General features: G+C 62.9%; 54 protein-coding genes and 1 tRNA gene (1 of these 55 only partly in view). 35 read left to right on the top strand and 20 right to left on the bottom strand.

Annotated elements, in window-relative coordinates:
- The 7 genes from Q0X85_RS06445 to Q0X85_RS06415 all read left to right on the top strand — a co-directional run.
- On the top strand, positions 1-189 hold the 3' portion of the coding sequence (locus Q0X85_RS06445; protein WP_297770549.1) for a (2Fe-2S)-binding protein. The gene continues 105 nt to the left of window position 1, outside the view; 189 of the gene's 294 nt are visible here — the last part of the coding sequence; its start codon lies beyond the left edge, outside the window; its stop codon occupies positions 187-189.
- Entirely contained in the window at positions 186-1,607 is a 1,422-nt protein-coding gene (locus tag Q0X85_RS06440) for an FAD-dependent oxidoreductase (RefSeq protein WP_297770546.1), read from the top strand. The genes Q0X85_RS06445 and Q0X85_RS06440 overlap by 4 nt, the downstream gene beginning before the upstream one ends.
- On the top strand, positions 1,604-2,701 hold the full coding sequence (locus Q0X85_RS06435) for an FAD-dependent oxidoreductase (RefSeq protein ID WP_297770544.1): 1,098 nt from the start codon (positions 1,604-1,606) through the stop codon (positions 2,699-2,701). The genes Q0X85_RS06440 and Q0X85_RS06435 overlap by 4 nt, the downstream gene beginning before the upstream one ends.
- Positions 2,698-3,483 carry an SDR family oxidoreductase gene (locus tag Q0X85_RS06430; RefSeq protein ID WP_297770541.1) on the top strand — a complete coding sequence of 262 codons (786 nt, stop codon included), beginning with the start codon at positions 2,698-2,700 and terminating at the stop codon, positions 3,481-3,483. Before Q0X85_RS06435 ends, Q0X85_RS06430 begins: the two co-directional genes overlap by 4 nt.
- Before the next feature lie 377 nt (positions 3,484-3,860).
- Entirely contained in the window at positions 3,861-4,565 is a 705-nt protein-coding gene (locus Q0X85_RS06425) for an OmpW family outer membrane protein (protein ID WP_297770539.1), read from the top strand.
- Positions 4,566-4,651: 86 nt separating this feature from the next.
- On the top strand, positions 4,652-4,945 hold the full coding sequence (gene nrtS / locus Q0X85_RS06420) for a nitrate/nitrite transporter NrtS (RefSeq protein ID WP_297770538.1): 294 nt from the start codon (positions 4,652-4,654) through the stop codon (positions 4,943-4,945).
- The gene (locus tag Q0X85_RS06415) at positions 4,905-5,366 is read left to right on the top strand and encodes a MerR family transcriptional regulator (RefSeq protein ID WP_297770537.1); all 462 of its coding nucleotides are present in this window, start codon (positions 4,905-4,907) and stop codon (positions 5,364-5,366) included. Before nrtS ends, Q0X85_RS06415 begins: the two co-directional genes overlap by 41 nt.
- 21 nt (positions 5,367-5,387) lie before the next feature.
- Here Q0X85_RS06415 and Q0X85_RS06410 read toward each other — a convergent pair whose 3' ends face one another.
- Positions 5,388-6,035 (bottom strand): class I SAM-dependent methyltransferase, encoded by a 648-nt coding sequence (locus tag Q0X85_RS06410; RefSeq protein WP_297770600.1) that lies wholly within the window; start codon positions 6,033-6,035, stop codon positions 5,388-5,390.
- 65 nt (positions 6,036-6,100) lie between these two features.
- A complete protein-coding gene (locus Q0X85_RS06405) occupies positions 6,101-6,949 on the bottom strand; it encodes a 3-methyl-2-oxobutanoate hydroxymethyltransferase (RefSeq protein ID WP_297770535.1) in 849 nt (282 codons plus the stop codon).
- 58 nt (positions 6,950-7,007) lie between these two features.
- Between Q0X85_RS06405 and Q0X85_RS06400 the strand changes: the two genes are divergently transcribed.
- From Q0X85_RS06400 to Q0X85_RS06365, 8 genes are all read left to right on the top strand, one after another.
- Positions 7,008-7,394: a hypothetical protein gene (locus tag Q0X85_RS06400; protein WP_366129462.1), complete on the top strand. Its 387-nt coding sequence runs from the start codon at positions 7,008-7,010 to the stop codon at positions 7,392-7,394.
- A 446-nt stretch (positions 7,395-7,840) separates the two neighbouring features.
- Positions 7,841-8,032 (top strand): periplasmic nitrate reductase, NapE protein, encoded by a 192-nt coding sequence (gene napE / locus Q0X85_RS06395; protein ID WP_297770532.1) that lies wholly within the window; start codon positions 7,841-7,843, stop codon positions 8,030-8,032.
- A 6-nt stretch (positions 8,033-8,038) separates the two neighbouring features.
- A complete protein-coding gene (locus tag Q0X85_RS06390; RefSeq protein ID WP_297770530.1) occupies positions 8,039-8,530 on the top strand; it encodes a 4Fe-4S dicluster domain-containing protein in 492 nt (163 codons plus the stop codon).
- The gene (locus Q0X85_RS06385) at positions 8,523-8,792 is read left to right on the top strand and encodes a chaperone NapD (protein ID WP_297770528.1); all 270 of its coding nucleotides are present in this window, start codon (positions 8,523-8,525) and stop codon (positions 8,790-8,792) included. Before Q0X85_RS06390 ends, Q0X85_RS06385 begins: the two co-directional genes overlap by 8 nt.
- Positions 8,777-11,284 (top strand): periplasmic nitrate reductase subunit alpha, encoded by a 2,508-nt coding sequence (gene napA / locus Q0X85_RS06380; protein ID WP_297770525.1) that lies wholly within the window; start codon positions 8,777-8,779, stop codon positions 11,282-11,284. The genes Q0X85_RS06385 and napA overlap by 16 nt, the downstream gene beginning before the upstream one ends.
- Positions 11,284-11,742 carry a nitrate reductase cytochrome c-type subunit gene (locus Q0X85_RS06375; RefSeq protein WP_297770523.1) on the top strand — a complete coding sequence of 153 codons (459 nt, stop codon included), beginning with the start codon at positions 11,284-11,286 and terminating at the stop codon, positions 11,740-11,742. The genes napA and Q0X85_RS06375 overlap by 1 nt, the downstream gene beginning before the upstream one ends.
- Before the next feature lies 1 nt (position 11,743).
- The gene (locus Q0X85_RS06370) at positions 11,744-12,433 is read left to right on the top strand and encodes a NapC/NirT family cytochrome c (RefSeq protein WP_297770520.1); all 690 of its coding nucleotides are present in this window, start codon (positions 11,744-11,746) and stop codon (positions 12,431-12,433) included.
- A 586-nt stretch (positions 12,434-13,019) separates the two neighbouring features.
- Positions 13,020-13,343, top strand: coding sequence for a hypothetical protein (locus Q0X85_RS06365; protein WP_297770517.1), 324 nt, complete (start codon positions 13,020-13,022; stop codon positions 13,341-13,343).
- A gap of 78 nt (positions 13,344-13,421) precedes the next feature.
- Here Q0X85_RS06365 and Q0X85_RS06360 read toward each other — a convergent pair.
- A tRNA-Lys gene (locus Q0X85_RS06360) sits at positions 13,422-13,497 on the bottom strand.
- A 108-nt stretch (positions 13,498-13,605) separates the two neighbouring features.
- Between Q0X85_RS06360 and dapF the strand changes: the two genes are divergently transcribed.
- The 5 genes from dapF (at position 13,606) to Q0X85_RS06335 (ending at position 20,697) form a co-directional block, all read left to right on the top strand.
- Positions 13,606-14,439 (top strand): diaminopimelate epimerase, encoded by an 834-nt coding sequence (gene dapF / locus Q0X85_RS06355; RefSeq protein WP_297770515.1) that lies wholly within the window; start codon positions 13,606-13,608, stop codon positions 14,437-14,439.
- Entirely contained in the window at positions 14,436-15,695 is a 1,260-nt protein-coding gene (gene mtaB, locus Q0X85_RS06350; RefSeq protein ID WP_297770513.1) for a tRNA (N(6)-L-threonylcarbamoyladenosine(37)-C(2))-methylthiotransferase MtaB, read from the top strand. The genes dapF and mtaB overlap by 4 nt, the downstream gene beginning before the upstream one ends.
- A 200-nt stretch (positions 15,696-15,895) precedes the next feature.
- Entirely contained in the window at positions 15,896-17,074 is a 1,179-nt protein-coding gene (locus tag Q0X85_RS06345; protein ID WP_297770598.1) for an aminotransferase class I/II-fold pyridoxal phosphate-dependent enzyme, read from the top strand.
- A gap of 18 nt (positions 17,075-17,092) precedes the next feature.
- The gene (locus tag Q0X85_RS06340; protein ID WP_297770511.1) at positions 17,093-20,002 is read left to right on the top strand and encodes a DNA translocase FtsK 4TM domain-containing protein; all 2,910 of its coding nucleotides are present in this window, start codon (positions 17,093-17,095) and stop codon (positions 20,000-20,002) included.
- A gap of 89 nt (positions 20,003-20,091) precedes the next feature.
- Complete coding sequence (locus Q0X85_RS06335; RefSeq protein WP_297770510.1) at positions 20,092-20,697, top strand: outer membrane lipoprotein carrier protein LolA; 606 nt, start codon at positions 20,092-20,094, stop codon at positions 20,695-20,697.
- 12 nt (positions 20,698-20,709) lie between these two features.
- Here the strand turns inward: Q0X85_RS06335 and Q0X85_RS06330 are convergent, their stop codons facing one another.
- Positions 20,710-21,312 (bottom strand): transglycosylase SLT domain-containing protein, encoded by a 603-nt coding sequence (locus Q0X85_RS06330; protein ID WP_297770508.1) that lies wholly within the window; start codon positions 21,310-21,312, stop codon positions 20,710-20,712.
- A gap of 180 nt (positions 21,313-21,492) precedes the next feature.
- Between Q0X85_RS06330 and hspQ the strand changes: the two genes are divergently transcribed.
- Positions 21,493-21,819 (top strand): heat shock protein HspQ, encoded by a 327-nt coding sequence (gene hspQ / locus Q0X85_RS06325; RefSeq protein WP_009817586.1) that lies wholly within the window; start codon positions 21,493-21,495, stop codon positions 21,817-21,819.
- Between the two features lie 65 nt (positions 21,820-21,884).
- On the opposite strand, the gene Q0X85_RS06320 is transcribed toward hspQ, so the two are convergent.
- The 3 genes from Q0X85_RS06320 to Q0X85_RS06310 form a co-directional block, all read right to left on the bottom strand.
- Entirely contained in the window at positions 21,885-23,462 is a 1,578-nt protein-coding gene (locus Q0X85_RS06320) for a gamma-glutamyltransferase family protein (RefSeq protein ID WP_297770505.1), read from the bottom strand.
- 227 nt (positions 23,463-23,689) lie between these two features.
- Positions 23,690-24,136 carry an ATP-binding protein gene (locus Q0X85_RS06315; protein WP_297770502.1) on the bottom strand — a complete coding sequence of 149 codons (447 nt, stop codon included), beginning with the start codon at positions 24,134-24,136 and terminating at the stop codon, positions 23,690-23,692.
- A 47-nt stretch (positions 24,137-24,183) separates the two neighbouring features.
- Positions 24,184-24,522, bottom strand: a complete 339-nt coding sequence (locus tag Q0X85_RS06310) for an STAS domain-containing protein (RefSeq protein WP_297770499.1) — start codon at positions 24,520-24,522, stop codon at positions 24,184-24,186.
- A gap of 95 nt (positions 24,523-24,617) precedes the next feature.
- Between Q0X85_RS06310 and Q0X85_RS06305 the strand changes: the two genes are divergently transcribed.
- Positions 24,618-25,790, top strand: coding sequence for an acetyl-CoA C-acyltransferase (locus Q0X85_RS06305; protein ID WP_297770496.1), 1,173 nt, complete (start codon positions 24,618-24,620; stop codon positions 25,788-25,790).
- A gap of 5 nt (positions 25,791-25,795) precedes the next feature.
- On the opposite strand, the gene Q0X85_RS06300 is transcribed toward Q0X85_RS06305, so the two are convergent.
- Complete coding sequence (locus Q0X85_RS06300; protein ID WP_297770594.1) at positions 25,796-26,260, bottom strand: GNAT family N-acetyltransferase; 465 nt, start codon at positions 26,258-26,260, stop codon at positions 25,796-25,798.
- Positions 26,261-26,390: 130 nt separating this feature from the next.
- Between Q0X85_RS06300 and Q0X85_RS06295 the strand changes: the two genes are divergently transcribed.
- On the top strand, positions 26,391-26,846 hold the full coding sequence (locus tag Q0X85_RS06295; protein WP_297770592.1) for a GAF domain-containing protein: 456 nt from the start codon (positions 26,391-26,393) through the stop codon (positions 26,844-26,846).
- A gap of 4 nt (positions 26,847-26,850) precedes the next feature.
- Here Q0X85_RS06295 and Q0X85_RS06290 read toward each other — a convergent pair whose 3' ends face one another.
- The 5 genes from Q0X85_RS06290 to Q0X85_RS06270 form a co-directional block, all read right to left on the bottom strand.
- Positions 26,851-27,636, bottom strand: coding sequence for a carnitinyl-CoA dehydratase (locus Q0X85_RS06290; protein ID WP_297770493.1), 786 nt, complete (start codon positions 27,634-27,636; stop codon positions 26,851-26,853).
- A complete protein-coding gene (locus tag Q0X85_RS06285) occupies positions 27,633-29,681 on the bottom strand; it encodes an acetate--CoA ligase family protein (RefSeq protein ID WP_297770490.1) in 2,049 nt (682 codons plus the stop codon). The genes Q0X85_RS06290 and Q0X85_RS06285 overlap by 4 nt, the downstream gene beginning before the upstream one ends.
- Before the next feature lie 295 nt (positions 29,682-29,976).
- Positions 29,977-31,137, bottom strand: a complete 1,161-nt coding sequence (locus tag Q0X85_RS06280; protein WP_297770488.1) for an acyl-CoA dehydrogenase family protein — start codon at positions 31,135-31,137, stop codon at positions 29,977-29,979.
- Position 31,138: 1 nt separating this feature from the next.
- Positions 31,139-32,548 (bottom strand): carnitine 3-dehydrogenase, encoded by a 1,410-nt coding sequence (locus Q0X85_RS06275; protein ID WP_297770486.1) that lies wholly within the window; start codon positions 32,546-32,548, stop codon positions 31,139-31,141.
- Between the two features lie 130 nt (positions 32,549-32,678).
- A complete protein-coding gene (locus Q0X85_RS06270) occupies positions 32,679-33,593 on the bottom strand; it encodes a 3-keto-5-aminohexanoate cleavage protein (protein WP_297770484.1) in 915 nt (304 codons plus the stop codon).
- A gap of 77 nt (positions 33,594-33,670) precedes the next feature.
- Here Q0X85_RS06270 and Q0X85_RS06265 point away from each other — a divergent pair, with 77 nt between their 5' ends.
- A complete protein-coding gene (locus Q0X85_RS06265) occupies positions 33,671-34,624 on the top strand; it encodes a GlxA family transcriptional regulator (protein ID WP_297770481.1) in 954 nt (317 codons plus the stop codon).
- Between the two features lie 46 nt (positions 34,625-34,670).
- On the opposite strand, the gene Q0X85_RS06260 is transcribed toward Q0X85_RS06265, so the two are convergent.
- The 5 genes from Q0X85_RS06260 to Q0X85_RS06240 all read right to left on the bottom strand — a co-directional run bounded on the left by Q0X85_RS06260 (position 34,671) and on the right by Q0X85_RS06240 (position 40,250).
- Positions 34,671-36,098, bottom strand: a complete 1,428-nt coding sequence (locus Q0X85_RS06260; RefSeq protein WP_297770479.1) for a nodulation protein NodH — start codon at positions 36,096-36,098, stop codon at positions 34,671-34,673.
- A gap of 6 nt (positions 36,099-36,104) precedes the next feature.
- Positions 36,105-37,805, bottom strand: a complete 1,701-nt coding sequence (locus Q0X85_RS06255; RefSeq protein WP_297770477.1) for a beta-1,6-N-acetylglucosaminyltransferase — start codon at positions 37,803-37,805, stop codon at positions 36,105-36,107.
- 19 nt (positions 37,806-37,824) lie between these two features.
- On the bottom strand, positions 37,825-38,811 hold the full coding sequence (locus Q0X85_RS06250) for a glycosyltransferase family 2 protein (RefSeq protein WP_297770475.1): 987 nt from the start codon (positions 38,809-38,811) through the stop codon (positions 37,825-37,827).
- A gap of 181 nt (positions 38,812-38,992) precedes the next feature.
- On the bottom strand, positions 38,993-39,544 hold the full coding sequence (locus tag Q0X85_RS06245) for an ActR/PrrA/RegA family redox response regulator transcription factor (RefSeq protein WP_297770473.1): 552 nt from the start codon (positions 39,542-39,544) through the stop codon (positions 38,993-38,995).
- Positions 39,545-39,620: 76 nt separating this feature from the next.
- Positions 39,621-40,250: an SCO family protein gene (locus tag Q0X85_RS06240; RefSeq protein ID WP_297770472.1), complete on the bottom strand. Its 630-nt coding sequence runs from the start codon at positions 40,248-40,250 to the stop codon at positions 39,621-39,623.
- A 90-nt stretch (positions 40,251-40,340) separates the two neighbouring features.
- On the opposite strand from Q0X85_RS06240, the gene regB reads away from it, so the two are divergent.
- The 10 genes from regB (at position 40,341) to hslV (ending at position 54,085) form a co-directional block, all read left to right on the top strand.
- A complete protein-coding gene (gene regB, locus Q0X85_RS06235) occupies positions 40,341-41,729 on the top strand; it encodes a sensor histidine kinase RegB (protein ID WP_297770471.1) in 1,389 nt (462 codons plus the stop codon).
- Between the two features lie 76 nt (positions 41,730-41,805).
- Complete coding sequence (locus Q0X85_RS06230) at positions 41,806-43,332, top strand: PAS-domain containing protein (RefSeq protein WP_297770469.1); 1,527 nt, start codon at positions 41,806-41,808, stop codon at positions 43,330-43,332.
- A gap of 40 nt (positions 43,333-43,372) precedes the next feature.
- Positions 43,373-43,867 carry a tRNA (adenosine(37)-N6)-threonylcarbamoyltransferase complex ATPase subunit type 1 TsaE gene (gene tsaE, locus Q0X85_RS06225; protein WP_297770467.1) on the top strand — a complete coding sequence of 165 codons (495 nt, stop codon included), beginning with the start codon at positions 43,373-43,375 and terminating at the stop codon, positions 43,865-43,867.
- Complete coding sequence (locus Q0X85_RS06220; protein WP_297770464.1) at positions 43,860-44,873, top strand: phosphotransferase; 1,014 nt, start codon at positions 43,860-43,862, stop codon at positions 44,871-44,873. Before tsaE ends, Q0X85_RS06220 begins: the two co-directional genes overlap by 8 nt.
- Complete coding sequence (locus Q0X85_RS06215; protein WP_297770462.1) at positions 44,870-45,553, top strand: nucleotidyltransferase family protein; 684 nt, start codon at positions 44,870-44,872, stop codon at positions 45,551-45,553. Before Q0X85_RS06220 ends, Q0X85_RS06215 begins: the two co-directional genes overlap by 4 nt.
- Complete coding sequence (gene addB, locus Q0X85_RS06210; RefSeq protein WP_297770460.1) at positions 45,546-48,485, top strand: double-strand break repair protein AddB; 2,940 nt, start codon at positions 45,546-45,548, stop codon at positions 48,483-48,485. Before Q0X85_RS06215 ends, addB begins: the two co-directional genes overlap by 8 nt.
- Positions 48,482-51,853: a double-strand break repair helicase AddA gene (gene addA, locus Q0X85_RS06205; RefSeq protein WP_297770458.1), complete on the top strand. Its 3,372-nt coding sequence runs from the start codon at positions 48,482-48,484 to the stop codon at positions 51,851-51,853. Before addB ends, addA begins: the two co-directional genes overlap by 4 nt.
- 60 nt (positions 51,854-51,913) lie before the next feature.
- Positions 51,914-52,234, top strand: coding sequence for a thioredoxin (gene trxA / locus Q0X85_RS06200; protein ID WP_080457567.1), 321 nt, complete (start codon positions 51,914-51,916; stop codon positions 52,232-52,234).
- An 81-nt stretch (positions 52,235-52,315) separates the two neighbouring features.
- Positions 52,316-53,464 carry an amidohydrolase gene (locus Q0X85_RS06195; protein WP_297770453.1) on the top strand — a complete coding sequence of 383 codons (1,149 nt, stop codon included), beginning with the start codon at positions 52,316-52,318 and terminating at the stop codon, positions 53,462-53,464.
- Between the two features lie 63 nt (positions 53,465-53,527).
- On the top strand, positions 53,528-54,085 hold the full coding sequence (gene hslV / locus Q0X85_RS06190; protein ID WP_297770451.1) for an ATP-dependent protease subunit HslV: 558 nt from the start codon (positions 53,528-53,530) through the stop codon (positions 54,083-54,085).
- Here the strand turns inward: hslV and Q0X85_RS06185 are convergent.
- On the bottom strand, positions 54,082-54,318 hold the full coding sequence (locus Q0X85_RS06185) for a BrnA antitoxin family protein (RefSeq protein ID WP_297770449.1): 237 nt from the start codon (positions 54,316-54,318) through the stop codon (positions 54,082-54,084). The genes hslV and Q0X85_RS06185 overlap by 4 nt on opposite strands.
- A complete protein-coding gene (locus Q0X85_RS06180; RefSeq protein WP_297770447.1) occupies positions 54,302-54,595 on the bottom strand; it encodes a BrnT family toxin in 294 nt (97 codons plus the stop codon). The genes Q0X85_RS06185 and Q0X85_RS06180 overlap by 17 nt, the downstream gene beginning before the upstream one ends.
- Positions 54,596-54,791: 196 nt before the next feature.
- On the opposite strand from Q0X85_RS06180, the gene hslU reads away from it, so the two are divergent.
- Positions 54,792-56,099, top strand: coding sequence for an ATP-dependent protease ATPase subunit HslU (gene hslU / locus Q0X85_RS06175; protein WP_297770445.1), 1,308 nt, complete (start codon positions 54,792-54,794; stop codon positions 56,097-56,099).
- The last annotated feature ends 169 nt before the right edge of the window (positions 56,100-56,268 follow it).

The following is a 56,268-nucleotide window of genomic DNA, read 5'->3' as shown; positions in this document are numbered from 1 at the left end:
GTGGCGCTGTTGCGCGCGGGCCATCTGCATCTGCGTGACGCGCCCGAGGATGGCGCGCCGCGTGGGGCGTTTTGCTGCATGGGGCTATGTCAGGAATGTGTGGTGCGGATCGGCGGGCAGGTGGTGGAAAGCTGTCGCTCTGTGGTTGCATCGGGGCTGGCGGTGACGTCGTTGAAAGAGCAGCAATGACTGAAATGTGCGATATCGCCGTGATCGGGGCCGGTCCTGCCGGGGCGAATGCGGCGCTGGTCGCGTCACGTCACGGATTGACGGTGACCCTGCTTGACGAGCAGCCCAAACCGGGCGGGCAGGTCTGGCGCGCCAAGAGCGCCGCCATTCTGGATGCGCCCTCCACGCCAGAGAGCGTGGCAGGCGGGCAGCTTCGCCAGCACCTGCAGAACAGTGCGGTGACCCATCTGGGCGATTCCCGCGTCTGGCAGATCGAGCAGAGCGCCGACGGCTGGGTGCTGCACCTGCTGCGCCATGGGCAGGTGCCTTCTCTGCGGGCGCGGGCGCTGGTGATTGCCACCGGCGCGCGCGAGTTTGTGCAGCCGGTGCCGGGCTGGACCACGCCGGGGGTTCTCGGGCTGGCCGGGGCGACGGCGCTGTTCAAGCAGGAACTGGCGCTGCCGGGAAAGCGCACGGTGGTTTCGGGCACTGGCCCGCTGGTGTTCTTTGTTGCCGCCGAGATCCGCCGTTTGGGCGGCGAGGTGGCTGCCGTGATCACACCCAACAGCCGGGGTGACTGGCTGCGGGCCCTGCCTGCGATGGCGCGGCGTCCCGATCTGCTGATGCGGGGGGCGCGTTGGGTGGCTGATCTGATGCTCGCCGGGGTGCCAGTCCACTGGCGTCATGCGGTGAGCGAAGTTGAGGGCAACAATAATGTAAAGACGGTCAGGTTCCGCAAGCTTGGCGCGGATTGGTCGCCTAAGGCAGAGGCTCGCAGCGTCGAAGCGGACAGCCTTTGCCTCGGCAACGGGCTGATCCCGGCTGTCGAGACCGCACAGCTTGCCGGATTGGCGCTGGAGCATCGCCCTGCATTGGGCGGCTGGGTGCCAAAGCGCGGGGCTGATGGCGAAACTGCTGTGCCGGGGCTGTTTCTGTGCGGTGACGGTGCGGGCATTCGCGGTGCGGCGTCGGCAGAAATCGACGGCCAGCTTGCGGGCCTGGGGGCGGCGCAGCATCTGGGGGCAGAAACAGCGGCCGAACGGGCACGGCTGCGCCCGTCTTACACCCGCGCGGCGCGTTTCGGCATGGCGATGACCGCGCTGAGCATTCCGCGCAAAGGGCTGGCAAAATTGACGCGCGACGACACCATTGTCTGCCGCTGCGAGAGCCTGACATATGGCGCAATCGCCGCCGAGATTGCCGGCGGCGCGGCCAGCACCAATGCGGTGAAATCCGGCCTGCGGGCGGGCATGGGCGCTTGTGGCGGCAAGTTCTGCCAAAGCACCGTCGCCCGGATGATCGCGCAGGCTGAGGGGGGCAACGAGGCCGACGTGCCACCGCCGACGGCGCGCCCGCCGCTGCGCCCCGTGCCCGTCGCCGCGCTGGCGGGTGACTTTGACTATTCCGACCTGCCCATCCCGAAACCGGCCCCGCTATGACCCAAATCTATGACATCGCCATTGTCGGCGGCGGCATCATGGGCTGCGCCGCCGCGCTGCGCCTCAGCGCGGGCGGCATGGCCCCAGTCGTGCTCGATCAGGGTGATCTGGGGCAGGGGGCCTCGGGCGTCAACGCAGGCACGCTCAGCCTGCAAATCAAACGCGTCGAGCTGATGCCCTATGCGCTCAAGGGCCATCACGAATGGGAGCGCATGGGCGACGCGGTGGGGTTTCACAAGACCGGCGGCTATACGCTAGCCTTTACCGCGCGTGAGGCCGAGCTGCTGCATGAACGGCAGACGCTTAAGGCCGAGGCAGGCGCGCCGATCACTTTCGTGTCGCCGCAAGAGGTGCACAAGGCCGAACCCAATCTGGCGCAAAAGGTCGTCGCGGCGAGCTATTGCCCCGAGGATGGCTATGCCAACTCCTCGCTGACGGGTCAGTATTATCGCGGGCAGTTGCGCGATCAGGGCATTGCCTACCGCGAACGTTGTCCGGTGACGGCGATTGAACAAGGCGATGGCTTCACGCTGACCACGCCAAACGGTCCGATCCGCGCGCGGCGCTTGTTGCTGGCCGCTGGGGCCTGGCTGAACCCTGTCGCAGCGCTTATGGGCGTTGATTTGCCCGTGCAGGCGCGGATCAACACGGTTTCGGTGACCGAACGGATGCCGCCCCTGATCTCCACCGTGATTGGCCATGCCACCGGCCTGTTGACCATGAAGCAAAAGCCCAATGGCACGGTCCTTGTCGGCGGCGGCTGGCAGGGGCGCGGCACGCCGCAGGAGGGGCGCGGGCAGGTCTCCGCCGCCTCCGTGATGCCCAATCTTGCATTGGCGCAATACGCGCTGCCGGCACTGGCCAAGGCCCGCGTGCTGCGCAGCTGGACCGGGTTCGAGGCCAATGTGCCGGACTTCTACCCGCTCGCGGGCGCATTGCCGGGGGTCAAAGATGCCTTCGTGCTCGGCTGCGTGCGCGGCGGCTATACCATCGGCCCCTATATCGGCGGCCTGATGGGCGATTTCATTCTGGGCCGGGAGCCGGAGCTACCCCTGTTCGACCCCGCCCGCAACTTCAATGAGGAAACCGCATGAGCCCGACTTCAAATGATAAATCCCGCCTTGACGGCAAACTCGCCATTGTCACCGGCGGTGGCAGCGGCATTGGCGAAGCCACCGCCAAGGTCTTTGCCGAGGCGGGCGCCACCGTCGTGGTCACCGGGCGTCGGCTGGAACCGCTGCAACAGGTGGCCGAGGCCATCGGTGGCCATGCCATCGCATGCGACGTTTCCGATCAGGCGCAGGTCAGGGCGATGTTTGCGCAGGCGCAGGCGATCACCGGCACGGTGGATGTGCTGCTCAACAACGCGGGCGGACCGGGGCCGATTGCGCCGGTGGCCGAGGTCGACATGGGCGACTGGGTCACCTGTATGCACATCAATCTGGTCGGCGCGATGTATTGCCTGCAAGAGGCGGCGCGGATTATGGGCGCGCAGGGTTCCGGCTCGATCATCAACATGTCCTCGCTGATGGGCATTCAAGGCTATCCGATGCGCTCAGCCTATGTGGCCTCGAAATTCGCGCTGATCGGGATCACCGAGACCATGGCGCGAGAGCTTGGGCCCGTCGGAGTGAGGGTCAATGCGCTGATGCCCGGTGCGGTGTCGGGTGAGAATATGGACCGCATCCTGGCACGGCGTGCCGGGGCCGAGGGCCGCTCTGTCGAGGAGATCGAGCGCGCGAATTACACCGATGTGGCGGCACTCAAACGCTGGGTCGCGCCCGAGGAAGTCGGCCGTGCGGCGCTCTATTACGCCAGCGATCAGAGTTCAGCGATCACCGGCGACAAGATGAAGGTCGATTGCGGGCGATTTTGAGAAACCGTTGGAGCGGGCCGTAAGCGGAGCGATATCCACCCAGTGCGGGCGTGCCCCTTCGTGCCCGGCATGGCGGGGGCAAGGGAACAGCCTCTCAATGCCGAGGGTCACCAACGAGCACCGGGACTAAACAGCCAGCCATGAATGAAGCTCTTTGACGCCCGTCGAAGTGCGGGTCACGGCGAGCTTTCTGGCCAGTATGGCGGCGGCTGTGGAACGGAACCTTCAGAGGGCCGGTCCAGTGGGCTGCGAAAGGGCGCTTGATTTTTATTAATCTATCATTAATGTCATATTTTGTGGAGAGAGAGTTATTATAAAAGGCCAGGGAGCTGGTCGAATCTTTCTTCATAAACACATTTTAAACGGGAGGGAACGTGATGAATTTGACGAGAGGACAGGGAACGGTGTCGAAGTGGTGGGAGCGGTTCCGTCAAAAACGGTTATGTCTGGGGGCCGTACTCTCGGCATGTGCCGCGTTGGCCGCGGGCTCCGGGGCAGCACTGGCGCAGGACGCCAAGCCCTCGGGCGACGACTGGGCGCACAGCTTTCTGGTTCGGGGCCGAATTGCCGGTATCTTCCCCGAGGACAGCGCCAGCTACAATGTCCCCGTGAGCACACATGTCTCGGATCAGTTCATTCCGGAACTCGACCTGTCATACTTCTTTACCAACAACATCGCGGCAGAAACGATCTGCTGCATCACCAAGCATGAGGTATCCCTGTCGGGCGGGCCGGCGCTTGGCGATGCGTGGTTGATCCCGCTGTCGGTCATGGCCCAATACCATTTCCACGTCGGCGGCGGCGTCAAACCTTATATCGGGGCTGGGCCCGCGCTCGTGCTCGTCACTGCCAATAGCCGAAAGGGCCCGGCAACCTCCTTCAATCTCGAAACCTACAATCCCGGATTTGTTCTGCAGGCCGGGGTCGATGTCAAGCTCAAGGATAACTGGTACCTAAATGCCGATATCAAGAAATTCTTCGTGGACATCGACGCACAAGTCACCACTGCCGCCGGTGCGGTCACTGGAAAGGCCTCAATTGATCCTATCGTTGCGGGCATCGGAATCGGATATCGCTTTTGATCGCGACAGGCCAAAGGAACTGACGAGCGCCCCATCGGATGCCCCGAGAGGGGCATTCGCGCCTCAACAAACAAGCAGATGAACGCATGAACAGCTTTATTTCCAACCTCGGCGTGTCACAGGCCATTGTCCTGCGCTCCGGCCGGATTGCCATCGTGGTCGGGACCGTTCTCAATCTGATCAATCAGAGCGATGCCCTCTTCGGGTCCGGCGAAAGTGATCTCACCAAGGCGGGCTTGACCTATTGCGTTCCGTTTTTTGTTGCTATGTATGGGGCACTGTCCGCGACCAATGACTCCAGAAAGACGACCCTTGGCCAAGATCAGCGACACCAGACAAATGAAGATCGGAGAACTCGCGCGCCTCAGCCGCCTGAGTGAACGCTCCTTGCGTCATTATGAGGATCTGGGCATCCTCAAGCCCGAGCGCAGCGATGGTGGCACGCGCACCTATGGCGCGCGGGATGTGGTTCTGGCCAAGATGATTCAGAACATGCGCGATCTCGACATCCCGCTCGAGATGATCGCCTCCATCGCAGGCGTGCGCGCGCATCACAGCACTGGTGCGGACTCGTCCCAAGAGGTGGCGGCCAAACTCAACGAATTGTCCGATACGCTCATGCTCATGGCCCGCCTTGCGATCGAAATTCAGGGCGAGGTGAACAGCGTCCTGAGCGCAGTCAATGAGTGCCGTGGCTGCACCAACAAACCCTCCCGCTCCGGCTGCCCAACCTGCCCGATGAACAGCGTATCGGAAATCTCACCGCTCGCAGATATGATTTGGCGCGGCGAGTCCGCCTGAGCCTGCCAAACCTGCGGGCTCTTATGGCAGTTTCCGAAACACCTGCCCCACAATCGGCCAGGCTACAGTGATCTGCGCGTGGCCCAACTGCCGTAGTCTCAGGCGCGTGGCCGCCAGAACCTCGGCGCAGTCTCGCTGCCCCGCCTTATACGCACTCCACCCCCGAAAGAGCACGACCAAGGCCTCTACCGTCACCGTCTTGCGCATCGCGGCCTTGGGCAGCGCGAGGGCCTCGCCTTCAAACTTCAGCCCGTTGTAGCCAGACACCACCCAGCCCCGTTCTGCTTCCCAGAATGGTTTCACCGCCGCGAGGAAATCGTCGCAAGCCGTCCTGACATCCACGGGCAAGACCATCTCGCCCCAGGCGAGCGCGGCAAATATTCCGCCCGGACTCAGCACGCGACGCGCTTCGGTGAGATGCCCTGCCAGATCGAAATGATGCAGCGCTTGCATGGATACGACCATATCAACACTATCTGACGGCAGAGGAAGATTTTCTGCCCGACATTTGACATATCCGATGGGCCCATCCACCGCCACGGGATAGGCGGATTTCGGGGGGCAAGCGTCCGTCGCAATGGCGAGGTTGAAATGCTCTGCCATGAAATAGCTGACTTCAGCTTCCCCTGCGCCGCACTCCACACAGACGCACCGTTGTCGTGGCAACATGGCAAGCCAGCGCATCAGATGCGCTGGCTCCAGAGCTGTTTTGACAGCGGTACGGGGCATGGGCCTCAGCCGACCAGCGACATGAACTTCTCATGTTCTCCGTCCAGCATGGTGTGCGACAGGTCAGGATTGGGAAACTGCCCGCCTTTGGCCGCGTTGAAATAGGCGGCATAGGCCCTTTGCATCTCGCCCCAGACATCGCCGTAAACTTCGCGCTTTGGCGGAATCGGAAAGACGGAGCAGCCGATAATGTCGCTCGACACATGAAAGATGCCATGCGCATAGGGGCCCGATCCAAGGCTGGCTACAGCAACCGGCAGGTTCTCATAGCACCATTTCGTCAACTCGACCGAGGTATGTTCGAACAAGGCGGCAAAGATGCCCGCATCGATCGAGGCGCGGACCAGTTTGATGATCGTCGCCGCTTCCTCTGCCGTCCGCCCCGCCGGGCTATGGCCCGAGTTCATCACGGCCCGTTCTCCCTGAACCCCGAAATGGCCCACAACGGGTATCCCCGCATCGACGATGGCGCGAATATGCGGAACCGTGCCAAGCGATGGCTCGATATGGACGCCATCGGCCCCCAGCTTGACCACTTTCGCGGCGTTGCGCACGGATTCTTCGATGGAAATACTGGCCGTTGTATTGGGCATATTGCAAATGATGAACGGGGAAGACGCACCGCGCAGCACGCCCTCCAGCATGTAAAGCTGCTCTTCAAAGTCCACTGTGGCCATCGACTTGTGCCCCATCAGACCCATCGGGCCGGGGCTGCCACAGCAGAGCAGGTCCATGCCAAGTTCCTCGGCCATCATGGCGGTAGGTGTGTCGTGACACTCCATGCCGATGATGCGCTCTCCCTTTTGCACCTTCTCCGCCAGATGTTTCAGGCGGGTCTTTCTGCGTTTTGCCATTTTGGTTTCCTCCCTATGGTCGGCGTTGGCGCCGCGACTCTGAGTTTATCTACCATTCATGTTAGATATCAACCAAAATCAACCCGCGACCCAAACGGGCTGGCCGGTGCCCGATTCCCGGTTGATGATGCCGCGTCCATCGCTCAACGCCACCCATGGCAAGTTTGAAATCAATCTTGCCCGGATCGTGCAACTTGACCCGGATCGTGCAAATGGACATCAACTCTCTCATGATCACTCACAACGCGACCCACCAGGTAAGCGTCCTGCGCCCCGCTGGATGGAGGTTGTCGTGCCCGCCTTCCTGCCTGGGCTTCCGGCACTCTGCGTCCCAGCTGGCCTCGGCACCTCCGGCACGCCCATGGGGCTGCAACTGATCGGGCGTCGTGGCCAGCCCCTGTCTTGCACCTCAGGCGACATTGTGAGGCCGACCTCACCTGACTAGCCCGAGCCCCGGCATTCTGAGCTGCGCATTCACTTGCTCATGCCATCACCGATCACACCTTGCCGCGTCGGTTAACGCGCATGTGTTTTAAGTCAATGAAATAACTGCGTTTATAACATTGACGCAATGCAATTGAAACTCATCACACCGCACAAGAAAGCCTCGGTAGGTTACGGCGGTTACGCCCTCCCGCAATCAAACCTAACAACAATATCAGACACTTGAATGCCTAGTAAAACACTGGGGAATTAGACGTGCAAAAACGAGTCAACGCCACCTCAACGTTTGACGAGTCGCATAACAAAAATCCAATGAAGTCACGCCGGTGGCGCCCGCGTTTTCGTGCTGCGGGCACTCAAGGGTTGAATTTTTGATCACGCTTTTGTTACTTTCAAACTCAGGCTGCAGAATTGAACTAAACCAAATATGCAGCCGGGAAGGAAGCGATGTCTGATCGACAAGCAACCGAACCTGGTTCCACGCCGCACGCGCCACGGCGACGAAGGGAACTGACCTACTTCCTGATTCTGGCTTTCGGTATCTGGCCCGTCGTGGCCGTCGGCGCCGTCGGCGGCTATGGCTTTTTGGTGTGGATGTATCAGCTCGTGTCCGGGCCACCGGGTCCAGCGGGGCACTGAAAGGGCATGTCGACACAGGCCACCATTTCCCGACGTGATCTGCTCCGTGGCAGCCCCCGCCCCGAGCCCTTCCGGCCCCGGCCGCCCGGCGTGTCGCGGCAGTCGCTGTCGGCCTGCACCGCATGCGCCATGTGCGTTGATGCCTGTCCCGAAGGCATTCTTCACATTGCCAACGGCAGCGTTGTGCTGAACCCCGAGGCCGGGGAATGTACCTTTTGTGGCGAATGCGCCGCTGCCTGTCCGGAGGATGTCTTTGCCGACGATAGGAACATGGCACATGTGATGCGGATTTCCGACGATTGCCTGGCAAAGGCCGGGATTGCCTGCATGACCTGCCGCGACGTCTGCCCCGAAACCGCCATCGCGATGCGTCCAAGAATCGGTGGACCTTTCCTGCCTGAGTTGGACGCCACATCCTGCACCGGCTGCGCCGCCTGCTCGGCGGCCTGCCCGGCGGATGCAATCCATGCTGTCGAAAGGAAGCCCGAAAATGTCTGAGCCGCGCTGGCATGTCTCATCCGCCGTCGTGACCGTCGCCGAAGGCGCATCGCAAGAGGTGCGCCGAAGTGTCGAGACACTCGATGGGGTGGAGGTACATGGCGGCGACGACACGCGCCTGATCGTGACAATAGAAGGAACGAGTACCGGACAGCTTGGTGACAGGCTGACCGAGATCAACCTGATGGACGGCGTTCTGGCGGCCAACATGGTCTTCGAACACGCCGAAGAACCGGAGGAGACCACATGCCACTCGACCTGACCCGACGCCAGCTTCTCAAGGCTCACGCCGCCGCACTCGCGGCCTCTGCAGCGGGCCTGTCCCAAGAGGCGCTTGCTCAGCCGGTTCCCGGCGGTGTCGACGCGCTCAAGATAAACTGGTCAAAGGCGCCCTGCCGGTTCTGCGGCACCGGCTGTGGGGTCATGGTTGGCGTGAAGGAAGGCAAGGTCGTCGCCACGCATGGGGACATGCAGCACGAGGTGAATCGGGGCCTGAACTGCGTGAAGGGCTACTTCCTGTCCAAGATCATGTACGGCGAGGACCGCCTGACGACACCGCTGATGCGGAAATCGGGCGGTGAATACGACAAGAATGGTGAATTTGAGCCGGTCAGCTGGGACGAGGCGTTCGATGTCATGGCGGCGCGGGTCAAGAAACAGCTCGCCGAGAAAGGGCCGGAGAGCATCGGCATGTTCGGTTCCGGCCAGTGGACGGTGATGGAGGGCTATGCCGCCTCCAAGCTCATGAGGGCCGGTTTCCGCTCGAACAACCTCGACCCGAACGCACGGCACTGCATGGCGTCGGCAGCGGTCGCCTTCATGCGGACCTTCGGCATTGATGAGCCGATGGGGTGCTACGACGATTTTGAACATGCCGACGCCTTTGTGCTGTGGGGGTCGAACATGGCAGAAATGCACCCGATCCTCTGGTCCCGGCTGGCCGACCGCAGGCTGGGTACGCCGGGCGTGAAATGCGCGGTGCTCTCGACCTTCACCCACCGTTCGATGGACCTTGCCGACATTCCGATGGTGTTCAAGCCGGGCACCGATCTGGCAATCCTCAACTACATCGCCAACCACATCATCCAGACCGGGCGGGTGAATGAGGAATTCGTCTCGAAACACACGACCTTCATGACGGGCGAGACGGATATCGGCTATGGTCTGCGCGACGACCACCCGTTGCAACTGGCAGCCGAGGGCGCGGGCAATGCCGGTCTGATGGAGCCGTCCGATTTCGAGGCGTTCAAGGCGCATGTCGCCGAGTATACGCTGGAATATGTCAGCGAGCTTTCGGGGGTGGAGCCGGGGTTTCTCGAAGAGCTCGCAGAGCTCTATGCCGACCCGGACACCAAGGTGATGTCGCTCTGGACGATGGGGTTCAACCAGCATGTGCGCGGGGTCTGGGCCAATCAGATGGTCTACAACATCCATCTGCTGACGGGTAAGATCTCAGAGCCCGGCAACTCGCCCTTTTCGCTGACCGGCCAGCCCTCGGCCTGCGGCACGGCGCGGGAGGTGGGCACGTTTGCGCATCGGCTTCCGGCGGACATGGTTGTCACAAATCCCGACCATGTGAAACATACCGAAGAAATCTGGAAGGTGCCGCATGGCCTGTTGAACACCAAGCCCGGGTTCCACGCGGTTCAGCAGGATCGCATGCTCAAGGACGGGGTGCTCAATTTCTACTGGATACAGGTGAACAACAACCTGCAGGCCGCGCCCAATTCTGAGAACGAGACCTATCAGGGCTATCGCAACCCCGACAACATGATCGTGGTCTCCGACGCCTATCCGACTGTGACGGCGATGGCGGCCGATATCATCCTGCCCGCCGCCATGTGGGTGGAGAAGGAGGGCGTCTACGGCAATGCCGAGCGGCGCACCCACGCCTGGCACCAACTGGTCGATGCGCCGGGCGAGGCGCGGTCGGATCTGTGGCAACTGGCCGAGTTTTCCAAACGCTTTACCACGGATGAAGTCTGGCCCGAAGATATCCTGAATGACAATCCGGACTATCGCGGCAAGACAATCTTCGATGTGGTCTTCGCAAACGGCCAGGTCGACGCCTATCCGCTCGACGACATGCCCGAGGACTACGCCAACCACGAAGCGCAGGATTTCGGCTTCTACATCCAAAAGGGCCTGTTCGAGGAATACGCCGCCTTCGGGCGCGGGCACGGGCACGACCTGGCCCCGTATGACACCTATCAGAGCGACACGGTGCGCGGCCTGCGCTGGCCCGTCGTCGACGGCGAGGAAACGAAATGGCGGTTCCGCGAGGGCTATGACCCTTACGTGAGCGAAGGGGCTGGTGTGGAATTCTACGGCAAGCCCGACGGCCGCGCGGTGATCCTGGCGGTGCCCTACGAGCCCCCCGCCGAAAGCCCTGATGACGAGTTCGACATGTGGCTGGTCACCGGCCGTGTGCTGGAACACTGGCATTCGGGATCGATGACCATGCGGGTGCCGGAACTCTACAAGGCCTTTCCCGGCGCCAAGGTTTTCATGAACGCCATTGATGCGCGCGAGCGGGGCCTCAATCAGGGCATGGAGGTGCGCGTGATGTCGCGCCGTGGCGAAATCCGAAGTCGCGTCGAAACCCGAGGCCGCAACCGGATGCCGTCGGGGGTAATTTTCGTGCCGTGGTTCGATGCCAGCCAGTTGATCAACAAGGTGACGTTGGACGCTACGGACCCGATATCAAAACAGACCGATTTCAAGAAATGCGCCGTGCGCGTGGAGCCGGTATGATGATGCAGTTTCGCCTGATCGCCGTTTTCACCGCCTGCCTCGTCGGCAGTTTCGTCTTCGCACAAAACGTGCCGGAACTGTCAGGGCCGTCCCCCGATCCGATGGAATCGATCCCGGCCGAGCCGCTGGAGCAATTTGTCACCGACGATGTCCGCCAAATGCGCGCCTATCCCGAACAGCCGCCGGTGATCCCCCATTCGATTGAAGGGTATCAGCTTTCGGTCAATGCCAACCGCTGCATGTCATGCCACAGGCGCGAACATACCCAAGGCTCGGGTGCGCCGATGATCTCGATCACCCACTACATGACCCGCGAGGGGCAGATGCTCGCCGATGTATCGCCCCGCCGGTATTTCTGTACCCAGTGCCACGTGTCGCAGGCCGACACGGCACCGCTAATTGACAACACGTTTACCGACATGTCCGAAATGGGTGCCACCGGCGCCGGGGGCAACTGACATGCGCTGGATTCTCAAGCCTTTCCGCTGGTTCTGGCGGGTCCTGTGGACACCGGCTGGAACGCTCGGGCTGGGGTTCCTGACCTTGGGCGGGTTCGTCGGCGGTGTGGTCTTCTGGGGTGCCTTCAACACGGCACTGGAATACACCAACACCGAGAAATTCTGCATTTCGTGCCACGAGATGGAGGCCAACGTCTACGAGGAGTTGTCGCGCACCGTGCACTTCTCCAATCGGTCGGGCGTGCGCGCCGGGTGTCCAGACTGCCACGTCCCGCATGAGTGGACGGACAAGATCGCCCGCAAGATGCAGGCCTCGAAGGAAGTCTGGGGCCACATATTCGGCACGATCAGCACGCGCGAAAAGTTCCTCGATCACCGACTTGTAATGGCCAAGCGGGAATGGGGGCGGCTGCAGGCCAATGACAGTCTGGAATGCCGCAACTGTCATACCGAAACCGCGATGGATCTTAGCCGCCAGTCTCCACGCGCAGCGGAGATCCACTCGGAGTACCTGCTGTCGGGAGAGAGAACCTGCATCAACTGCCACAAGGGGATCGCTCACGAACTGCCTGACATGACAGGCATCGAGCCGGGGTGGACAGTCCCCGAGGAGCTTCAGGGCGAAAAGCAGCCCGGCCTTGACGATGGCGCGGAAGTTCAGAGTTACCTGACTGATACCGCATCCGAGTAATTGGGGGTCGAAGTTCTACGCGTTTGAGTGGAGGCGAACATGTCGCCACAATGTCTTACGTCATCCGCGACGGCGCCCGCAGCGCATGCGCCGTCGGGTCGCTTCCAGCACGCTTTGGCATGCCTCTTCTGACCGAAGAGGCTTTTGGGAACCAGCGCTTTTGGAATCCAGTGCCCGTGTCTCTCTGGAACTGCACCGATAAGGTTTCGAGGTCCGCTTTGGTGATACTGCACTGCAGCATTCCCTCCATAGCGCTGTGACCGGTTTGGGCCGAGCCCGGCGCTACATCACGCACGTTGGCACTGACTCTGCAAAGCCCGGTTCCTGCGCACAACTTCCTGTCGCCCTGTCGCGCGGCATTCTCCGAATGCTGTCACTCAGCTCTGGCCCAAGTGGGTCAATTTCGCATGCCGACTCACATGCGGGTGGGAGTCACTGGATCAGCCAAAGGTGCGTCTCGGGACGTGGCATTATCTTATTGTTCGCTACACGTTCGATGAATTTTCGCCAATCCCTGACGTGAAGGAAAATACCAAGCATGGCTACCTGCAGCGGCTTGCGAAATTGGAAAGCGCGATCGGGCCCCATGCCGATCCAGGATCTGGACTATGAACAAATCAAACGCATACAGAAAGCAAGTGAAGAGAAGAGCCGTTCGACCTCATACATTCACCGTTTGTTCAACACGCTCAGGCGTGTCGCGCGCTACGGCACGGCACTGCAGATCCCAAACAACATCTGGATGATGTATATACGTGCAGGAGCGGTCACTGTAGCCAAAAGTCTTGGCGTCGATCCCTATGCGCTTCGAGATGCGGCGGAGCATACAAGTGTGTCAACGACAAACCACTCCTTGAGGAACCGCAGCGAGGGCGCGAACCGGATTGTCCAGTTTCGACGGAATCGTTAGTTGGATCGGATCAAGAACACTGTCGATCCAAAACGATCTAACACTGCACCGGTGCAATCGCTAAGTCTTTGAAAACAGTGGTGAGCCGTGCAGGATTCGAACCTGCGACCCACTGATTAAAAGTCAGTTGCTCTACCAACTGAGCTAACGGCCCACTAGGGGCGGTATCTAGAAACACGCGGGCAGGCGGTCAACCCCGAAAGTGCAAGATATTTCCGCAAGCCGCTGGATTCGTCTTGGCGCCGGGTTTATATGCGCGGGCATGGATCAGACTGACACAAACGGATTGCCCTTTTTCAAGATGCACGGGCTGGGAAACGATTTTGTCGTGCTCGACGGGCGCGCCCGTGATCCGGGTCTGACGGCGGGCCTGATCGCGGTGATTGCGGACCGGCATCGTGGCCTCGGATTCGATCAATTGGCGGTGATTGGCAAAGGTGCGGGCGATGCGCATCTGACCTTCTACAATGCGGATGGGTCGCGCTCTGCCGCCTGCGGCAATGCCACGCGATGTATTGCCCGGCACCTGATGCGAGAGACCGGCAAGACGCGCCTGGAACTCAGTACCGAGCGCGGCGCGTTGGTCGCGGTGGATGCGGGTGACGGATTGACATCCGTCAACATGGGGCAGCCACAGCTGGACTGGTCGCAGATCCCGTTGAGCGAGGAGATCGAGACGCTCGAGCTGCCGATCGAGGGCGGGCCTGTCGCCACGGGCATGGGCAATCCGCATTGTACGTTTTTCGTGGCCGATGCCGAGGCCGTGCCGCTGGAGCAATTCGGACCGCGCTACGAGCATCACCCGCTCTTTCCCGAGCGCACCAATGTGCAGGTCGCGACGATCGTCGGCCCGGACCATATCCGCATGCGGGTCTGGGAGCGGGGCGTTGGTGTGACGCTGGCGTCAGGGTCCTCGTCCTGCGCCACGGTCGTGGCTGCGGCGCGTCGCGGGCTGACCGGGCGCGCGGTCCGTATCGCGCTTGATGGCGGCACGATCGAGGTAGACTGGCGCGAGGATGGCGTTTGGATGACCGGTGCGACGATGCATGTGGCAAGCGGCACGCTCACCCCCGAATTTCTGGCGGCCGCGCGATGACCGAGGCCCCGAAGTTCACCACGTTGGGATGTCGCCTCAACGCATATGAGACCGAGGCGATGAAGGCGCTGAGTGCGGAGGCTGGCGTGGGCAACGCGGTCGTCGTGAATACCTGCGCCGTAACGGCCGAGGCGGTGCGCAAGGCACGGCAAGAGATAAGACGGCTCAGACGCGAGCACCCGGAGGCAAGGTTGATCGTCACCGGATGTGCCGCGCAGACAGAGCCCGAAACCTTTGCCGGTATGGCCGAGGTGGATGCCGTCATCGGCAACACCGAGAAAATGAACCCCGAGACTTGGGGCCGCCTCGCGGCTGATTTCATCGGGCAGACCGAGCGCGTGTCGGTCGATGACATCATGTCGGTGCGGGAAACGGCGGGGCACCTGATCGACGGCTTCGGCACCCGCTCGCGGGCCTATGTGCAGGTGCAGAACGGGTGCGATCATCGTTGCACCTTTTGCATCATCCCATATGGGCGCGGCAATTCGCGATCGGTGCCTGCCGGGGTTGTGGTGGATCAGATCAAGCGGCTGGTCGGCGCGGGCTACAACGAGGTCGTGCTGACGGGTGTGGATCTGACAAGCTGGGGCGCTGATTTGCCAGCAACACCCAAGCTGGGCGACCTTGTCATGCGCATTTTGCGGCTGGTCCCGGACCTGCCACGCTTGAGGATCAGTTCCATCGATTCCATCGAGGTGGACGAGAATCTCATGCAAGCCATCGCCACCGAGCCGCGACTGATGCCGCATCTGCATCTGAGCCTTCAGCATGGTGACGATCTCATTCTCAAGCGGATGAAGCGGCGGCACCTGCGCGACGATGCGATCCGGTTCGCCGAAGAGGCGCGCCGGTTGCGCCCCGAGATGACATTCGGGGCCGACATCATTGCCGGATTTCCGACCGAGACCGAGGCGGCCTTCGAGAACTCGCTGCGGCTGGTCGAAGAGTGTCAGCTGACATGGCTGCACGTCTTTCCCTACAGCCCCCGGCGCGGGACGCCCGCTGCACGTATGCCACAGGTCAAGGGGCCGGTGATCAAGGACCGCGCCGCGCGGTTGCGTGCCGCCGGTGCGGCGCGGGTGGCCGCGCATCTGCAAGCGCAACGGGGCCGCAGCCACAAGGTGCTGATGGAAGCGCCACGCATGGGCCGCACCGAACAATTCACCGAAGTCGTGTTTGACAGCGATCAGACCGAGGGTCAGATCGTGACCGCAACCGTCAGCGGATGGCGCAGCGGTCAACTGACAGCGGCCTGAAAACGGCCTTGCATGGGGTGCGCAGGCAGCAGGCTGTGGTGCCGTGAGTATTTTGGGAACGGTGAATGAAGTCTGTCCGTCTTGCCAAAAATGCCACATTCCCGGGCTTGTCCCGTTGGTTTCTCTGGACCTGACGCCGGGGCTTGGGTAGTTTCAAGAAAACGGGGCGTCAACGATCCCGAACCTTGAGGCAGTACCAGATGTTTCCCGAGCGGTTTTCGAACCTTCCGGCCTATGCGTTTCCGCGCCTGCGGAGCTTGCTTGATGCCCATGCGCCCGGCGGTGATGTCGTGCACATGACCATTGGCGAGCCGAAGCATGAATTCCCGCGCTGGATAAGCGATATCATCGCGCAGAACGCGGATGGCTTTGGAAATTATCCCGTCAATGAGGGCATGCCCGCTTTGTTGGAGGCCGCCACGAACTGGGTCGGGCGGCGCTATGGGGTGAGGCTCGACCCCGCTCGTCATGTGTTGGCGCTCAATGGCACGCGCGAGGGGCTCTACAATGCGATGATGGCGCTCTGCCCCGAGACCAAGGGCGGGCGAAAGCCTGTCGTTCTGGCGCCAAACCCGTTCTATCAGGTCTACATGGTGGCGGCGCTCAGCGTCGGTGCCGAACCGGTGTTCCTGAATGCCACCCATGAGACCGGGTTTCTGCCGGACTTCTCCAATTTGTCCGAGGACATTTTGAACCGGGTCACCGTCGCCTATCTGTGCTCTCCGTCCAATCCTCAGGGTGCGGTGGCGAGCCGCGACTACTGGGCAGACCTGATTTCACTTGCGGAAAAATACGATTTCAGGGTGTTTGCCGATGAGTGCTATTCGGAAATATATCGCGATGCACCGCCGGTCGGCGTGCTGGAGGTGGCACAGGACATGGGGGCCGACCCAGAGCGGATTGTCGCGTTTCACAGCCTCTCGAAGAGGTCGAACCTGCCGGGCTTGCGTAGCGGCTTTGTCGCGTCCGGGCCGGAGAATATCGCGCATATGAAACAGTTGCGCAATTATGCCGGGAGCCCGCTGCCGATGCCCTTGCAGCATGCCGCTGCCAAGGTCTGGGCCGACGAGGCGCATGTCGTCGAAAATCGCCGTCAATACGCCGAGAAATATGAGCTTGCCGATGACATTCTTGGAAATTTGCCTGGCTATCGCAGCCCGGAGGCCGGGTTCTTTCTGTGGCTTCCGGTCAAGGATGGCGAGGCGGCGGCGCTCAGGCTCTGGCAGGAGACGGGCGTGCGGGTGTTACCCGGAGCCTACCTGAGCCAGACCGCAGGCGGTGTGAACCCCGGCGAGGGATATATCCGGGTCGCGATGGTGGCCCCGAAGAGCGAGACGGTGGCAGGCCTGATGCGGCTGCGCGACTGTCTCTTTGGATGATTGAGGACGAGGGAAGACATGGCATATCAGACGCGCGGGCGCGACCCTTTGCTTGACAGCGGCATGGCCGAGGCGATTGAGAAACGCGGCAAGGAATTGCTGGGTCTTCTGCTGATTGCCGTCGCGGCAATGACGGCGGCGATGGTGGTCTCCTATAGCCCGGACGATCCCAGCTGGATGTCGGCCACCGATGCGCCGGTGCAGAACTGGATGGGACGGCTTGGCGCGTCGGTCGCGGCGCCGCTCTTCATGATCATCGGTTGGGGGGCCTGGGGCATGGCCATCGTACCCGGCGTCTGGGGCGCGCGGCTGGCGCTGCACCGGGGCGAGGACCGCGCCACCAGCCGGCTCATCTTTGCACCGATCTGGCTTGCGGCTCTGGCGCTTTATGCCTCGTCGCTCGCGCCCGGTGATGACTGGGCGCGCATCCACAGCTTCGGTCTGGGTGGGCTTTTCGGAGATACTGTCCTTGGCGCACTTCTGGGTATCCTGCCTGTCGGGGCCACGATCGGCCTCAAACTCCTCTCGCTGGCGCTTGGAGCGGTGATGCTCGTCTTTGGGGCCTTCGTGCTTGGCTTCACGCGCGGCGAGCTGAACCGTATCGGGCGGTTTTTGCTGGTTGGCCTGATCATGAGCTATGCGTGGCTCATGCGCGGGATGGGCCGCGGTGCGGACGGGGCAGCCAAGGCGGGTCACGCCATGCAGGCGCGGCTTGCGGCGCGTCGTGAACGCAAAAACGAGGCGTCCCTGCCCGAGACCGCGCGCGCGGAACCTTCGATGCAGGCGGCCCGTGTGCGTCGCGGAGATGAAACACCTGAGCCGACGCCGTTGCCGCCAGAGGAGCCGCTGGCCGCTGACAAGCCGTCTGGTCTGCTGGCGCGCATGCCCCTGTTGATGCGCAAGCCCGAAACCATGCCCGAGCCGGAGCTTGTCGAGACCGACGCTTTTGACGGCGAGGCCGAGATGCCGGGTGACGACCGTATTCGTGCCAAGATTTCAGATGTCATCAAATCGCGGGTTCGCCAGAACCCGTCGGTGCGGGTCGAGTCGGTCGCACCTTTGACCAAGGGCCGAGGCCGAGGCCCCGACCCGTTGATTCTGGACACTGCGCCGCGTGGCACCCTGCCGCCGGAACCGCCGCTGACCGCGCGCCATGCCGCGCCACAACCTGCGCCGGAAACACAACCTGGGCCGATGATAGAACCACGGCAAGACGTTGAATATGGCATGGTGGCCCCTGAGCCTGAGGTCGCGGACTCGCAAACGCCGCCTGTCGCAAGCGCGCCGCGCATCCCCACGCCAGAGCCGCGCAAGGTGGTGCAGCACACACCGCGCAAGGCCCCGCAACCCTCGGCCCGCGCGATGGCCGAGGCGCAGCCTGCGTTGCAGTTCGATGTGCCCGCGCCGCCCGAATACGAGTTGCCGCCGCTCAGCCTGCTGGCCGACCCCGCAAATATCCAGCGCCACCATCTGAGCGATGATGCGCTCGAGGAAAATGCGCGCATGCTGGAAAATGTGCTCGATGATTACGGTGTCAAAGGCGAGATCGTCAGCGTGCGCCCCGGCCCCGTGGTGACAATGTACGAACTAGAGCCCGCGCCGGGCCTCAAGGCGTCCCGCGTGATCGGGTTGGCCGATGATATCGCGCGCTCGATGTCGGCGCTCTCGGCGCGCGTGTCGACCGTGCCGGGCCGCTCCGTGATCGGGATCGAGCTGCCCAATGACAACCGCGAGACCGTCGGCTTTCGTGAAATTCTGTCGAGCCGGTCTTATGGCGATGGCAATCAGAAATTGCCGCTGGCGCTGGGCAAGGATATCGGCGGCGAGCCGATGGTCGCCAATCTGGCGAAAATGCCCCACTTGCTGATCGCGGGCACCACCGGCTCGGGCAAGTCCGTGGCGATCAACACGATGATCCTGAGCCTTCTGTACAAGCTGACGCCGGATGAATGCCGCCTCATCATGATCGACCCCAAGATGCTGGAGCTGAGCGTCTATGACGGCATTCCGCATCTGCTGTCTCCGGTTGTGACCGACCCCAAGAAAGCCGTGGTCGCGCTCAAATGGGTGGTGGCCGAGATGGAAGACCGCTATCGCAAGATGTCCAAGATGGGCGTGCGCAACATCGACGGCTATAACGGCCGGGTCGACGAGGCCTTAAAGAAAGGCGAGATGTTCAGCCGAACGGTGCAGACCGGCTTTGACGACGACACCGGCGAGCCGGTGTTCGAGACCGAAGAGTTCGCACCCGAGAAGATGCCCTATATCGTCGTCATCGTCGACGAGATGGCCGACCTGATGATGGTGGCAGGCAAGGAAATCGAGGCCTGCATTCAACGTCTGGCGCAGATGGCGCGGGCGTCTGGCATTCACCTGATCATGGCCACACAGCGCCCCTCGGTCGACGTGATCACCGGCACGATCAAGGCGAACTTCCCGACGCGGATCAGCTTTCAGGTGACCTCCAAGATCGACAGCCGCACCATTCTGGGTGAGATGGGCGCCGAGCAGCTTCTGGGGATGGGTGACATGCTCTACATGGCGGGCGGCGGCAAGATCACCCGCTGTCATGGCCCGTTCGTGAGCGATGAGGAGGTGGAAGAAGTCGTCAACCACCTCAAGGGCTTTGGTCCGCCGGAATATGTCGGCAGCGTGTTGCAGGGGCCCGACGAGAACAAGGCCGACAGTATCGACGCGGTTCTGGGCCTGTCTACCGGCGGCAATACAGATGGCGAAGATGCGCTCTATGATCAGGCGGTCGGTATCGTCATCAAGGATCGCAAATGCTCGACCTCATATATTCAGCGCAAGCTGGCCATCGGCTACAACAAGGCGGCGCGGCTGGTTGAGCAGATGGAAGACGAGGGCGTGGTGAGCGCCTCGAACCATGTCGGCAAGCGCGAGGTGCTGGTGCCGGAGCCGCAATAGGCAGGGGCATCGGCGGCGCATCGCCATGACATGCAGATTTTACGTCCCGGGCAGGTGCAATTCCACGCCCGGGAACTTATTTAAGAGCTATGAAACATATGCGTATCCTCATGGTGCCGCTCCTCTGGGCGGCAATGGCCCTCCCGGCGGCGGCGGAAAAGCTGTCTCTGGGGCAGATTTCCAATTATCTCAATGACCTGAAGAGCGCGCAGGGCGCGTTCACCCAGATCAACGAGGATGGCACGATCAGTACCGGCCGCATCCTCATCAAGCGGCCCGGGCGGGTCCGATTCGAATATGATCCGCCGGAAGAGGCGCTGGTGGTGGCCGATGGCGACACTGTCGGCATCATCGACCCGCGCTCAAATGACGGACCGCAGGGCTATCCGTTGCACCGCACGCCGCTCAAGATCATTCTGGCGCGCAACGTCGACCTCACGCGCGAGCGTATGGTGGTCGGCCATGCCAGCGACGGCACCTCGACCACGGTGCGCGCGCAAGACCCGGAGCACCCAGAATACGGAAGCATAGACCTCGTCTTCACGGCTGACCCGGTCGAACTCCGGCAATGGGTCATTCATGATGGCAGTGGCAGCCAAACCACGGTGGTTCTGGGTGACTTGCAGAGGGATGTGCGCCTCAGCAATGAGCGATTTGTCATCCCCGGCAAGCAGCGCATGCTCATCGACCGCTGACGGTCGATCCCATCATGTCAGCCGGCGCCCGATGCGACAGGTGCCAAGCTGCGCCCGGTAGGTCTGTGCGCGGCTTTCCACATTGTTCGCGACGCGCAATAGCCAAGGCTTGCCATTATAGCTGCCACGGGAATACCCGGTGCGCCCTTCGTGGTAGGCCAGATATTGCCCGCGCGCATCATTCATCGAGATGCCCAGCCGTTCATTTGATTTGGCCATGTACCAGCCGATGAAATCGGCGGCGTCGTGTATGTCGCTGCGGCGCGAGCCAAAACGGTTCGTCTCGCGTCTGTATTCATCCCATGTGCCGTCGAGCGCCTGACTGTATCCATAGGCCGAACTTATGCGTCCGGTTGGAATCACACCGAGTGTCCAGCGAAACGGAGTACGGGCATCGCTGATGAATTTGCTTTCCTGATGGATGGTCGCCATCATGACATGCGGGGGCACGCCCCACCGCCGCTCAGCGGCGCGAAAGGCCCGCGCATATTCCGGACGTTCCTCCAGAATCGCACAGGCATGGTCAAGGTTGCGCGGTGCCGTGCCATATCCTGTTCCGCCCCCGCAGGAGGCCAGTACAAACAACACCAATAATGCGCGAAGAGTTCTGCTCATCTGCCTCTCGCTCTCTTTTTCTTTTAGTTTAGCGGAAACCGGCCTCGGGGGGAATCATGAATTCAGCCCCTCTGCGCGGGTTTCGGCTTGGTTCACAAACTGTTTCCTGCATGTTTCGGCCGATGGTTGGACAAACCACCCTTGAAAGGTTTAGTGTCAGTCGGTAGGGGCACACTTGATATGATTAGAACACGTGCAAAATATCACTTGGGCCAAGTGGTCCGTCACAAGAAACACCCTTTCAGAGGGGTGATCTTTGACGTCGACCCGCAGTTCTCGAATACCGAAGAATGGTATGCGTCGATCCCCGAAGACAGCCGCCCCTCGAAGGAGCAGCCGTTCTATCATCTCCTCGCCGAGAACGAGCAGAGCTATTACGTAGCATATGTGAGTGAGCAGAATCTGGTGGCCGACTATTCCGGCGAGCCGGTGGATCACCCGGACATCCCAGATCTTTTCGGACCGTTCGAAGACGGGCACTATCCGCTTCACTTCCAACTCAATTGAGCAGAGCGGTGAGTTGGCCCCACCCTGCACGCCGTGTGCAGGGTGAATGACACCAACCAGACGCGTCAATAGCCCAACGCGCAGCCATCCTTACGCGGATCGCTCGCGCCTTCCAGAACACCATCCTCGTGAATGAGAATGGCCTGCGCGCCGCCGATGGGCTCGGGCTGGGTGAGGATGTCATGCCCCATATCGGCCAGCGTTTGCGCGACGTCCGGTGCATGACCACGCTCAAGCTTGAGCCCGGTTGGATCAGCAAACGCCCGCGGCGCGTCAATGGATGACTGGGGGTGCATTCCGAAATCACGCAAATTCGACATCATCCGCGCATGCCCGGTCGATTGATAGGAGCCGCCCATCACGCCAAATGGCATCGTCACGCGGCCGTTTTCCATCATCATGCCGGGAATGATCGTGTGCATCGGACGTTTGCCGCCGCCCAACTCGTTCGGGTGCCCGCGCTCCAGAGTAAAGCCCGCGCCGCGATTTTGCAGAAGCACGCCGAACTTCTCTGACGCAATGCCCGAGCCGAAGCCGTGGAAAATCGAATAGATCAGCGACACCGACATCCGGTCACGGTCGACCACGGTGATGTAGACCGTGTCGCGGTGAACGGCCTCGGTCAACGGCTTGGCGGCGGGCATTGCGCGTTTGGGGTCAATCAGCGCCGCCAGCTTTGCCGCCGTCTCGGGGGCCAGCATGTAATCGAGCCTGTTGGTATGACCCGGATCGGCAATGAAGCGATTGCGCGCATCATAGGCGAGCTTCGTCGCCTCTGCCTCGATATGGGTGCGCTCCGCGCCAAACGGGGCCATGCTTGCGATGTCAAAATGCTTGAGGATGTTGAGCAGCAGGATTGCCGTCGCACCCTGGCCGTTGGGGGGATGCTCGACAAGGTTTGCGCCCTTGTACTCGCCGCTGACCGGGTCGGTGTAATCGCACCTTTGCGATGCGAAATCCTCGGGCTGATGAGTGCCGCCCAGTTCATTGAGGGCGGCAAGGATATCTTCCGCCACCTCGCCTTCGTAAAAGGCAGCGCGGCCATCGCGAGCCACCCGGCGCAATACCTCGGCCTGACCCGGCGCGCGAAACATCTGACCGACTTTGGCTGGTGTGCCAGAGGGCATGAAATGTTTCAGCCCGTGCGCCTGCAGGGCTGTTCCCGCATTGGGCCAATCGAACGCGACGCGGGGCGCGACCGGCACACCCTCTTCGGCATATCGGATCGCGGGCGCAAGAAGCGCGTCGAGCCCGAGCTTGCCGTGATCGGCGCTGAGCTGACAAAAGGCGTCGATCGCTCCGGGAACAGTTACGGCATGCGCGCTGTTGAGAGGCACCGCGTCGTTTCCCTGCGCGCGCAGGGCCTCCGCCGAGACCCCTGCGGGCGCGCGCCCGGACCCGTTGAGCGCCTGAATCCGGGCGTCACCGGGCGTGTTGAACAGTACAAAGCAATCGCCGCCGATACCGGTCATCTGCGGTTCGCAAATCCCCAGAAGGACCGCCCCGGCGATGGCCGCATCCATGGCATTGCCGCCACGTTCCAGAATGTCGATTGCTGTTTTCGCAGCCAGCGGGTGCGAGGTGGCGCACATGCCGTTGGTCGCAAAGGTGGCCGAACGGCCGGGCAAGTGAAAGTCGCGCATGTCGTGTCCTCATGTCATGAATGACCAGACACTAGGCGCTGTGGTGCGATTTGCCAATTGTGCAGAAGAAAGTAGCAGAGGCCTCGACGTCGCGTACTGGGTGGGGGCAATTACACGCGACGCCGAGGGAAGCCATATGCAGCTACAGTTATTGTTATGAAGGAGTGATACGGCATCATTTGGAACAGAATAAGGTAATATTTAGGCGGGCGCACGCGCTGGTTGTTTCAGGTGATGTCGAGCCGAAACTCAAGCGTAAGGCGGTTCTCGCCATTCGCGCGCTCATAGCCGAGCCGGTCAGTCAGCCCCTTTATCAAGAACCAGCCAAACCCGCCTTCAGGCAGGTTGTCCCGGGTCACGTTTCGAGAGGGCAGGGTGTGATCGGTGGCCGCGAGATATGGCAAGGGCGCTCCGTCATCGCGAACCAGGCAACAGAGCCGACCGGGTCGGAGCGCGATTGCAATGCGAATCTCTCCCGCCGCATCAGGGGCATAGGCATGTTCTACAATATTGTTAAGCACCTCTGCGAGCGCCAGCTCGACCGACCCGCAGGTCTGTTCTGGCAAACCCTGCCGGTTCAGCCAGTCTCGGGTGAACAAGAGCGCATCCCGCACCGCAAGCTCTGTGGCCATGATGCGGTGGGAAAACTGATCAGGCGTGGTGTCGGGGATCACCGCACGTTCCTTCTGGACAGGGTCAGTGGTCGCGCACCGGCACGCAATCAGCCGGTCGCGCGCGGTTCGAGATCGAGAATGTCGTCATGAATGACAAAAACCGTATCCATCCGCGTGAGCCGAAATACCTTGGACACATCGGCAGTCAGCCCTGCCAGATCGAGACGGCGATCACTTCCCAGCTGTTTCATCGCGGCGACGATGGCCCCCAGACCACTCGAATCGACAAACGCCACGTTGCTCAGGTCGAGCACGACATGGTCGGGCCCTTGTGCCGTTGCGATACGCATCGCGTCCTTGAAGCCGATGGCCGCCGCGGCGTCGATCCGCGCCTCGGAAACGGTGATGATGTTCATGTCATTGCGGTGGATTGATTGCAGGTCCATGGTGCCTCCGGCCCGATACGTAGTAATACGGGCTACGCTAGACCCGATTCCTTACCATTCGGTATGCAGGAACAGGATTTGTGAGGAGGCAAAGCATGCAAGACGTGGTGATTACGGGCGCGGCGCGCACGCCGATGGGCGGATTTCTGGGCGACTTCGATGGCGTGTCCGCCGCCGTGCTGGGCGGGGCCGCGATACGCGCGGCGCTGGCCGATGCGCGCGCAGGCGCCGTTGACGAGCTGTTGATGGGCTGCGTTCTGCCCGCAGGCCAGGGCCAGGCCCCGGCGCGGCAGGCCGGGTTTCTGGGCGGCCTTGGCCAAGAGGTGCCGGCGACAACCCTCAACAAGATGTGCGGCTCCGGCATGAAGGCGGCGATGATGGCCTTTGACCAGATCGCCCTCGGTCATACGGAGACGATGATCGCGGGCGGCATGGAGTCCATGTCCACGGCCCCTTACCTGCTGCCCAAGATGCGCGGCGGCGCACGGCTTGGTCACGCAGAGGTGGTCGATCACATGTTCCTCGACGGGTTGGAAGATGCCTATGACAAGGGGCGTCTGATGGGCACATTCGCCGAGGATTGCGCGGAAAAGTACCAGTTCACCCGCGAGGCTCAAGACGATTACGCGCTCGGCTCTCTTCAGGGCGCGCTCGATGCGCAGACCTCCGGCGCCTTTGCCGACGAGATCGCACCGGTGACATTGAAGACCCGCAAGGGCGACGTCCTGATTTCTGCCGATGAACAGCCCGCCAAGGCGCGGCCAGACAAGATCCCCCAGTTGAAGCCTGCATTCCGCGAGGGCGGCACGGTGACGGCGGCGAATTCATCCTCGATCAGCGATGGCGCGGCGGCACTCGTGATTGCGTCCCGGGCTGCCGCCGAGGCGCAGGGCCTCAACATCCGGGCCCGGATCATGGGCCATGCCAGCCACGCGCAGGCCCCGGGATGGTTCACCACCGCGCCGGTCCCGGCGGCGCAAAAATTGCTCAAGCGGCTTGGTTGGGCAATTGAGGATGTCGACTTGTGGGAGGTGAACGAGGCGTTCGCCGTGGTGCCGATGGCCTTCATGCACGAAATGGGCCTGAGCCGCGATAAGGTCAACGTGAATGGCGGCGCCTGTGCGCTCGGTCATCCCATCGGGGCCTCGGGCGCGAGGATCATGGTGACGCTGCTGAACGCGCTGGAAAAGCGTGGCCTCAAACGCGGCGTCGCGGCGATTTGCATCGGCGGTGGTGAGGGCACGGCTATCGCAATCGAGCGCGCCTGACACGCTCAGACGCCGTCCAGATCGCGCCGCATGGTGGCCAGCCCACCGCGGCGCGACAATTCCTCGTAGCCAGCCTTTTGATAGAGCTTCAGCGCAGGCGCGTTGTCGAGTTCGACCTTGAGCGTGATCGAGAGCGCCCCCAGATCGCGCGCCGCCTGCTCCGCGAGCCGTGAAAGCTCTTCACCGGTTCCGCCGCGCATACGTTCCTCGACAAAAACATATGTCAGGTGGCGCACCTCGGGGCCGATGCCCACGCGCAACGCGAAAAACCCGACTTCGCGCCCGTCCTCGTCAAGCAGGTAGAACATTTCATCATCTGCCTCGCCCAGCCATTTCATCGCCCATTCGCCCGGATCGAACGGGTAGCTTGCATGCGGATTGACCAGCGCAAGATCCGCCTCATCAGTCAGCATTTGCGCAAGCGGCGCCAGATCGCGGGTGTGGTTGCGGTGCAGGCTCAGGCTGGGCATGATCGGTCCCCCGTGGACGTGGTCGGATTCGTTTTCGGGGTGAGGGCGTGCCATGGCCTTTGCGATGATGCAACCCGAACACCGGATTCCGGGACTGGCCTTGGTGCGCCCGCCATGGCATATCCGGGACATGCGGATTGACTATGACCAGATATCAAAGACCATCGCCGCGCTCACCGAGGGCGAGACCGACCACGTCGCGCTCATGGCAACGGTGGTGTGCGAGTTGCACCATGCCGACGACAGGTTCGACTGGACCGGGTTCTACCGGGTCACGGGACCAGAGATGCTCAAGATCGGCCCCTATCAGGGCGGGCACGGGTGCCTGAGCATCCCGTTTTCGCGGGGTGTCTGTGGTGCCGCGGCCCGCACGGGCGAGGCTCAGATCGTCGCGGATGTCGACGAGTTTCCCGGCCACATCGCTTGCGCAAGTTCGACACGCTCAGAGGTGGTGCTGCCGGTTCGGGATGCGGCGGGCCAGCTGATCGCGGTACTCGATATCGACAGCGATCAGCCGTCGGCCTTCAACACCACCGATGCCGCACGTCTGGCGGATATTCTCGAACAGGTCTTTACCAGGGCGTGATCGCTCAGCGTCCTTTCCAGACCGGATCACGGTTTTCCGCAAAGGCGCGGGCCCCCTCCGCCTGATCCTCCGACGCGTAGAGTACATCCACTGTCTCGAACTGCCGCCGCGTGATCCGGTTCATCACGTCCTGAAAGCGCATTGCCTCGGCCTCGCGCACGATCTCCTTGATGGCGGCATAGACAAGCGGCGGGCCCGCCGCGATCGTGTCGGCCATGGCGCGGGCCTCGTCCATCAGGCCGTCGGCGGGGTGAATATGGTTCACCAATCCCCAGCCCTTGGCCTCGTCCGCGTCAAACCACCGCCCGGTGAGCAACAACTCCATCGCGATATGGTATGGGATCCGCTTCGGAAGCTTGACACTCGCGGCGTCCGCGACGGTGCCAGAGCGGATTTCTGGCAAGGCAAAGCGCGCGTGATCGGCGGCGAGGATGATATCCGCCGAGAGCGCCAGTTCCAGCCCGCCACCGCAGGCGATGCCGTTCACGGCAGCGATGACCGGCTTGTGCATGGCGCGCATCTCCTGCAAACCGCCAAAGCCACCAACCCCATAATCACTGTCTGCGGCCTCGCCCCCGGCGGCGGCCTTCAGATCCCAGCCGGGGCAAAAGAATTTTTCACCTGCGCCGCTCAGAATCGCCACGCGCAAATCCGGATCGTCGCGAAAGTCTTGAAACACGTCGCCCATGATCCGGCTGGTGGCGGCGTCGATTGCATTGGCGCGCGGTCGGTCGAGCGTGACCTCGAGCACGGCACCGCGGCGTTCGGTTCTGACGGGGGTATCGGTCATGGGTCCTCTCCCTTGGTTATGAGCGCGTCCACCGCGACCGCCTCGCAGACGGTGCAGAGCAGCGGGTTGATCTCGACCTCTTCGATGCTCGCGGCGCTGGTCGTGACATAATCCTGCACCGCCATGATGGCCGTCACGATCGCATCACGATCCGCTGCGGGTTGACCGCGATAGCCGTGCAGCAGCGGGGCGAGGCGCAGGCGGTCGAGGGCCGCGCCGATATCCTCCCGTGATACCGGCAACAGCAGCGAAACGGTATCTCGCAGGATCTCGGTCAGGATGCCGCCCGCACCCAGAGTGAGCACAAAGCCATGTGCCGGATCGCGCAGAACGCCAACCAGTACTTCAGCAACGGGATGCTCTACCATCTCCTCGATCAGCCAGCTCGTGCAGGGCAGGGCGCATGCCTTGTCCCGCGCGTCCTGCAAACCGTCGGCGTCGCGGACAAAGACCACGCCCCCCGCGTCGGACTTGTGCGCCAGACCCTCGGCCTTGATCACCAAGGGCAGCGGCATTCGCTCGAGCACCGCGTTCATCTCGGTCACGCTTTCGGCACGATGCGCCTGCGGTACGCGCAGGCCATACGCGGCCAGAGCGGTCTTCGCCTCGGCCTCCGACAGGGTGCGCGTGCCTTGCGGTCTGCCCGGAAGAAGAAGCGGGGCAGGAGACGCGTGCGCTTGCCCCAGCCAAGCCGCCCGGGCAATGGCTGCCAAACCGTCATCGAGCCCTGCAAGCGGGATCAACCCACAGTCAATGGCGCGTTCGGCGACGCGCTCTGGCAGGCAGTCTGGCAGTGTCGAGACGAGCGCGAGCGGTTTGCCGACGGTGTCGCGCGCGAGGGCACCTGCTGCAAGAATGCAATCCCATGCTGCGGGGTCGCACCGGTCTGGCCTCGGAAAGTCGGCGATCACCACGCCGATGTCGGCAGGCCCGTCAAGCGCGGCGCCGAAGGTTGCGGCCATGGCGGGCACATCGCCCCAGATGAAGGTGTGGTAATCGAGCGGATTGGCAAGCGCGACACGCGGCCCGAGGGTGGCGCGCAACGCGCCGGATTGTTCCGGCGTGAGTGGCGGAAGGATCACGTCATGCTCAAGCGCGGTGTCGGCCATCAGGCTCGCCTCACCGCCCGAACACGAGATCGACGCCACCGCCCGGCCCGAAAGCGTCCCCGCAAAATGAAGCAGCTTCAGCGTCTCCAGCATCTGTGGCAGCGAGGTGACCTGCGCAATGCCCAGCCGCGCGAGGAGCGCCGCCGCCCCGGCATCGCTACCCGCGAGCGACGCCGTGTGCGATTGTGTCGCCGCCCTTGCTTGATCCGATCGCCCGGATTTGAGCGCGACAACCGGCTTGCCGCACGCCTGCGCCTCTGCGGCCAGCGCCTCAAAACCCCGCAGGTCGCCCACACCCTCGATATGCAGCCCAAGTACCGTGACACGCGGATCGGCCAGCAGCGCGCGGCCCAGATCTGCAAGACCCAGTTGGGCCTGATTGCCTGCGGTCATCAGATAGGCAATCGGCAAAGCGCGGGTCTGCATGCTCAGATTGATCGCGATATTCGAGCTTTGGGTGAGGATCGCGACACCCCTCTCACAGCGCCGCCCGCCATGCTGGTCCGGCCACAGCAGGGCGCCATCGAGATAGTTGATGAAGCCATAGCAATTCGGCCCGACAATCGGCAGGTCGCCTGCGGCGTCGAGCAGACGTTCCTGCATCGCAGCCCCATCGCCCAATTCCGCCTCGGCTTCGAGAAACCCGCTCGCAAAACACACCGCCCCGCCCGCCCCCATGATCCGGAGTTGCCTCACGATGTCGATGGTGCTCTCACGGTTGACCCCGATGAAGGTGGCATCGGGGGCCTCGGGCAGGGCATCAAGACTGCCAAAGGCCGCCGCGCCCCCCACCTCTGTGCGGCTGGGGTGCACGGGCCAAACCGATCCTTCAAAACCCATCCGTCGGCATTGCTCGATCACGTTGGCGCACCAGGCCCCACCCCCGAGGACGGCAATGGAGCACGGGCGCAGGAGGCGCGACAGGTCTCGTGTCATCGCAGGGCCCTGCAATACCCAGCGTGGCAGGGGCGCTGCCCCTCTGGCCCTGCGGGCCATTCACCCCGAGGTATTTCCGGCCAGATGAATCCATGTTTTCTTAACCTTTTCGGATCAGGCTGCCTGTGCGGTACAGGCTGAGGAGCCGATGACCGCGCCAGGTGAAGCCCCCCGTTCCTCGTGGACGGGGGGTGTTTTGAACGGCCCGGCCGTTTCATCTGGCCTGAAATACCTCGGGGGCCCGGGGGCAGAGCCCCCGGCGCGTGATATTGGGCACAGGCGGGGCGCGCTGCCATCACGCGCCCAGAGGCCGCAGCATTTCGCGGCTGATGATGTGGCGCTGGATCTCCGATGTGCCGTCCCAAATGCGCTCGACGCGGGCATCGCGCCAGAAGCGTTCGATGGGCAGGTCGTCCATCAGCCCCATCCCGCCGTGAATTTGCAACGTGGCATCGGTCACGCGCGCCAGCATCTCCGAGGCATAGAGCTTGGCACTCGCGATCTCCCGGTTGGCGGGCAGCCCCTGATCCAGCCGCCAGGCCGCGTTGAGGGTCAGCAGATCGGCTGCGTCGATCTCTGTCACCATATCGGCCAGTTGAAAGCTGACACCCTGAAACTTGCCGATGGGTTGCCCGAATTGCTCCCGCGTGGCCGCATGCTGGAGGGCATGCTCAAAGCACCGCCGCGCGCGACCCACCGCCATGGTGGCCACGGTGATCCGGGTTGCGTAGAGCCATTCGTTCATCACCGCAAAGCCGCCATCGACCTCGCCCAGCACTTGGGCGTCCGGCAGGCGGCAATCGTCGAATTCCAGTACCATGTTCTTGTAGCCGCGATGGCTGACGGACGCGTAACCGTCGCGGATGGTGAACCCCGGCGTGCCGCGATCCACGAGAAAGGTGGTGATGCGCTTTTTCGGCCCCTTGTCGGTCTGATCCTCGCCGGTGGCGACGAACACGATGACGAAATCCGCGTGATCCGCACCCGAGATGAAATGCTTGGTGCCGTTGAGCACCCAGTCACCGCCATCGCGCCGCGCCGTGCATGTCATGCCGCGCACGTCAGAGCCTGCGCCCGGTTCAGTCATCGCGAGCGCATCCATCCGCTCGCCGCGCACGGCGGGCAAAAGATAGCGCTCCACTTGCTCGCCCTGACAGGCCATCAGGATGTTCTGCGGGCGCCCAAAGAAATGCGTCAGCGCCATGGAGCCGCGCCCCAGTTCACGCTCGACCAGGGCGAATTCCACGTGGCTCAGCCCCGCGCCACCCACCGTCTCGGGAAAGTTGCAGGCGTAGAACCCCAGATCAATGGTTTTCTGCGTGATCGCCTCGGCCACCTCGGCCGGCACGTCGCCGCTGCGCTCGACCTCGGCCTCATGGGGGTAGATCTCGTTCTCTACAAAGCTGCGCACGGTCGAGACGATCAATTCCTGCTCATCGCTCAGTCCGAAATGCATGTCACTCCCCCTTGTGCAGCGCGGCCAGCGCCTCGACCTTTGCGGCCACGTCCTGTGGCGGTTCGCAGGTGCGGCGGGTCTCCAGACTGACATGCAGCATCAGCTGATCGCAGGTGGCCATCACCTCGCCGTCGCTCTTGCGTTTCATTTCATGGAAGCAGCGCAGCTTCTTGCCATGCCCCTCGGTTACGCGGCTATGCACCTCCACACGCTCGCCCGCGCGTGTTTCCGCGAGATATCTGACCGTGGTTTCAACCGTGAAATAGCTCAGGCCACGCGCGACATAATCCTCGTCCGCGCCGACCAGTGCCATCACCACCTCGGCGGCATCGCTGAAGATCTGACCGTACCGGCCTTCGTTCATGTGTCCGTTCATATCGGTCCAGTCCACCGGCACGATGCGGCTCTGGGTGATCAGCGGATTGGCCATGTCAGGCAGTGATTCAAGCGTTCTCTGGTGGTCGAGCACCAGCCGCCCGGCGGCATTACCCTGCTGCTTGAGTGCACGCATCATCGCGACCAGGTTGCCGTCGCGCTTGCGTTCCAGTTGTCGGATGCTCAGATGCCCCGACTGGGCGTCGGATTGATCGGCGATCATCTGCGCCAGCTCGTCGGTCAGCTCCGGTACGTCCATCAGCTTGGTCCACGGCCAGCTCAGGCAGGGGCCGAACTGGTCAATGAAATGCTTCATTCCGGCCTCGCCCCCGGCGATGCGATAGGTCTCGAAAAGACCCATCTGCCCCCACCGCAGGCCAAACCCGTAACGGATCGCGTTGTCGATCTCCTCGGTCGTGGCAATGCCATCCTTGATCAGCCACAGCGCCTCGCGCCAGACGGCCTCGAGGAAGCGGTCCGCGATATGCGCGTCGATCTCCTTGCGCACATGCAGCGGGAAAAGGCCGAGGCCGGTCAGCACGCGCTTGGCCCTGTCAAGAAAGGCGCTCTGGTTTTTATCGGTGCCCACCACTTCGATCAACGGCATGAGGTAGACCGGATTGAACGGGTGGGTCACAATGATCTGACCCGGATTGCTGGCGCACCCCTGTAGCTCGCTTGGCTTGAAGCCGCTGGTTGACGAGCCGATCACGGCCGCCCCGTCGCAATGCTCTTGCAGGGTTTGGTAAACCTTGCGCTTGAGTTCCAGTCGTTCAGGCACGCTTTCCTGTATCCATTCGGCGCCAGCCACCGCGTCGGACATGGTAGCGTGAAAACTCAGCCCGCCCTCCTCGGGCAAGGCGCAATCGTAGAGCATCGGTAGCGCGTGGCGGGCATTGTCCAGGACTTCGCCGATCTTGCGCCGGGCCTCGGGGTCGGGGTCAAAGACCCGCACGTTCCAGCCATTAAGCAGGAACCGTGCAGCCCATCCGCCGCCGATCACGCCCCCCCCGATGATTGCTGCCGTTCTCGTCATGACACCATGCTCTCCATATGTCCGTCCACGGCCAGAATCTGGCCCGATACCTTGCTTGCGGCGGGCGAGGCGAGACATCGCGGCGCGCCAACGCATCCGACCGCATCTTGGCCGGTCAGGGCGGTCTGGCTCATCCGCCGGGGGCCTGCTTGGTCAGGCCCAGCTTGTCCCGCACCTCTCCGGGGCCAATGACCCGCGCGCCAAGGTTCTCGACAATCCCCACCGCCCGCTCGACAAGCTGCGCGTTGGTGGCCAGCACCCCCTTGTCGAGCATCAGGTTGTCCTCAAGCCCGACGCGCACATGCCCGCCCGCCAGAACGCTTGCGGCGACATAGGGCATCTGGTGCCGCCCCAGCCCAAAGGCCGAAAACGTCCAGCCTTCGGGGATGTTGTTGACCATCGCCATGAAGGTGTTCAGATCGTCGGGCGCCCCCCAGGGCACCCCCATGCAAAGCTGGACCAGCGCATCAGGCGCAAGAATGCCGTCCTTGACGAGCTGCTTGGCAAACCAGAGATGGCCAGTATCAAACGCTTCGATCTCCGGCTTCACGCCCAGATCGGTCATCATCCGGCCCATGGCCTGCAACATGCCGGGGGTGTTCGTCATCACGTAGTCGGCCTCGGCAAAGTTCATCGTACCACAGTCGAGGGTGCAAATCTCGGGCAGGCACTCTGCGACATGGGCCACGCGTTCCGTCGCACCGGCCATGTCTGTCCCGGCCTCCAATGGCGGCAGGGGCCGTTCGACCCCGCCAAACGTGATGTCACCGCCCATGCCGGCGGTCAGGTTCAGAACCACATCGGTGGCGCTGTCGCGGATGCGTTCGGTGACCTCGCGAAAGAGCGCTGGATCGCGGCTTGGCGCGCCGGTTTCGGGGTCGCGCACATGGCAATGCACCACCGCCGCTCCCGCCTGTGCCGCCGCGATGGCACTGTCGGCGATCTCCTCGGGTGAGCGGGGGACATGCGGGCTGCGATCCTGCGTTGCCCCCGAGCCTGTGACGGCACAGGTGATGAAAACCTCGCGGTTCATGGTGAGTGGCATAGCATCCTCCGGCTGGAATATGGCATGAGCCTATCTTGCTGGTGCTGCGCATGTTTTTGCATGATAAGACAAAAATCATGCCTGAATGGACAAAACCAAGCGAAACCCCGACGCGTATCGCGATCCTGCTCTTTGACAGGTTCTCGAACCTGTGCCTCGCCAATTGTCTGGAGCCGTTGCGCGCGGCGAATACCCTGGCGCCCCGGCGTGGGTTTGACTGGCACATCCTGACGCCCGACGGGGCGCCGGTGCGCTCATCCAGCGGTCTCGAGGTGGTGCCGCACGATGCGCTAGGCGCGCTGACAGCCTGCGATTACATGCTCGTTCTCGCCAGTTATGATCACGAGCGGCACGACACCGCCGCGACACGGCGCGCCTTGCAGGTGGCCGCGCGGCGCGCGCAGGTGATGGTGGGCTTGGATTCGGGCCCGTGGCTGCTCGCATCGGCGGGGCTTCTGGATGGCAGGCGCGCGACGGTGCATTGGGATTTGCTCGATGCGTTTACCGAGCGGTTTCTGTCGATCACGGCCGAGCGGGCGCGCGTCCTGCGCGATGGTCCCCGACTGACCTGCGCGGGTGCCATGTCAGCTCTGGATATGACGTTGGGCCTGATCAGCACGCATCTGGGCATGGCGGTTCGGATTGATGTCGAGGCGCTCTTCATGCATGGCGACCCGCCGGTCGCGCCCGCTCAGGAGGGCGACGTTGTCGGAGATCCGCTGTTGCGGCGGGCGCTTGGGCTTATGCGCGACCATGTGGAACGCCCGTTGAGCCTCGCCGATCTGGCGCGGCGTCTGTCGTGCCAGACGCGCACGCTCGACCGTCGGTTCAGGGCCGGGCTGGGCGCGCCGCCGGGTGCGGTTTACCGCCATTTGCGGTTGGCAGCCGCCCGCAAACTGGTCGAGAACAGCCGTCTTGGAATGGCCGAGATCGCCCTGCGCTGCGGCTACGAGTCACCAGCGGCGCTGACCCGCGCACTCAGGCAGCATTACGGCACCACGCCGCGGCAGCTTCGGCAGAGGGTGCATTGACCCAAAGGCTTGGCGCCAGGCCCTGCGGAGCGCACGAGCGCCCGGTTCAGGCCCAGTCGCGAAAGCCGAAAGCCAGGTAATCGCGGTGATAGGCGTCGCGCGCCAACGCCTCGATTTCAGCGTCATATATATCGGCCAGATCAAAAGGTTCGCCCGATGCCACGGCAGGCGGCGCAGGCGGCTTGGCATAGCCAACCTGCCGCGCAAGCGCGGCCAGATAGCCGGCCATTTCGCTCTCGCGTATGACCATGTCAGGCAGGGCGAATTGCGCCATTCCTTCCAGAACCGTGGCCTGTGTGGCCCAATGCGCATCGATGCGGATGCCGGTTTGCCCGGCCAGATTGGCCTTGAGGAACACCAGAAAGGCCGCGAACGCCGTGCGATGGGCGGCACGATCATAGCTCTCATCCAGCGCGCCGCCGGGGATCGGCAGCTTGTGAAAGTTGCGCAAGGTGCGGCGGATATCGCGGTAACATCCCGGTCCCTTGACCAAGATCTTTTCGCAAAACGCCGCATGGGCCCGCGCAACAGGGTGGCGCAACACGGTAAAACGCCGGTGTCCGGCCTTGCGCCGCATCCACTGACGCAACGCCTTTTGGTTGAGCTTGGTGGGAAGTGTCTCTTCGGATACCCCGTCGAGGGTGGCCAGCCATTGCCGGATCTCGGCCTCGGGCCCGGAGCGCACCGGCATAAACAACAGTGCCGCGCGCGCGCCGCTCACAAAACCGGGCACCGCCGCGCCGCGTCGCGGCTCGAAATTGGGCGTGCGCGTCAGGTTGAACGTATCAATGCCGGCCAGTGCCCGCTCCATCTCCTGAAAGTTGGACACCTTGTTTTCGAGCGGTTCGGGGTTTTGTTTCTTGAGCGAGGCATCGAGCGCGTCCAGCCGCGTCTCACACCCCAGATGCCGCGCGAGCCCGTTCATGACGTCGACGTTCTGCAAATCCTCATAGGCAAGATAGAATGCCGTCTGACCACTGGTCTGAAGCCGATTGAGCAACTGCACCTGAAACTCCTGCAAGCGCGCGACATGATCCTCGAATTCGGCACTGTCAAAGGTGATCTGGCTGTCACGGCGGCGTTTGACATTGGTCAGCTTCCACTGACCCGTGGCTTGCGCGATCTTCCACGACACATAGCTGTCGACCGGGTTGCGCGTCAGGATGATCTTGGCGCAGCGCGGATCGTCGAGCACGGGGCCCAGAACGCGCGGATCGTGATCGTGAAAGAAGCGAAAGCCGCCGATGCCCCTCGACTGACCCTTGATCGCGCCAATGACACGCTCCGGCACCTCGTCGCGCTCCGCCTGAGTGATCCCGAGCAGCTCGGTCTTGTTGGGATAGCCGATGAAATGCGGATTGAACGCCTCGCCATGGCATTCGATCCCGTCAAAGGCGTTCAGGTTGCTTTCCAGAAAGTTGGACCCGGTGCGCATCTCAGCGAACACCACGAAATAATCAAAAGAGGATGTCATTCAGGTTTATCGCACCAGATAGGGTTTGCGGGGGTTGGGCTTTGCCTCGGGCGGGCCCTGTTCGACCGGGAAATCGCCCATCAAATAGGGGTGCATGCCCTGATTCTTGAGGTTCTGGAGGAATTGGCCAAAGCCGGACAGATCCGCCATGCGCGGCACCTCGGCCAGACCTCGCAGGTTCTGCTGTCCGATCTCGTCGATGATGGTCTGCAACGGCTCCATCGGCGCCTCGATGAACTCGGCCATTGTCCAGATCCGCACGCGCGCCTTGATCCATTGCGAGCGCAGCACTTCAAGATGCTTGCTCTCGTTCCGCTGAAGCTGTGCCGCCTCGCGGCGGATATCAGAGAAATTGGCATTGGACTTGAACAGTGGCACGGCCCAAGCCCCCGAGATAACCGAGATCTGGGCATTCGGGTCGCGGGCGATATCCCACTCGATATGCTCGATCACATCGCGCGGCCCGAACTGAAAGCATTGCCGCTCGCCGCGCGTGTTCCAGATCAGGCTGGCAAGAAAGGCGCGCGGGTTGTAGTCTCGCAGGGTCGGGCTGTCTGACAGTGCGCCGTTCATCACGGTCTGCCCATCCGAGAACCGCGCGCGATCAGGCGCAAAGAGGTGCCCATGCACCCGCATGCCTGTCATGCGCGCCAACCACGGCTCGAAATTCTCGAAAAGATCGCTGAACCCCTCGAACACCGAGTAAGGCGCGCAGGTGAGCCCGTTTTCACGCCCCTCCACGGGGAAGCGGCTTTGCATGTAAAGGCCCGGACGCCCGCGCGTCCGCCGCTCGACGGCCTTGGCGAAAATACGGTCGATCTTGCCGGGATTCGGTTCCGTCCGTTTCATGGCCCCCGCCTGATCAGTCAGGAACGCCTCGTAAAGCCGGTTGGCAAAGGGCCAGATCTTGCGCGCGACAAAGCAGTCGGACCGCCGCAAGAGCTGGAGATGGTCATCGTAAAATATATGCGGCTTTCCCTGATAGTCGAATTTCGAAAGCGTGAGCGACCGGCTCTCGATCTGCCGGGAATACAAACGCGCAAGCGTTTGGAAATAGCTCTCGTCAGGGATCCAGACCTTGGAAAAATACTGATCATAGATGCGCCTGTCCGGGTCTACCAGCAGGGCTGAGAGGGTCTGTCGCGTCAGGCACCACCACTGGCTGCCCATATGCGGGACAATCCCGTTGGGAATATGCCGCCGGAACCGGACCAAACGCTGCAAAGCCACGTATTTATCGAACAGATACCTGTTCTTGCGCCAGGAAAAGGGGAACCGGAGCGTAAACCTTTCCCGATCAAGGCCGCCGATGGTCCAGGGCACGTCGGCTGTGGTGGCGCTCTCGATGAAATCGGTATGCGGACGCTTGGCGAGATAGTCGAGCAGTTCCTGTACCGGGCGCAGCGGCAGGCAGGACCCGGACGCGAGATAGACATGCCGAACATCCTGAAAATCGCGCAGCATGATCTCGGCGGCGCCCTGCGTTGCCGCAACAAGGCCCCAAGTGCCCCATTCGCAGCGATGGCGTGACGCAAAACGGACATCGGGCATATCCGACAGCGCGTTCACGAACGCGCTGTATGTCTTTCGCGGCACGGCGCGGTCGACATGGATGACCAGCGGACAGCCGGACGCAGCCCAATGACGCGCCACCTGTTCGGCGCGGCCAAAGGCGGTATGCACCAACATGATGATGCCCACTGTCATGCGCCTGCTGCCTTTTTTCTCATGCCCAGTTCCCTTTGGACATCAGACCCAGTATTTCCAACTGTCGCCAGTTTATATATTTTTCCGACCATTTGCACCAAAGTTCGGGATTGTCCTTAACAACTTCGGCATAGGCCTTGTACTCGACGCTGCCCGAGTAATGTTGCCGGCGGGTCAACTCCTCGGCGGCCTTGGACGTGAACGTGTCGAGAAACTTGGCATGGAGCAGGATACCACTCGCCTTTTCGCCCCCCCATTCGTCATAGGTGAGGTTGAGACCGCGCGGCAGCGCCATGTGGGTCGAGCTTTCATAAGCATAACGCCGATCCCACTTGATCAGCGGCGTCTTGTTGAGCGCCGGTGCCTTCTTGGGATTGTCGGGGAAGAAAACACGCGCCCTTGGTCCGCCCTGAATCCACAGATTTCCATAAAATTTATTTTTCTTTATCAGATAATTACCGGGATCAAACCACGCGGCAATCTCCATCGGGTTCTGGCCCGGCTGATAGGGCACCGCGTCAATCCGGCCTTTCGGGTACATGTCCAGCAGCATCGCGCCAAACGATTTCACCTGCGACGTGTCGAGCCAGTCGGTCAGGGCACGGATCGGGCGGGTATCGCAAAACGGGTAGATGAAAAATTCGTCCGGATCGACCACCAGCGTCCAATGCCCGTGGCCGTATTTCTGTTGCAGCCAGTTGAGCCAGTCCACACCGAACCGCGCTCGCTTGTAGCTCGATTTGGTGGACCAGAGCGAAACATCGTTTTGCTCGGCGAGATATTCGGCACCGCCATCGGTGCTGTTATTGTCGACAATGATGAAATGCGAGATTCCCAGATCGCGGTAATAACGCAGGAAATAAGGAAGGCGGATATGCTCGTCCCGCAGCGTGGAAAACAATAAGACATCGCCGGGCCGGATCTGGTCAGTCCGGTTGACCACTGGTGTCAGCGAAAAATGCTTGCGAAATGCGCGGATCTTGGCCCGTTTGCGGCGCAATCGCATTCTGTATGACTGCCATGCCCCCAAAAGATGTGTGTCCCCGTTACCCGACCTTGATGCCCAAAGCGGCCGCTCATGTTCATATATACGCGCATATAAGAAACAGTCTTAGTGATTTACGTATACTGTCGCGTATGCTTCCGCAATCTTGGTGTTCTGTCGCAACGCCGACGGGCCGCCTTGCCTAGCGCGGCGAGCGCTTGGCAAGGATACGCTGCAAGGTGCGTCGATGCATATTGAGGCGGCGGGCCGTCTCGCTCACGTTGCGGTCACACAGCTCATAGACGCGCTGGATATGCTCCCATCGGACACGGTCCGCACTCATCGGGTTGTCGGGTGGCGGCGGCAGCTCGGACCCGTTTGCCAAGAGCGCGTTCGTGATATCCGTGGCATCGGCGGGTTTTGACAGATAATCGGTCGCCCCGATCTTGACGGCAGCCACGGCCGTGGCGATCGCGCCATATCCCGTCAGCACCACGATGCGGCTGTCAGGCCGCTTTTCCCGGATCACCTCGACCACGTCGAGGCCATTGCCATCCTCCAGCCGAAGGTCGCAAACGGCATAGGCCGGGGGCCGCGCCGTGGCAATCGCACGCCCCGCCGCGACCGAGTCGGCGGTTTCGACCTCAAACCCGCGTCGTTCCATGGCCTTGGCCAGACGTTTCAGAAACGGCTCGTCATCGTCGACCAGCAGAAGCGTCCTGTCCTCACCGATACCCTGCATATCCTCTGCCAATGCCGCTCCTCCTGTTGCGCGCGATTGCCAAAGGTTCTAGCCCTCGGCCCCACATGCGTCAAACAAACGCAATATTCTAGCTTGCGTCAATGAAACACTGAACGCGATCAGCCATTTGCTCTGCGGTTACATCTCTGCGGAAAAACTCGACAAAGCCATGTTCCGGCAGGGTCAGATAGGTCATGGTGGAGTGATCCACCAGATAAAAGTCCTCTTCACCCTCGCTTGGCTCATGGGCCTGGTAGTAGGTCCGATAGGCCTTTGACGCGGCGCGCACCTGATCCTCGCTACCCGTAAGGCCAACCATGCGGGGATGCAGGTAATCTGTCATTTCGGCCATCACCTCGGGCGTGTCGCGCTTGGGGTCGATCGAGATGAAGACCGGCTTCACCATGTCGCCCCGGCTTTCCAGAATGTCCACCGCCTCGGCATTGCGGGCATTGTCCAGCGGGCAGACATCCGGGCAGAACGTATAGCCGAAATAGATCAAGGTCGGCTTGTCGATCACGTCTTCGTCCGTCACCGTTTCGCCGGTCTCGCTCACCAGTTCGAACGGACCGCCGACCTGCGATGCGCCGCCCGCCACGTTGGACGCACGGCATTGAGCAAACCTGTCGTCGCCGGCCTGGCCCATGACCATGAAATACGTGATGCCCAAGCCGGCGATGACGACGATGGCGGCAGCGGCGGCGATCAGACGGGTCATGTGGATGTCCTTGCGTTCCGGGCGGGCGAGTGCAACTTTCGCCCTATGTAACATCCCCTCCCCGGCATGCAATGGGACGCAGGCGCTTATATGGCTGATCACGACACCGGTCTGTTCAAATCACGCGAGCGCGGCAACTGGATCCGCCTGCGCACGCTCGTCGTTCTGCGCTGGTGGGCGATCGTCGGGCAAGCGTCGGCGCTGATCATCGCGGATCGGGTGTACCACCTCAATCTGGAAATGGGGCTTTGCTTCCTGGTGATCGGCGTGTCCGTGGCCAGCAATCTTGTCGCCGGCTTCGTCTTTGCCGAGAACAAGCGCCTGTCCGAGCAGGATACCTTGCTGGTGGTGCTGTTCGACATGCTGCAACTGGGGCTGTTGCTCTATCTCACCGGCGGTTTGCACAACCCGTTCTCGATCTTGATCGTGGGGCCGGTGACGGTCTCGGCCTCGGCCCTGTCGGGGCGTTCGACCGCGTTTCTGGGGATGATGGCGCTGGTGATCGTGACACTCCTGATGCAGTTTTACCTGCCGCTGCGCACCGAGGAGGGGTTTGTGCTGCGCGTGCCGTATGTGTTCCTTTTGGGCAATTGGGTCGCCATCGTGATCGCGGTGCTCTTTCTCGGGGTCTACTCGCGCTGGATCGTGCAGGAGATGCAGGCGATGTCGGATGCGGTCCAGGCCACGCAGATGGCACTGGCGCGCGAGCAGAAGCTGACCGATCTTGGAGGTGTCGTCGCCGCAGCCGCGCATGAGTTGGGCACGCCGCTTGCGACAATCAAGCTGACCAGCGCCGAACTGGCCGAAGAGCTTGCCGATGATCCCGAGTTGCGCGACGATGCCTTGCTGATCCGCGAGCAGGCGGATCGTTGCCGCGATATCCTGCGGTCGATGGGCCGGGCTGGAAAGGACGATCTGCACCTGCGCCGGGCCCCTCTGACCACCTTGATAGAAGAGGCCGCAGAGCCTCATGTGGACCGCGGCAAGCGCATTCATTTCGACCATGGCACACAGGACCCCGTCACCCAGCCAACCGTATTGCGGCGTCCCGAGGTGATCCATGGGCTGCGTAACCTGATCCAGAACGCGGTGGATTTCGCCCGCGAGAATGTCTGGATCGAGAGCGGTTGGGACGATAGCTTCATCACATTGCGGATCGTGGATGACGGCCGCGGGTTTCCGCCGGACATGCTGGGGCGCATCGGTGATCCGTTCATTCGCCGTCGTGCGCCTGTCAGCGACCCGCAACGCCCGGAATACGAAGGCATGGGGCTGGGGCTCTTCATTGCCAAGACACTGCTGGAACGATCCGGCGCCGACCTGACATTCGCCAACGGCTCCGAGCCGTTTCAGGCGCGTGCTGACCACGCCGCACGCAGTGGCGCGCTGGTCGAGGTGACGTGGCCGCGCGCTGTCATCGAGGTCGCCAAGGCACCGATAGGCCCCGGCCTCGGTCAGAACCAGCCCATTCGCGGCTGAACCCTGACGATATTAATCAGCCATTAACCAACTTCCCCCACGCTTCTCGTGATGCGAAACTGCGGGAGGTGCGCCAATGTTTGATCTTTCGCCGCTGGATGTGGCCGGTCTCGCGGGTCTTGCCGCCGGGCTCTCGGTTCTGGTCCTGTGGCTTTTGGCACAAACCTTGCCAAAGGAGCGGGCCGGTTTTGCCGCGTCGTACCGCCAGCCGGGCACGACGTTTCTCTTTTGTGACGAGGCGCTCGTCGATCATGATGCGGCCACGCTCGATCTGCCCGCGTCCAGAGCCCCGGACGAGAGCGATTGGTCACGATTTTGCCGGTGGATGGCATTTCGGTTCGGGGCGTTGCCGCCTGATCCCTCCGGGCTGTTGGACGGGGATCCCCTGAGTTTTCATGAAAACGTACCGGGAGAGGCGCGTCTTACGCTGTTGCGCAGTTGCGGGACACTCAGGGTCACTCTGCAAGATGGTGTTGTGCCGGATTGCGCCGCACGTCATGGCGCGCAGTATATCCATAATGAGTTGCAGGCCAGGTCCACGGCCTTGCAACATGCGCCGGTCGCGGTCTGGAGCCTTGATGCCCAGAGACAGACGATTTGGGAAAACGAGGCCGCCTGCGCCCTTCCCCCGGCGCATGCGGCGGCTTTGCAAAATGTCGACGGCCAGCCCGGGAACACGGACCGGCCAGTGGCGACCCGGCTGTCCGTGCCCAAACAGGGCGGCATGGCAGAGCGTTGGTATGACGTGCACGTGACCGAAACCGAGGGTGAAACGCTACTCTTCGCGCAGGATGTCACAGGACTTGTGCGGGCCGAAACATCGCAGCGTGATTTTGTCCAGACCCTGAGCCGGACCTTCGCGGATCTCACCACGGGGTTGGTGGTTTTTGATCGCGCCGAGACATTGGCGGTCTTCAATCCGGCGCTTGCGGACCTCACCGGCCTGCCGCCCGCGTTCCTCAGCGCGCGGCCCGGCCTTTTTGCCTTCTTCGATGCGTTGCGCGACCGGATGGTGATGCCCGAACCCAAGAATTACGCAACGTGGCGGGGGCAGATTCTCGACATGGTCAAAAGCGCGACAGGCGGCCTGTATCACGAGGTCTGGAGCCTGCCTGCCGGGCAAACCTACCGGGTCACCGGCAGGCCACACCCCGATGGCGCAGTGGCCTTCCTGTTCGAGGACATCTCTGGCGAAGTGTCCGCCACCCGACGTCACAGGATTCAGATGGGCCTCCGGCAAGCGGTTCTCGACCGGCTAGACGAGGGCATCGCGGTGCTTTCACAGAATGGCCGCCTGCTGTTCTGCAACAGTGGCTTCGGGCGCATGTTGGGGATTGACCCGGATACGAGCTTTGCCGGCATGGGGCTGCACGATGTCATTGCGGCCTGCAACGCCCGCTACCCTGACCCGGCGCTTTGGCCCGAAATCACCGAAAAGATCGAAACCCGGGCCCTGCATGCGACGCTGCGGGACCGTGTGGGCCCGCGCGGCCAAGACGGCGCGGATCTGCGTGTGGTTCCGCTTGGCCGTGGTCAATCCATGATTTGTCTCAGGAGCGTTGACCCGGTGCGCGGTGACAAGGTCGGGCAAGACGCGCACTGATCCGGGTTGCGGGCGGGCGTGGCGCGTGTAGTGTCGGGCCATGCCCGATCACCACGCCGCTCTGCCCCTCGACAGCCCCGATGCGACCTGCGCGTTCGCGCAGGCGCTCGCACCGCGCGTGCAGCCGGGTGATACGCTGCTCCTGTCCGGTGGCGTTGGCGCCGGAAAGACCCATTTCGCCCGATGCCTGATACAGGCGTTGCAGACCACCCCCGAGGATGTGCCCTCGCCCACCTTCACTCTGGTTCAGACCTATCCGGGCAAGACCGGCGAGATCTGGCACGCCGATCTCTACCGGGTCGGCGATGTGCTGGAACTGGTCGAGCTGGGTCTGACCGACGCCTTTACCGATGCGATATGCCTTGTCGAATGGCCTGACCGGCTGGGTGATCTGACCCCGGCGGACGCCCTGTCACTCACCTTCGAGACTGTTGACGCCAGCACGGATCGCGCGGCAGAGGACCGGCGTCTCTTGCATGCCGACTGGCAGAATGAGAAGTGGACCCAACGATTGAAGGGGCTTTTCCATGACTGACCGCGATGCTTTGCTCCGGGGGTTCGTCGCTGGCACGGATTGGGCCGGTGCCGCCATCGCTCCGCTGGCGGGCGACGCCTCGAACCGGCGTTACCTCCGGCTCAAGCATGGCGAGACCGGCGCAAGCGCCGTTTTGATGGATGCGCCGCCCGAGCGCGGCGAGGATGTGCGCCCGTTCGTTCGGATCGCCGGTCACCTCGCGGAGCACGGCCTGAGCGCCCCGCACATTCTGGCGCAGGACGACGCGCAGGGCTTTCTCCTGCTGGAGGATCTGGGCGATGCTCTCTTTGCGCGTGTCATCCCCGAGGCCCCTGACATACAAGAGCCGCTCTATGCGGCCGCGACCGATCTCTTGGTCGAGTTGCACCGCCATCCCCCGCCCTCCGGGCTCAAGCCTTATGGACCGGCGGCGATGACAGAAACGGCGGCCTTGGTGTTCGATTGGTATTACGCCGGGGCAATCGCGGCGCCCTGTGCACAGCGTGCGCAGGCCCTTGACGCGTTGCACGCGCTTTTGAGCGCGCGCGCCGGGGCTGCGGATGTGATCGTCTTGCGCGACTACCACGCCGAAAACCTGCTATGGTTGCCCGAGCGGTCCGGCGTGGCCCGCGTCGGGCTGCTCGATTTTCAGGACGCGATGTCCGGGCATCGCGCCTATGACCTCGTGTCGGTCCTTCAGGATGCGCGCCGTGACGTCCCGCAAGATCTCGAAACCGCAATGATCGCCCGCTACTGTGCCGCGACGGGCCAGGATGCCGTCCACTTCAATGCCGCCTATCATGTGCTTGGCGCACAGCGGAACCTGCGTATTCTTGGCGTCTTCGCACGGCTCTGCATGCGTGATGGCAAGGCCCATTACGTCGATCTCATCCCGCGGGTGTGGGGCCTTTTGCAGCGCGATCTGGCACATGAGGCGCTCGCCCCGTTGGCCGAACTGCTGCGCGATGTGTTGCCCGCCCCGACGCCAGACGTTCTGGACCGCCTGCGCGGACAGTGCGCGCGATGAGCTTTCCCGTGATGCTCTTTGCCGCCGGCTTCGGCACGCGGATGGGCGCTTTGACCGCCCATCGGCCCAAACCATTGATCGAGGTGGCCGGCCGTCCGCTCATTGATCACGCTCTGGCGCGTGTCAAAGAGCATGGCGCAGCGCCGGTTGTGGCCAATCTGCACTATCTCCCCGAGATGCTGGAGCGGCACCTCTCCGGTCGCGATGTGCGCCTGTCGCACGAGGCGCCCGATATTCTCGAGACCGGCGGAGGGCTGCGCGCGGCCCTGCCGCTCCTTGGCCCCGGACCGGTCTTTACGATGAATACGGATGCGGTCTGGCGCGGGCCGAACCCGCTGGATCAACTGGCCCGGCTTTGGGAGCCGGACCGAATGGACGCGCTCTTGCTCTGCGTGCCGCCTGCGCGGGCCACGGGCCATTCCGGCACCGGGGATTTTCGGATCGGCCCGGATCTGCGCGCCACGCGCGGGCCCGGCGCGATCTACTCGGGGGTGCAGATCATCAAGCCCGATCTGTTGCCCGACATTTCCGAGCATAGCTTTTCGCTCAACCGGCTCTGGGATGCGATGCTGGCCGAGGGGCGGCTCTGCGCCGTCGAGTATCCGGGGCACTGGTGTGATGTCGGGCATCCGGACGGGATACCGCTGGCCGAGGCGATGCTGCGGGCGAACGATGTTTGACCCCTCCGATCGCCCGCGCCTCTTTGGCGTGCCCCCCGGCGTGGATTTCCCGCGCGCTCTGGTCGAGGGGCTGCGCGCGCGCCACGCCGGACAACCGCCCGAAGCGTTGGCGCGGGTGCATCTGATCGTTAATACCCGGCGCATGGCGCGGCGTATCCGGGATCTGTTCGATCAGGGGCCGCCCTGTCTCTTGCCGCGCATCAGCTTGCTGACCGATCTGGGCGAGATGTGGGATCTGGCCCATATCCCCGACCCGGTCCCGCCTCTGCGGCGACGGCTGGAACTGGTCCAGCTGATCTCGGCCCTGCTGGACCGCACCCCGGATCTGGCCCCGCGCAGCGCGATTTTCGACCTTGCCGACAGTCTTGCCGGGTTGATGGACGAAATGCACGGCGAAGGGGTCACACCGCAGGTGATCGAGGCGCTGGATGTCAGCGACCAATCAGGCCACTGGGCGCGCATCCAGTCCTTTCTCGCCATCGTACAGCATTATTTCGAGGCGGGCGGGGCAGCCCCCGATGTCGAGACCCGGCAGCGGCTTGTGATCGAACGGCTTGCGGATCTCTGGTCTGAAACCCCGCCCGAGCATCCTGTTCTTCTGGCCGGATCGACCGGCTCGCGCGGGGCGACGCAGCATCTTATGCAGGCCGTGGCGCGGCTGCCGCAGGGCGCTGTGATCCTGCCGGGCCATGATTTTGACATGCCATCCCCGGTCTGGGACAGCCTGGGTGATGCAATGCTGTCCGAGGACCATCCGCAATACCGCTCTTGCCGAGTGGCCGCCGGGGCGGGCTTGCGCCCCGATCAGATCCAGCGATGGTGCGAAACGGCCCCGCCAAATCCCGCGCGCAATGCGGTGATTTCGCTCGCCCTGCGACCGGCACCTGTTACCGATCAATGGCTCCGCGACGGGCCGCGCCTGCGCGACATCGACGCTGCGATGGCCGATATCACGCTCGTCGAGGCCCCCTCGCTGCGCCACGAGGCGCTCGCCATCGCCATGCGACTGCGGCAGGCGGCGGAGGACGGTCGCACCGCCGCCCTCATCACGCCCGACCGGATGTTGACCCGGCAGGTAACGGCGGCGCTCGACCGCTGGGATATCCTGCCGGACGACAGTGCCGGTCAGCCGCTACACCTCTCTGCGCCGGGGCGGTTCCTGCGCCACGTGGCCGATCTCTTTCGCAACAGGCTCAGCGCCGAGGCGCTGCTTACCCTGCTCAAACACCCCCTGACCCATCAGGGCACAGAGCGTGGCACACATCTGCGCCTCACCCGCGAGCTGGAACTCCACCTGCGCCGCCATGGGCCGCCGTATCCCACCGCCGACAGCCTGCACAGCTGGGCCGCGAGCGAAAAGGATGCGCTCGCGCCGGACTGGGTGCATTGGCTGTGCGCGTGTTTCATCGGTCGGAACCAGTCCGGGGAGGTATCTCTCGACACACTTGTGGCGGCGCATGTCGCCTTGGCCGAGCAGATCGCACAAGGCTGCCGGGAGGAGGGCAGCGGCACGCTCTGGCTCAGGGATGCGGGGCAGGAGGCCCAAAAAGCCATCGCCGAGTTGCAGGCCGAGGCGGGTGTTGCCGGGGCCCTGAGCGCGACCGACTATGCCAGCCTGTTTCATGGCATCCTGAGCGCCCGCGAGGTGCGTAACCCGGTCGATCCGCATCCCCATATTTTGATCTGGGGAACACTCGAGGCGCGGGTTCAGGGCGCCGATATCCTGATCCTCGCCGGCCTCAACGAGGGCAGCTGGCCCGAGGCCCCCACACCAGATCCATGGCTCAATCGCGCGCTGCGTCATCAGGCGGGGCTCTTGTTGCCCGAGCGGCGCATCGGCCTCTCGGCGCATGACTTCCAGCAGGCGGTCGCGGCCCCCGAGGTCTGGCTGACCCGCTCGGTACGTTCGGCGGATGCCGAAACCGTGGTGTCGCGCTGGTTGAACCGGATAATGAACCTGCTGGGTGGCTTGCCAGAGCAGGGCGGGCCAGAGGCGGTTACGGCGATGCGCGCGCGCGGTGGCCTGTGGCTGGAGCGTGCAGCAGCTCTGGAAGAGCCGGGTGACGCGCCGCGCGCGCCGCGACCGGCCCCCTGTCCACCGCTTGCCGCGCGCCCGGATCACCTCACCGTGACCGAAATCAAGCGGTTGATCCGCGATCCCTATGCCATCTATGCCCGTCATATTCTCAACCTGCGCCCGCTCGATCCGCTGATGCGCACGCCCGACGCGCTCTTGAGGGGTACGGTTTTGCACGAGATCCTGGAAGGGTTCATTCGCGAAACGCTGGACGATAGCGCGCATGGCAACCACGCCACTCTCATGCGTCACGCCGAGGCGGTTCTTGCAGACAAAGTGCCTTGGGCCGAGGCGCGCGCGCTTTGGCTCGCCCGGTTGGAGCGTGTCGCCGACTGGTTCATCGAGACCGAGGCCCGGCGCCGGGCCGAGGCGCGCCCGGTCGCCTTCGAGGCCAGCGGCCGCGCGACCATGCCCGATCTGGATTTTACGCTTTCGGCCAAGGCGGATCGGCTCGATCTGGATGATCTGGGCCGGTTGCACATCTACGACTATAAAACCGGCGCGCCGCCATCGACCAAGGAGCAGACCAGCTTTGACAAGCAGTTGTTGCTCGAGGCCGCGATTGCCCACAGGGCGGGATTTGGCGATATGGGGCCGAGCCGTGTGGCGCGTGCGGTTTTCATCGGGCTGGGCAGCGAGCCAAAGGAGGTCGAGGCGCCGCTCGACACCGAGCCGCCCGAGAAAATCTGGGCAGAGTTTCACGCGCTGATTGCCGCCTACATGGAGCCGTCGCAGGGGTATACATCGCGCCGCGCACCCAGAAATGCCGCTGATCAGGGCGATTACGATCAGCTTGCGCGCTATGGTGAATGGGAAATGACCGACCCGCCCGACGCCTCGGAGGTGGGCCAATGACCGCGCGCGACGCCGCCACTCAGGCTCAGGTCGATGCCGCGCGCCCCGACCGTTCGACGTGGCTCTCGGCCAATGCCGGATCGGGCAAGACACGGGTTTTGACCGATCGTGTCGCGCGTCTTTTGCTGGAAGGCGTCAACCCGCAGCATATCCTGTGCCTGACCTATACCAAGGCGGCGGCGAGCGAGATGCAGAACCGGCTCTTCCGGCGGCTCGGTGCATGGGCGATGCTGGCCGATGACGCGCTGATCACCGAGCTTGATCTGCTGGGTCACGAGGGGACCATCACAGAGCAGACCTTGCGCGATGCGCGGCGCCTGTTCGCGCGCGCCATCGAGACACCGGGCGGGCTGAAAATCCAGACCATCCATTCCTTTTGCGCGGCACTGCTGCGCCGTTTCCCGCTTGAGGCGGGCGTGACACCGCAATTCACCGAGATGGAGGATCGCACCGCAACGCTCTTGCGCGCCGAGATCGTCGAAGACCTTGCTGCGGGGCCGGACGCGGGCACGTTTTATGCGTTGGCCCGGCACTATTCGGGCGAAACGCTTGAAAAACTGACCGCCGACATGGTGCGGCACCGAAGCGGCTTTGCCCGGCCATGCAGCGATGCCGATCTTGCCGCGATATTCGACCAGCCAGAAGACCTGAGCGCCGATACGATCCGCGAACGGGTGTTTCTCGGCAATGAGCAAGCGCTTCTCGATCAACTCATGCCCGCGCTCAGGGCAGGATCGGCCAACGATATCAAGGCGGCAGGCAAACTGGCGCAGATCACGGCCCTCGACAATGGCGCACTGCCGCTGCTGGAGTCGGTGTTTCTCACCGGCAAGAGCGCGAAATCACCTTTCTCCGCCAAGCTTGAGGCGTTTCCCACCAAGGCAACGCAGGCCACGCTCGCTGGGGTCATGCCACAGATCGAGCAATGGATGCTGCGCGTCGAGGACGCGCGCGCCGCGCGGATGGCGCTCATGGCCATGCAGAAAACCCGAGCGCTGCACGACTTTGCACAGCTCTTCCTGCCCGCCTATGAGCGTGCCAAGCAATTGCGCGGCCTGCTCGATTTCGACGATTTGATCCTGCGCGCCCGGGATCTTCTGACCGAACCGGCGGTCGCGGCCTGGGTTCTCTACAGGCTCGATGGCGGGATCGACCAAATCCTTGTGGACGAGGCGCAGGATACCAGCCCGGTGCAATGGCAAGTGATCGAACGGCTGGCGCAGGAATTCACCAGCGGTGCGGGCGCCCGCGCCGACGTGGCGCGCACGATCTTCGTGGTGGGGGACAAGAAACAGTCGATCTATTCCTTTCAGGGCGCCGACCCGCGCGAATTTGACCGGATGCAGCGCGAATTCGCCGCGCGCCTCAACGCCACCGGCAGCCCCTTGCAAAGCCGCGTGCTGGCCTATTCCTTTCGCTCATCCGGTGCCATTCTCACGACCGTCGATTGTTGCTTCGATCAGAGCGAGGAGAGCGGTTTTTCCCCCGATGAGGGCCACAAGGCATTCTTTGACAGCCTGCCCGGGCGTGTCGATCTCTGGCCCGTGGTGGCAAAGCCCGAGGAAGACGAGCCGCCCGCCTGGCACTCACCCGTCGATATCCGCGCCACCAACGATCCGGCGATTCTTCTGGCACGCCACGTGGCAGGCACGATTCGGACGATGGTCGAGGCGCGGCAGGCGCTCCCCGATGCCGCATCCGACAGCGGCTTTCGCGCCGTGCAGCCCGGCGATTTCCTGATCCTGGTGCGCCGCCGCTCGACGCTGTTTCACGAGATCATCCGCGAATGCAAGGTCCAGGGCTTGCCGATTGCGGGCGCCGACCGGCTCAAGGTCGGCGCCGAACTCGCGGTGCGCGATCTTGAGGCGCTGTTGTCGTTTCTCGCCACGCCCGAGGACAGTCTCGCGCTCGCCACCGCGCTCAGATCGCCGCTCTTTGGCTGGTCCGAGTCGCAACTCTACGCTCTGGCACAGGGCCGCGCGCGGCGCTATCTCTGGCAAGAGCTGCGCGACAGGGGCGAAGAATTCCCCGCGGTCATCACCGTGCTGCGCGACCTGCTGGATCACGCCGATTACCTGCGCCCCTACGACCTGATCGAGCGCATTCTGACGCGTCACGACGGACGGCGCAGGCTGCTGGCCCGGCTCGGCGCCGAGGCCGAGGATGGCATCGACGCGCTGCTGTCGCAGGCCATGGCCTACGAGAGCCGCGCGGTGGATAGCCTGACAGGCTTTCTCGTCTGGATGGAAACCGACGATCTCGAAATCAAACGCCAGCTCGACAGCGCCGGAAACCGCATCCGTGTGATGACCGTGCACGGCGCCAAGGGGTTGGAGGCCCCCGTGGTGATCCTGCCGGAATGTGGCGCATGGCGGATGCCCCCCGCGCCCCAGATCGTGACCCGAGAGGGCACCGCGCTCTGGACCGGGCGCGCGGACGACATGCCTGCCGCCATTGCCGAGGCCATGGAGGCCGGGCGTGTTGCACAAAGTGCCGAGCGTGATCGCCTGCTTTATGTCGCCATGACACGGGCCGAGAAATGGCTGATCGTCGCCGCGCATGGCGATTTGGGCAAGCAGGGCGACACCTGGTACGAAAAGGTGCAGCGCGGCATGGAGGCGGCGGGCGCGCAGCCCCACGCGTTCGACCACGGGCCGGGGCTGCGTCTCGATCACGGCCACTGGTCCGAGACCGAAGCTGCGGTGGTCGCGCAAGAGACGACAGCCCCAATCGCGCTCGATCCGTTCTATCGAACCGCTGCGGTGGCGCCTACGCGAAACAAGACCCTCAGCCCCTCCGATCTGGGCGGCGCCAAGGCGCTCCCCGGAGAGCGGGGGCTGGACGAGGAGGCGGCCAAACGGCGCGGCCGGCAGGTGCACCGCCTGCTGGAGTTTCTGCCCTCGGTGCCCGCGCAGGACTGGCCCGCCACCGCGGCGCGGCTCTTGTCGAATGGCGGTGACACCGCGACAGGAGAAGAGCTGGCGCTGCTTCTGGCCGAGGCCGAAAAAGTGCTGATCCGGCCCGGCCTGCATGCGCTCTTTGCGCCCGGTGCCCTGACCGAAGTGGCGATCACCGCCAATCTGGACGCGTTGCAGGGGCGGCGCATCCACGGGATCATCGACCGGCTGATTATCGAAGACGCGCGGGTTCTGGCCGTGGATTTCAAGACCAACGCGCTCGTGCCCGATGTGGCCCGCGAGTGTCCCGATGCCCTTTTGCGGCAGATGGGGGCCTATGCCCATGCGTTGGCGCAACTCTACCCGGACCGGCGTATCGAAACCGCGATCCTCTGGACGCGCACGGCCACACTCATGCCGCTCCCCCACGATCTTGTGACAGAAGCGCTGGAAACCACTACCGTGGCTTGACGTGCCCGGCTCTGCTACATAGTTAACCTCGTGAAGCCCTGACCGCTAGGAGACATGCAAATGGCCACCGTTGCCGTAACCGACGACACTTTCGACGCCGAAGTGAAAAATTCCGATATCCCCGTCGTGGTGGATTTCTGGGCCGAATGGTGCGGCCCCTGCAAGCAGATCGGCCCGGCCCTCGAAGAGCTGGCAACCGAGATGGAAGGCAAGATCAAGGTCGCCAAGGTCGATGTCGACAGCAACCCGAATTCCGCCGTCGCCATGGGTGTGCGCGGCATTCCGGCGCTGTTCATCTTCAAGAATGGCGAAGTGATCTCGAACCGCGCCGGCGCCGCCCCCAAGGCCGCGCTGCAAAGCTGGATCGAAGAGAGCATCTGACGCTTTCAGAACACCTCGTGGATTGGGGTCGCGCAGCGCGCGGCCCCTTTTCTTTGCCCGCAAAACACGCATGATCGCCGCATGAGTCTGACCAATTCCGATATCGCCGAGCTGACCGCACTGCGGCATGATCTGCACCGCCACCCCGAGATCTCGGGCGAGGAAGGCGAGACCGCGCGCCGCATCACCAAGGCGCTAGAGGCCGCGCCGCCGGATACCTTGCTGACCGGCCTTGGCGGGCATGGCGTGGCGGCGGTCTATGCCGGGGCCGAAAGCGGCCCGACGGTGCTCTTTCGCTGCGAACTTGACGCACTGCCCATCGAAGAGCAGGGCGATCTGCCACACCGCTCGACCCGTCCGGGCAAGGGCCATCTTTGCGGCCATGACGGGCATATGACAGTGCTGATGGGGCTTGCACGGCTCCTGTCGCGACAGCGCCCCGCACGCGGCCGCGCCGTGCTGCTCTTTCAACCGGCCGAGGAAACCGGGGCAGGGGCCGCCGCCGTGCTGGCCGACCCCGTATTCGAGACTATCACACCCGATTACGCCTTTTCCCTGCACAATATGCCCGGCCTGCCCCTTGGGCATGTCGGCCTCATCCCCGGCCCGGTCAACTGCGCCTCGCGCGGCATGGGCGTCACGCTCACCGGCAAATCCGCCCACGCGTCAGAGCCCGAAAACGGCACCTCGCCGATGGCGGCCCTCAGTAGCCTGATGCCGCGCCTCACCGCGCTCAGCCATGGTACACCGCAAGAGGCGGAGTTTACTCTCGCCACCGTGACCCACGCACAAATGGGCGCGCCCGCCTTCGGCATCGCCCCGGGCGAGGCCACGCTCTACGTCACGCTGCGCACGCTCACCGATGATCGCATGGCCGCGCTGTACGAGGCCGCCGAAACGCTGGTGCAGGATGCGGCAAAGGCGCACAACCTGACCAACACGATCACCTATCACGACATCTTCGCCCATTGCGAAAACCACCCGGATGCGACCCAAATCCTGCGCAACGCACTCGACGCCCTGCGCATCACCCATGACGACAGCGGCCTGCCGATGCGCGCCTCCGAGGATTTCGGCCGCTTAGGCCATGTGGCCAAATCCGCCATGCTCTTTCTCGGCGCAGGCACCGATCACGCCGCGCTCCACAATCCCGATTACGACTTCCCTGACGATCTCTTGCCCATAGGCGCGCAGATCTTTCACCGGGTCGCGCGCGACCTGCTGGGGTGACGTCGCCCTTGCACCCATCTCCCGCCCCTTCCATATAGGGCGGACCAGAACGGAGGCCCTGACATGAGCGATTTTCCCGGTTGGCACGGCACCACCATCATCGGTGTGCGCAGGGGCGGCGAGGTCGTCGTCGCGGGCGACGGGCAGGTCAGCCTCGGCCAGACCGTGATCAAGGGCAGCGCCCGCAAGGTGCGCCGCCTCTCGCCTGGCGGCTATGACGTGGTGGCCGGTTTCGCCGGGTCGACGGCGGATGCCTTCACCCTTCTGGAACGGCTCGAAACCAAGCTCGAGGCCACCCCCGGCCAGCTACAACGCGCCTGCGTCGATCTGGCCAAGGACTGGCGCACCGACAAATACCTGCAAAAGCTCGAGGCGATGCTCATCGTCACCGACGGCGATCAGCTTTACGTCATCACCGGCGCGGGCGACGTGCTCGAGCCCGAGCACGATATCGCCGCCATCGGCTCCGGTGGCAATTTCGCCCTCGCAGCGGCCCGCGGCCTCGCGGAGAAAACCGACCTCTCCGCCGATGACATCGCCCGCAAGGCCATGTCCATCGCCGCCGATATCTGCGTCTACACCAATGGCAACCTGACGGTGGAGAAGATCGCGAAATCCTAACCGGATTTGTCGACCGCCTCCATATAGGCCCGCAACACCGCGTTCATGCGGGTCTGATAGCCTTTGCCCTGGCTGCGGAAAAACTCGACGATGTCCGCGTCGATCCGCAGCGAAATCAGCTTCTTCGGTTCGGGCTCCACAAGTCGCGCCTTGGACCAGTCAACGTCGATTTCCTGCTCGCCTTCATGATCCGGAGCCGCCTTGATGCGCTCCCAATCAGTTTGGCTCTTCATCCTGCGTATCTCGTCGAGCGACATACGCGTCATATGCTTCTCGCTCATCGCGTCTTGCCTTTCGAACTGTGATGATCCGAATTGTCTCGCCGCGCATCGTGAACACTGCCGCGAGATAGCTTCCATTCAGATATCCGACTGCGATTTCCCGTATCTCGATATCGCTTCTGCCGGAGAGACAGAGATAGTCGGTCTCGAAGATCTCGACGGCGTCAAGAAAGTCGATACCGTGCTTCTTCAGTGAAAGACGGCGCTTGTCCTCGTTCCATTCGAACATTCAACTTGTTCCTTAGTAACTTCAAATTCCGTGCTTCTTCCATGAGTAATCTCCATTAGAGTCCCTGATAGCGTCTCATCGTTGTAATCGACTTTAGAGACAAGGTGTAGTTACATTTTGCAGCTACAAATATCAACCCCCTTCAAATCCCCGCTCACACTGCGTATCTCTGCACAAACCGGTAAAGGAATGCTGAATGACCGACCTGACCCCGCGCGAGATCGTCTCGGAGCTTGACCGTTTCATCATCGGCCAGAAGGACGCCAAGCGCGCCACCGCCGTCGCCCTGCGCAACCGCTGGCGCCGCAAGCAGCTCTCGGATGACCTGCGCGACGAGGTCTACCCCAAGAACATCCTGATGATCGGCCCCACCGGCGTCGGCAAAACGGAAATCTCCCGCCGCCTCGCCAAACTCGCCCGCGCCCCCTTCATCAAGGTCGAGGCCACCAAGTTCACCGAAGTCGGCTATGTCGGCCGCGACGTCGAACAGATCATCCGCGATCTCGTCGACAGCGCCATCGTCCAGACCCGCGACTACATGCGCGAAGACGTCAAGACCCGCGCCCAACAGGCCGCCGAGGAACGCGTCATCACCGCCATCGCAGGCGAAGACGCCCGCGAGGGCACCCGCGAGATGTTCCGCAAGAAACTCCGCGACGGCCTGCTCGACGACACCGAGATCGAGATCGAAATCTCCGACAGCTCCAACCCCCTCGGAATGATGGACATTCCCGGCCAACCCGGCAGCCAGATGGGGATGATGAACCTCGGCGATATCTTCGGCAAGGCGTTCGGCAACCGCACCACCACCAAGCGCATCACCGTCGCCGACAGCCACGATCTCCTGGTCAGCGAGGAGGCCGACAAGCTCCTGGATGATGAGGCCGTGACCCGCACCGCCCTCGAATCCGTCGAACAGAACGGCATCGTCTTTCTCGACGAGATCGACAAGGTCTGCGCCAAATCCGACGCGCGCGGCGGCGATGTCTCCCGCGAGGGCGTGCAGCGCGACCTGCTGCCGCTCATCGAGGGCACCACCGTCTCCACCAAGCACGGCCCGGTCAAGACCGACCATATCCTCTTCATCGCGTCGGGCGCCTTCCACATCGCCAAACCGTCAGATCTGCTGCCCGAACTGCAAGGCCGCCTGCCCATCCGGGTCGAGTTGCGCGCCCTCACCGAGGCTGATTTCGTCCGCATCCTGACCGAGACCGACAACGCCCTCACCCGCCAATACACCGCCCTCATGGGCACCGAGGAGGTGACGGTCGACTTCACCCAAGACGGCATCGCGGCGCTCGCCCGCATCGCCGCCGAGGTCAACCAGTCGGTCGAGAACATCGGCGCGCGGCGGCTCTACACGGTGATGGAACGGGTGTTCGAGGAGCTTTCCTTCACCGCCCCCGACCGCGCGGGCGAGTCCGTGACCGTCGACGCGGATTTCGTCGAGGAGAACCTCGGCGAGCTGATGCGCTCGGCGGATTTGTCGAGGTATGTTTTGTAGGCGTTTGTTGGCCCAAAGCAGTGATCTATAGCAACGCCCTCTAATGACATGGTGTGATCGCGGTGGTCGCTCTCCGATGGCGAACGAGGTCTGATAGTATCAGCCTCACCAATCAAAAGCCGTAAGGAGAACGACCATGAGCCACTATGTTGGTTTAGATGTTTCATTG

This window comes from uncultured Roseovarius sp. (assembly GCF_947259555.1).
In the GTDB taxonomy this organism is placed as follows: Bacteria; Pseudomonadota; Alphaproteobacteria; order Rhodobacterales; family Rhodobacteraceae; genus Roseovarius.
The sequence above is the reverse complement of the archived record's forward strand: the minus strand, read 5'-3'. Positions and strand labels throughout refer to the sequence as shown.

Coding starts and splice junctions, on each gene's coding strand:
- hspQ (WP_009817586.1), top strand. CDS start 21,493: ATGATTAGAACACGTGCAAAATATCACTTGGGCCAAGTGGTCCGTCAC.
- Q0X85_RS06260 (WP_297770479.1), bottom strand. CDS start 36,098: ATGACATCCTCTTTTGATTATTTCGTGGTGTTCGCTGAGATGCGCACC.
- Q0X85_RS06265 (WP_297770481.1), top strand. CDS start 33,671: ATGCCTGAATGGACAAAACCAAGCGAAACCCCGACGCGTATCGCGATC.
- Q0X85_RS06375 (WP_297770523.1), top strand. CDS start 11,284: ATGATGCAGTTTCGCCTGATCGCCGTTTTCACCGCCTGCCTCGTCGGC.
- Q0X85_RS06310 (WP_297770499.1), bottom strand. CDS start 24,522: ATGGACCTGCAATCAATCCACCGCAATGACATGAACATCATCACCGTT.
- regB (WP_297770471.1), top strand. CDS start 40,341: ATGGCTGATCACGACACCGGTCTGTTCAAATCACGCGAGCGCGGCAAC.
- Q0X85_RS06440 (WP_297770546.1), top strand. CDS start 186: ATGACTGAAATGTGCGATATCGCCGTGATCGGGGCCGGTCCTGCCGGG.
- Q0X85_RS06305 (WP_297770496.1), top strand. CDS start 24,618: ATGCAAGACGTGGTGATTACGGGCGCGGCGCGCACGCCGATGGGCGGA.
- Q0X85_RS06400 (WP_366129462.1), top strand. CDS start 7,008: ATGTTAGATATCAACCAAAATCAACCCGCGACCCAAACGGGCTGGCCG.
- Q0X85_RS06255 (WP_297770477.1), bottom strand. CDS start 37,805: ATGACAGTGGGCATCATCATGTTGGTGCATACCGCCTTTGGCCGCGCC.
- Q0X85_RS06195 (WP_297770453.1), top strand. CDS start 52,316: ATGAGTCTGACCAATTCCGATATCGCCGAGCTGACCGCACTGCGGCAT.
- addA (WP_297770458.1), top strand. CDS start 48,482: ATGACCGCGCGCGACGCCGCCACTCAGGCTCAGGTCGATGCCGCGCGC.
- Q0X85_RS06220 (WP_297770464.1), top strand. CDS start 43,860: ATGACTGACCGCGATGCTTTGCTCCGGGGGTTCGTCGCTGGCACGGAT.
- napE (WP_297770532.1), top strand. CDS start 7,841: ATGTCTGATCGACAAGCAACCGAACCTGGTTCCACGCCGCACGCGCCA.
- Q0X85_RS06320 (WP_297770505.1), bottom strand. CDS start 23,462: ATGCGCGACTTTCACTTGCCCGGCCGTTCGGCCACCTTTGCGACCAAC.
- trxA (WP_080457567.1), top strand. CDS start 51,914: ATGGCCACCGTTGCCGTAACCGACGACACTTTCGACGCCGAAGTGAAA.
- Q0X85_RS06280 (WP_297770488.1), bottom strand. CDS start 31,137: ATGCATTTCGGACTGAGCGATGAGCAGGAATTGATCGTCTCGACCGTG.
- Q0X85_RS06415 (WP_297770537.1), top strand. CDS start 4,905: ATGAAGATCGGAGAACTCGCGCGCCTCAGCCGCCTGAGTGAACGCTCC.
- Q0X85_RS06180 (WP_297770447.1), bottom strand. CDS start 54,595: ATGTTCGAATGGAACGAGGACAAGCGCCGTCTTTCACTGAAGAAGCAC.
- tsaE (WP_297770467.1), top strand. CDS start 43,373: ATGCCCGATCACCACGCCGCTCTGCCCCTCGACAGCCCCGATGCGACC.
- Q0X85_RS06285 (WP_297770490.1), bottom strand. CDS start 29,681: ATGACACGAGACCTGTCGCGCCTCCTGCGCCCGTGCTCCATTGCCGTC.
- Q0X85_RS06405 (WP_297770535.1), bottom strand. CDS start 6,949: ATGGCAAAACGCAGAAAGACCCGCCTGAAACATCTGGCGGAGAAGGTG.
- Q0X85_RS06330 (WP_297770508.1), bottom strand. CDS start 21,312: ATGAGCAGAACTCTTCGCGCATTATTGGTGTTGTTTGTACTGGCCTCC.
- Q0X85_RS06345 (WP_297770598.1), top strand. CDS start 15,896: ATGTTTCCCGAGCGGTTTTCGAACCTTCCGGCCTATGCGTTTCCGCGC.
- Q0X85_RS06425 (WP_297770539.1), top strand. CDS start 3,861: ATGAATTTGACGAGAGGACAGGGAACGGTGTCGAAGTGGTGGGAGCGG.
- napA (WP_297770525.1), top strand. CDS start 8,777: ATGCCACTCGACCTGACCCGACGCCAGCTTCTCAAGGCTCACGCCGCC.
- nrtS (WP_297770538.1), top strand. CDS start 4,652: ATGAACAGCTTTATTTCCAACCTCGGCGTGTCACAGGCCATTGTCCTG.
- Q0X85_RS06230 (WP_297770469.1), top strand. CDS start 41,806: ATGTTTGATCTTTCGCCGCTGGATGTGGCCGGTCTCGCGGGTCTTGCC.
- Q0X85_RS06250 (WP_297770475.1), bottom strand. CDS start 38,811: ATGCGATTGCGCCGCAAACGGGCCAAGATCCGCGCATTTCGCAAGCAT.
- Q0X85_RS06300 (WP_297770594.1), bottom strand. CDS start 26,260: ATGCCCAGCCTGAGCCTGCACCGCAACCACACCCGCGATCTGGCGCCG.
- Q0X85_RS06390 (WP_297770530.1), top strand. CDS start 8,039: ATGTCGACACAGGCCACCATTTCCCGACGTGATCTGCTCCGTGGCAGC.
- Q0X85_RS06385 (WP_297770528.1), top strand. CDS start 8,523: ATGTCTGAGCCGCGCTGGCATGTCTCATCCGCCGTCGTGACCGTCGCC.
- Q0X85_RS06340 (WP_297770511.1), top strand. CDS start 17,093: ATGGCATATCAGACGCGCGGGCGCGACCCTTTGCTTGACAGCGGCATG.
- Q0X85_RS06410 (WP_297770600.1), bottom strand. CDS start 6,035: ATGTTGCCACGACAACGGTGCGTCTGTGTGGAGTGCGGCGCAGGGGAA.
- Q0X85_RS06370 (WP_297770520.1), top strand. CDS start 11,744: ATGCGCTGGATTCTCAAGCCTTTCCGCTGGTTCTGGCGGGTCCTGTGG.
- Q0X85_RS06435 (WP_297770544.1), top strand. CDS start 1,604: ATGACCCAAATCTATGACATCGCCATTGTCGGCGGCGGCATCATGGGC.
- Q0X85_RS06335 (WP_297770510.1), top strand. CDS start 20,092: ATGAAACATATGCGTATCCTCATGGTGCCGCTCCTCTGGGCGGCAATG.
- Q0X85_RS06215 (WP_297770462.1), top strand. CDS start 44,870: ATGAGCTTTCCCGTGATGCTCTTTGCCGCCGGCTTCGGCACGCGGATG.
- hslU (WP_297770445.1), top strand. CDS start 54,792: ATGACCGACCTGACCCCGCGCGAGATCGTCTCGGAGCTTGACCGTTTC.
- Q0X85_RS06270 (WP_297770484.1), bottom strand. CDS start 33,593: ATGCCACTCACCATGAACCGCGAGGTTTTCATCACCTGTGCCGTCACA.
- Q0X85_RS06240 (WP_297770472.1), bottom strand. CDS start 40,250: ATGACCCGTCTGATCGCCGCCGCTGCCGCCATCGTCGTCATCGCCGGC.
- Q0X85_RS06185 (WP_297770449.1), bottom strand. CDS start 54,318: ATGAAGAGCCAAACTGATTGGGAGCGCATCAAGGCGGCTCCGGATCAT.
- Q0X85_RS06275 (WP_297770486.1), bottom strand. CDS start 32,548: ATGACGAGAACGGCAGCAATCATCGGGGGGGGCGTGATCGGCGGCGGA.
- mtaB (WP_297770513.1), top strand. CDS start 14,436: ATGACCGAGGCCCCGAAGTTCACCACGTTGGGATGTCGCCTCAACGCA.
- dapF (WP_297770515.1), top strand. CDS start 13,606: ATGGATCAGACTGACACAAACGGATTGCCCTTTTTCAAGATGCACGGG.
- hslV (WP_297770451.1), top strand. CDS start 53,528: ATGAGCGATTTTCCCGGTTGGCACGGCACCACCATCATCGGTGTGCGC.
- Q0X85_RS06290 (WP_297770493.1), bottom strand. CDS start 27,636: ATGACCGATACCCCCGTCAGAACCGAACGCCGCGGTGCCGTGCTCGAG.
- Q0X85_RS06365 (WP_297770517.1), top strand. CDS start 13,020: ATGCCGATCCAGGATCTGGACTATGAACAAATCAAACGCATACAGAAA.
- Q0X85_RS06430 (WP_297770541.1), top strand. CDS start 2,698: ATGAGCCCGACTTCAAATGATAAATCCCGCCTTGACGGCAAACTCGCC.
- addB (WP_297770460.1), top strand. CDS start 45,546: ATGTTTGACCCCTCCGATCGCCCGCGCCTCTTTGGCGTGCCCCCCGGC.
- Q0X85_RS06295 (WP_297770592.1), top strand. CDS start 26,391: ATGCGGATTGACTATGACCAGATATCAAAGACCATCGCCGCGCTCACC.